Annotated in this window: 73 protein-coding genes (1 of these 73 only partly in view); 53 read left to right on the top strand and 20 right to left on the bottom strand. The window is 58.1% G+C overall.

Going from position 1 to position 52,299, the window contains the following annotated elements:
- Window positions 1-904, top strand: the final stretch of a protein-coding gene (locus ACWKV4_RS17635) for a PAS domain-containing sensor histidine kinase (RefSeq protein ID WP_483833398.1). It extends 1,346 nt beyond the left edge of the window; the window shows 904 of its 2,250 coding nt (coding positions 1,347-2,250); the start codon falls outside the window, past its left edge; the stop codon is at window positions 902-904.
- A gap of 12 nt (window positions 905-916) precedes the next feature.
- On the opposite strand, the gene ACWKV4_RS17630 is transcribed toward ACWKV4_RS17635, so the two are convergent.
- The gene (locus ACWKV4_RS17630) at window positions 917-1,153 is read right to left on the bottom strand and encodes a hypothetical protein (protein WP_483833397.1); all 237 of its coding nucleotides are present in this window, start codon (window positions 1,151-1,153) and stop codon (window positions 917-919) included.
- A gap of 237 nt (window positions 1,154-1,390) precedes the next feature.
- On the opposite strand from ACWKV4_RS17630, the gene ACWKV4_RS17625 reads away from it, so the two are divergent.
- Window positions 1,391-1,783 (top strand): response regulator, encoded by a 393-nt coding sequence (locus ACWKV4_RS17625; RefSeq protein WP_483833396.1) that lies wholly within the window; start codon window positions 1,391-1,393, stop codon window positions 1,781-1,783.
- Between the two features lie 37 nt (window positions 1,784-1,820).
- Here ACWKV4_RS17625 and ACWKV4_RS17620 read toward each other — a convergent pair whose 3' ends face one another.
- Window positions 1,821-2,690: an SDR family oxidoreductase gene (locus ACWKV4_RS17620; RefSeq protein ID WP_483833395.1), complete on the bottom strand. Its 870-nt coding sequence runs from the start codon at window positions 2,688-2,690 to the stop codon at window positions 1,821-1,823.
- Between the two features lie 152 nt (window positions 2,691-2,842).
- Between ACWKV4_RS17620 and ACWKV4_RS17615 the strand changes: the two genes are divergently transcribed.
- On the top strand, window positions 2,843-3,739 hold the full coding sequence (locus ACWKV4_RS17615; RefSeq protein ID WP_483833394.1) for a LysR family transcriptional regulator: 897 nt from the start codon (window positions 2,843-2,845) through the stop codon (window positions 3,737-3,739).
- A gap of 171 nt (window positions 3,740-3,910) precedes the next feature.
- Here ACWKV4_RS17615 and ACWKV4_RS17610 read toward each other — a convergent pair whose 3' ends face one another.
- The 8 genes from ACWKV4_RS17610 to ACWKV4_RS17575 all read right to left on the bottom strand — a co-directional run bounded on the left by ACWKV4_RS17610 (window position 3,911) and on the right by ACWKV4_RS17575 (window position 12,924).
- The gene (locus ACWKV4_RS17610) at window positions 3,911-5,764 is read right to left on the bottom strand and encodes an ABC transporter ATP-binding protein (protein ID WP_483833393.1); all 1,854 of its coding nucleotides are present in this window, start codon (window positions 5,762-5,764) and stop codon (window positions 3,911-3,913) included.
- A 92-nt stretch (window positions 5,765-5,856) separates the two neighbouring features.
- A complete protein-coding gene (locus ACWKV4_RS17605; RefSeq protein WP_483833392.1) occupies window positions 5,857-6,483 on the bottom strand; it encodes a pyridoxamine 5'-phosphate oxidase family protein in 627 nt (208 codons plus the stop codon).
- Between the two features lie 68 nt (window positions 6,484-6,551).
- Window positions 6,552-7,973 (bottom strand): hypothetical protein, encoded by a 1,422-nt coding sequence (locus ACWKV4_RS17600; protein ID WP_483833391.1) that lies wholly within the window; start codon window positions 7,971-7,973, stop codon window positions 6,552-6,554.
- 473 nt (window positions 7,974-8,446) lie between these two features.
- Window positions 8,447-10,663 carry a type III effector HopM1 gene (locus ACWKV4_RS17595; RefSeq protein ID WP_483833390.1) on the bottom strand — a complete coding sequence of 739 codons (2,217 nt, stop codon included), beginning with the start codon at window positions 10,661-10,663 and terminating at the stop codon, window positions 8,447-8,449.
- The gene (locus ACWKV4_RS17590; RefSeq protein ID WP_483833389.1) at window positions 10,660-11,103 is read right to left on the bottom strand and encodes a CesT family type III secretion system chaperone; all 444 of its coding nucleotides are present in this window, start codon (window positions 11,101-11,103) and stop codon (window positions 10,660-10,662) included. The genes ACWKV4_RS17595 and ACWKV4_RS17590 overlap by 4 nt, the downstream gene beginning before the upstream one ends.
- Before the next feature lie 319 nt (window positions 11,104-11,422).
- Window positions 11,423-11,698, bottom strand: coding sequence for a response regulator transcription factor (locus ACWKV4_RS17585; protein WP_483833388.1), 276 nt, complete (start codon window positions 11,696-11,698; stop codon window positions 11,423-11,425).
- Window positions 11,699-11,848: 150 nt separating this feature from the next.
- On the bottom strand, window positions 11,849-12,103 hold the full coding sequence (locus ACWKV4_RS17580) for a DUF1654 domain-containing protein (protein ID WP_483833387.1): 255 nt from the start codon (window positions 12,101-12,103) through the stop codon (window positions 11,849-11,851).
- A gap of 152 nt (window positions 12,104-12,255) precedes the next feature.
- Window positions 12,256-12,924 carry a LexA family protein gene (locus ACWKV4_RS17575; protein ID WP_483833386.1) on the bottom strand — a complete coding sequence of 223 codons (669 nt, stop codon included), beginning with the start codon at window positions 12,922-12,924 and terminating at the stop codon, window positions 12,256-12,258.
- Between the two features lie 294 nt (window positions 12,925-13,218).
- Here ACWKV4_RS17575 and ACWKV4_RS17570 point away from each other — a divergent pair, with 294 nt between their 5' ends.
- From ACWKV4_RS17570 to ACWKV4_RS17520, 11 genes are all read left to right on the top strand, one after another.
- A complete protein-coding gene (locus ACWKV4_RS17570; RefSeq protein ID WP_483833385.1) occupies window positions 13,219-13,602 on the top strand; it encodes an antiterminator Q family protein in 384 nt (127 codons plus the stop codon).
- 239 nt (window positions 13,603-13,841) lie between these two features.
- The gene (locus tag ACWKV4_RS17565; protein ID WP_483833384.1) at window positions 13,842-14,048 is read left to right on the top strand and encodes a Com family DNA-binding transcriptional regulator; all 207 of its coding nucleotides are present in this window, start codon (window positions 13,842-13,844) and stop codon (window positions 14,046-14,048) included.
- The gene (locus tag ACWKV4_RS17560) at window positions 14,038-15,210 is read left to right on the top strand and encodes a cellulase family glycosylhydrolase (RefSeq protein WP_483833383.1); all 1,173 of its coding nucleotides are present in this window, start codon (window positions 14,038-14,040) and stop codon (window positions 15,208-15,210) included. Before ACWKV4_RS17565 ends, ACWKV4_RS17560 begins: the two co-directional genes overlap by 11 nt.
- Window positions 15,211-15,307: 97 nt before the next feature.
- Window positions 15,308-15,679, top strand: coding sequence for a chemotaxis protein (locus ACWKV4_RS17555; protein ID WP_483833382.1), 372 nt, complete (start codon window positions 15,308-15,310; stop codon window positions 15,677-15,679).
- 92 nt (window positions 15,680-15,771) lie between these two features.
- On the top strand, window positions 15,772-15,987 hold the full coding sequence (locus ACWKV4_RS17550; RefSeq protein WP_483833381.1) for a hypothetical protein: 216 nt from the start codon (window positions 15,772-15,774) through the stop codon (window positions 15,985-15,987).
- Window positions 15,984-16,220, top strand: a complete 237-nt coding sequence (locus ACWKV4_RS17545; RefSeq protein ID WP_483833380.1) for a hypothetical protein — start codon at window positions 15,984-15,986, stop codon at window positions 16,218-16,220. The genes ACWKV4_RS17550 and ACWKV4_RS17545 overlap by 4 nt, the downstream gene beginning before the upstream one ends.
- Window positions 16,221-16,379: 159 nt before the next feature.
- Window positions 16,380-16,571 carry a hypothetical protein gene (locus ACWKV4_RS17540; RefSeq protein WP_483833379.1) on the top strand — a complete coding sequence of 64 codons (192 nt, stop codon included), beginning with the start codon at window positions 16,380-16,382 and terminating at the stop codon, window positions 16,569-16,571.
- 143 nt (window positions 16,572-16,714) lie between these two features.
- Complete coding sequence (locus ACWKV4_RS17535; RefSeq protein ID WP_483833378.1) at window positions 16,715-16,867, top strand: hypothetical protein; 153 nt, start codon at window positions 16,715-16,717, stop codon at window positions 16,865-16,867.
- Window positions 16,864-17,271 (top strand): hypothetical protein, encoded by a 408-nt coding sequence (locus ACWKV4_RS17530; RefSeq protein WP_483833377.1) that lies wholly within the window; start codon window positions 16,864-16,866, stop codon window positions 17,269-17,271. Before ACWKV4_RS17535 ends, ACWKV4_RS17530 begins: the two co-directional genes overlap by 4 nt.
- A complete protein-coding gene (locus ACWKV4_RS17525; protein ID WP_483833376.1) occupies window positions 17,264-17,719 on the top strand; it encodes a cellulase family glycosylhydrolase in 456 nt (151 codons plus the stop codon). The genes ACWKV4_RS17530 and ACWKV4_RS17525 overlap by 8 nt, the downstream gene beginning before the upstream one ends.
- Window positions 17,720-17,730: 11 nt before the next feature.
- Window positions 17,731-17,874 carry a hypothetical protein gene (locus tag ACWKV4_RS17520; protein WP_483833375.1) on the top strand — a complete coding sequence of 48 codons (144 nt, stop codon included), beginning with the start codon at window positions 17,731-17,733 and terminating at the stop codon, window positions 17,872-17,874.
- A 595-nt stretch (window positions 17,875-18,469) separates the two neighbouring features.
- Here ACWKV4_RS17520 and ACWKV4_RS17515 read toward each other — a convergent pair.
- From ACWKV4_RS17515 to ACWKV4_RS17485, 7 genes are all read right to left on the bottom strand, one after another.
- Window positions 18,470-19,981 (bottom strand): RNA-binding domain-containing protein, encoded by a 1,512-nt coding sequence (locus ACWKV4_RS17515; RefSeq protein ID WP_483833374.1) that lies wholly within the window; start codon window positions 19,979-19,981, stop codon window positions 18,470-18,472.
- Window positions 19,982-21,078: 1,097 nt separating this feature from the next.
- Window positions 21,079-23,046, bottom strand: a complete 1,968-nt coding sequence (locus ACWKV4_RS17510) for an RNA-binding domain-containing protein (RefSeq protein ID WP_483833373.1) — start codon at window positions 23,044-23,046, stop codon at window positions 21,079-21,081.
- Window positions 23,047-23,145: 99 nt separating this feature from the next.
- Window positions 23,146-24,315, bottom strand: coding sequence for an Arm DNA-binding domain-containing protein (locus ACWKV4_RS17505; protein WP_483833372.1), 1,170 nt, complete (start codon window positions 24,313-24,315; stop codon window positions 23,146-23,148).
- 170 nt (window positions 24,316-24,485) lie between these two features.
- Window positions 24,486-24,656, bottom strand: coding sequence for a hypothetical protein (locus tag ACWKV4_RS17500; RefSeq protein ID WP_483833371.1), 171 nt, complete (start codon window positions 24,654-24,656; stop codon window positions 24,486-24,488).
- Window positions 24,653-25,006, bottom strand: a complete 354-nt coding sequence (locus ACWKV4_RS17495) for a carbon storage regulator (RefSeq protein ID WP_483833370.1) — start codon at window positions 25,004-25,006, stop codon at window positions 24,653-24,655. The genes ACWKV4_RS17500 and ACWKV4_RS17495 overlap by 4 nt, the downstream gene beginning before the upstream one ends.
- A 116-nt stretch (window positions 25,007-25,122) precedes the next feature.
- Window positions 25,123-25,428, bottom strand: coding sequence for a helix-turn-helix transcriptional regulator (locus ACWKV4_RS17490; RefSeq protein ID WP_483833369.1), 306 nt, complete (start codon window positions 25,426-25,428; stop codon window positions 25,123-25,125).
- Window positions 25,429-25,568: 140 nt separating this feature from the next.
- On the bottom strand, window positions 25,569-26,285 hold the full coding sequence (locus ACWKV4_RS17485; protein ID WP_483833368.1) for a LexA family protein: 717 nt from the start codon (window positions 26,283-26,285) through the stop codon (window positions 25,569-25,571).
- Between the two features lie 122 nt (window positions 26,286-26,407).
- Between ACWKV4_RS17485 and ACWKV4_RS17480 the strand changes: the two genes are divergently transcribed.
- The 13 genes from ACWKV4_RS17480 (at window position 26,408) to ACWKV4_RS17420 (ending at window position 33,954) form a co-directional block, all read left to right on the top strand.
- Window positions 26,408-26,686, top strand: coding sequence for a Cro/CI family transcriptional regulator (locus tag ACWKV4_RS17480; protein WP_483833367.1), 279 nt, complete (start codon window positions 26,408-26,410; stop codon window positions 26,684-26,686).
- 128 nt (window positions 26,687-26,814) lie between these two features.
- The gene (locus ACWKV4_RS17475) at window positions 26,815-27,144 is read left to right on the top strand and encodes a hypothetical protein (RefSeq protein ID WP_483833366.1); all 330 of its coding nucleotides are present in this window, start codon (window positions 26,815-26,817) and stop codon (window positions 27,142-27,144) included.
- Window positions 27,144-27,413 (top strand): hypothetical protein, encoded by a 270-nt coding sequence (locus ACWKV4_RS17470; RefSeq protein ID WP_483833365.1) that lies wholly within the window; start codon window positions 27,144-27,146, stop codon window positions 27,411-27,413. The genes ACWKV4_RS17475 and ACWKV4_RS17470 overlap by 1 nt, the downstream gene beginning before the upstream one ends.
- Window positions 27,410-27,913, top strand: coding sequence for a helix-turn-helix domain-containing protein (locus ACWKV4_RS17465; RefSeq protein ID WP_483833364.1), 504 nt, complete (start codon window positions 27,410-27,412; stop codon window positions 27,911-27,913). Before ACWKV4_RS17470 ends, ACWKV4_RS17465 begins: the two co-directional genes overlap by 4 nt.
- Entirely contained in the window at window positions 27,910-28,674 is a 765-nt protein-coding gene (locus ACWKV4_RS17460) for a BRO-N domain-containing protein (protein WP_483833363.1), read from the top strand. Before ACWKV4_RS17465 ends, ACWKV4_RS17460 begins: the two co-directional genes overlap by 4 nt.
- Window positions 28,671-29,240, top strand: coding sequence for a hypothetical protein (locus ACWKV4_RS17455; RefSeq protein WP_483833362.1), 570 nt, complete (start codon window positions 28,671-28,673; stop codon window positions 29,238-29,240). The genes ACWKV4_RS17460 and ACWKV4_RS17455 overlap by 4 nt, the downstream gene beginning before the upstream one ends.
- Window positions 29,237-29,986, top strand: a complete 750-nt coding sequence (locus ACWKV4_RS17450) for a helix-turn-helix domain-containing protein (RefSeq protein WP_483833361.1) — start codon at window positions 29,237-29,239, stop codon at window positions 29,984-29,986. The genes ACWKV4_RS17455 and ACWKV4_RS17450 overlap by 4 nt, the downstream gene beginning before the upstream one ends.
- Window positions 29,983-30,771 carry an ATP-binding protein gene (locus ACWKV4_RS17445; RefSeq protein ID WP_483833360.1) on the top strand — a complete coding sequence of 263 codons (789 nt, stop codon included), beginning with the start codon at window positions 29,983-29,985 and terminating at the stop codon, window positions 30,769-30,771. The genes ACWKV4_RS17450 and ACWKV4_RS17445 overlap by 4 nt, the downstream gene beginning before the upstream one ends.
- Window positions 30,768-32,141, top strand: a complete 1,374-nt coding sequence (locus tag ACWKV4_RS17440) for a replicative DNA helicase (RefSeq protein ID WP_483833359.1) — start codon at window positions 30,768-30,770, stop codon at window positions 32,139-32,141. Before ACWKV4_RS17445 ends, ACWKV4_RS17440 begins: the two co-directional genes overlap by 4 nt.
- Window positions 32,138-32,425: a hypothetical protein gene (locus ACWKV4_RS17435; protein ID WP_483833358.1), complete on the top strand. Its 288-nt coding sequence runs from the start codon at window positions 32,138-32,140 to the stop codon at window positions 32,423-32,425. Before ACWKV4_RS17440 ends, ACWKV4_RS17435 begins: the two co-directional genes overlap by 4 nt.
- The gene (locus tag ACWKV4_RS17430) at window positions 32,422-32,811 is read left to right on the top strand and encodes an antitermination protein Q (protein WP_483833357.1); all 390 of its coding nucleotides are present in this window, start codon (window positions 32,422-32,424) and stop codon (window positions 32,809-32,811) included. Before ACWKV4_RS17435 ends, ACWKV4_RS17430 begins: the two co-directional genes overlap by 4 nt.
- 269 nt (window positions 32,812-33,080) lie before the next feature.
- Window positions 33,081-33,428: a hypothetical protein gene (locus ACWKV4_RS17425; protein ID WP_483833356.1), complete on the top strand. Its 348-nt coding sequence runs from the start codon at window positions 33,081-33,083 to the stop codon at window positions 33,426-33,428.
- Between the two features lie 166 nt (window positions 33,429-33,594).
- Window positions 33,595-33,954: a hypothetical protein gene (locus ACWKV4_RS17420; RefSeq protein ID WP_483833355.1), complete on the top strand. Its 360-nt coding sequence runs from the start codon at window positions 33,595-33,597 to the stop codon at window positions 33,952-33,954.
- 62 nt (window positions 33,955-34,016) lie between these two features.
- Here the strand turns inward: ACWKV4_RS17420 and ACWKV4_RS17415 are convergent, their stop codons facing one another.
- Window positions 34,017-34,283: a hypothetical protein gene (locus ACWKV4_RS17415; protein ID WP_483833354.1), complete on the bottom strand. Its 267-nt coding sequence runs from the start codon at window positions 34,281-34,283 to the stop codon at window positions 34,017-34,019.
- 249 nt (window positions 34,284-34,532) lie between these two features.
- Between ACWKV4_RS17415 and ACWKV4_RS17410 the strand changes: the two genes are divergently transcribed.
- Entirely contained in the window at window positions 34,533-34,715 is a 183-nt protein-coding gene (locus ACWKV4_RS17410; RefSeq protein WP_483833353.1) for a hypothetical protein, read from the top strand.
- 69 nt (window positions 34,716-34,784) lie between these two features.
- On the opposite strand, the gene ACWKV4_RS17405 is transcribed toward ACWKV4_RS17410, so the two are convergent.
- Window positions 34,785-35,210: a type II toxin-antitoxin system HicB family antitoxin gene (locus tag ACWKV4_RS17405; protein ID WP_483833352.1), complete on the bottom strand. Its 426-nt coding sequence runs from the start codon at window positions 35,208-35,210 to the stop codon at window positions 34,785-34,787.
- Between the two features lie 60 nt (window positions 35,211-35,270).
- Window positions 35,271-35,450, bottom strand: a complete 180-nt coding sequence (locus ACWKV4_RS17400; RefSeq protein WP_483833351.1) for a type II toxin-antitoxin system HicA family toxin — start codon at window positions 35,448-35,450, stop codon at window positions 35,271-35,273.
- An 87-nt stretch (window positions 35,451-35,537) separates the two neighbouring features.
- Between ACWKV4_RS17400 and ACWKV4_RS17395 the strand changes: the two genes are divergently transcribed.
- The 25 genes from ACWKV4_RS17395 to ACWKV4_RS17275 all read left to right on the top strand — a co-directional run.
- Window positions 35,538-35,909, top strand: a complete 372-nt coding sequence (locus ACWKV4_RS17395) for a chemotaxis protein (protein WP_483833350.1) — start codon at window positions 35,538-35,540, stop codon at window positions 35,907-35,909.
- Window positions 35,909-36,247: a hypothetical protein gene (locus ACWKV4_RS17390; RefSeq protein ID WP_483833349.1), complete on the top strand. Its 339-nt coding sequence runs from the start codon at window positions 35,909-35,911 to the stop codon at window positions 36,245-36,247. Before ACWKV4_RS17395 ends, ACWKV4_RS17390 begins: the two co-directional genes overlap by 1 nt.
- Before the next feature lie 14 nt (window positions 36,248-36,261).
- The gene (locus tag ACWKV4_RS17385) at window positions 36,262-36,492 is read left to right on the top strand and encodes a hypothetical protein (protein ID WP_483833348.1); all 231 of its coding nucleotides are present in this window, start codon (window positions 36,262-36,264) and stop codon (window positions 36,490-36,492) included.
- 50 nt (window positions 36,493-36,542) lie between these two features.
- A complete protein-coding gene (locus ACWKV4_RS17380) occupies window positions 36,543-36,761 on the top strand; it encodes a hypothetical protein (RefSeq protein WP_483833347.1) in 219 nt (72 codons plus the stop codon).
- 90 nt (window positions 36,762-36,851) lie between these two features.
- The gene (locus ACWKV4_RS17375) at window positions 36,852-37,157 is read left to right on the top strand and encodes an HNH endonuclease (RefSeq protein ID WP_483833346.1); all 306 of its coding nucleotides are present in this window, start codon (window positions 36,852-36,854) and stop codon (window positions 37,155-37,157) included.
- 161 nt (window positions 37,158-37,318) lie between these two features.
- Complete coding sequence (locus ACWKV4_RS17370) at window positions 37,319-37,849, top strand: terminase small subunit (protein WP_483833345.1); 531 nt, start codon at window positions 37,319-37,321, stop codon at window positions 37,847-37,849.
- Complete coding sequence (locus ACWKV4_RS17365; protein WP_483833344.1) at window positions 37,846-39,528, top strand: terminase large subunit; 1,683 nt, start codon at window positions 37,846-37,848, stop codon at window positions 39,526-39,528. Before ACWKV4_RS17370 ends, ACWKV4_RS17365 begins: the two co-directional genes overlap by 4 nt.
- Window positions 39,528-40,814: a phage portal protein gene (locus ACWKV4_RS17360; protein WP_483833417.1), complete on the top strand. Its 1,287-nt coding sequence runs from the start codon at window positions 39,528-39,530 to the stop codon at window positions 40,812-40,814. Before ACWKV4_RS17365 ends, ACWKV4_RS17360 begins: the two co-directional genes overlap by 1 nt.
- Before the next feature lie 3 nt (window positions 40,815-40,817).
- Window positions 40,818-41,690, top strand: coding sequence for a head maturation protease, ClpP-related (locus ACWKV4_RS17355; RefSeq protein ID WP_483833343.1), 873 nt, complete (start codon window positions 40,818-40,820; stop codon window positions 41,688-41,690).
- 13 nt (window positions 41,691-41,703) lie between these two features.
- Window positions 41,704-42,927, top strand: a complete 1,224-nt coding sequence (locus tag ACWKV4_RS17350) for a phage major capsid protein (RefSeq protein ID WP_483833342.1) — start codon at window positions 41,704-41,706, stop codon at window positions 42,925-42,927.
- A gap of 41 nt (window positions 42,928-42,968) precedes the next feature.
- On the top strand, window positions 42,969-43,361 hold the full coding sequence (locus ACWKV4_RS17345) for a hypothetical protein (RefSeq protein ID WP_483833341.1): 393 nt from the start codon (window positions 42,969-42,971) through the stop codon (window positions 43,359-43,361).
- Window positions 43,362-43,364: 3 nt separating this feature from the next.
- Entirely contained in the window at window positions 43,365-43,841 is a 477-nt protein-coding gene (locus ACWKV4_RS17340) for a head-tail connector protein (RefSeq protein ID WP_483833340.1), read from the top strand.
- Window positions 43,841-44,179, top strand: a complete 339-nt coding sequence (locus tag ACWKV4_RS17335) for a phage head closure protein (protein WP_483833339.1) — start codon at window positions 43,841-43,843, stop codon at window positions 44,177-44,179. Before ACWKV4_RS17340 ends, ACWKV4_RS17335 begins: the two co-directional genes overlap by 1 nt.
- Window positions 44,172-44,612, top strand: a complete 441-nt coding sequence (locus tag ACWKV4_RS17330) for an HK97-gp10 family putative phage morphogenesis protein (RefSeq protein ID WP_483833338.1) — start codon at window positions 44,172-44,174, stop codon at window positions 44,610-44,612. The genes ACWKV4_RS17335 and ACWKV4_RS17330 overlap by 8 nt, the downstream gene beginning before the upstream one ends.
- Before the next feature lie 2 nt (window positions 44,613-44,614).
- Window positions 44,615-44,974, top strand: coding sequence for a DUF3168 domain-containing protein (locus tag ACWKV4_RS17325; RefSeq protein ID WP_483833416.1), 360 nt, complete (start codon window positions 44,615-44,617; stop codon window positions 44,972-44,974).
- A 75-nt stretch (window positions 44,975-45,049) separates the two neighbouring features.
- The gene (locus ACWKV4_RS17320) at window positions 45,050-45,553 is read left to right on the top strand and encodes a phage tail tube protein (protein WP_483833337.1); all 504 of its coding nucleotides are present in this window, start codon (window positions 45,050-45,052) and stop codon (window positions 45,551-45,553) included.
- A 9-nt stretch (window positions 45,554-45,562) separates the two neighbouring features.
- Window positions 45,563-45,964, top strand: a complete 402-nt coding sequence (locus ACWKV4_RS17315; RefSeq protein ID WP_483833336.1) for a phage tail assembly chaperone family protein, TAC — start codon at window positions 45,563-45,565, stop codon at window positions 45,962-45,964.
- Window positions 45,965-46,005: 41 nt separating this feature from the next.
- A complete protein-coding gene (locus ACWKV4_RS17310; protein ID WP_483833335.1) occupies window positions 46,006-46,239 on the top strand; it encodes a phage tail assembly protein T in 234 nt (77 codons plus the stop codon).
- Window positions 46,240-46,292: 53 nt separating this feature from the next.
- Window positions 46,293-46,646, top strand: coding sequence for a hypothetical protein (locus tag ACWKV4_RS17305; protein WP_483833334.1), 354 nt, complete (start codon window positions 46,293-46,295; stop codon window positions 46,644-46,646).
- A 51-nt stretch (window positions 46,647-46,697) separates the two neighbouring features.
- Entirely contained in the window at window positions 46,698-49,547 is a 2,850-nt protein-coding gene (locus ACWKV4_RS17300) for a phage tail tape measure protein (RefSeq protein ID WP_483833333.1), read from the top strand.
- 19 nt (window positions 49,548-49,566) lie between these two features.
- Window positions 49,567-49,905, top strand: coding sequence for a phage tail protein (locus tag ACWKV4_RS17295; protein ID WP_483833332.1), 339 nt, complete (start codon window positions 49,567-49,569; stop codon window positions 49,903-49,905).
- Window positions 49,905-50,603 (top strand): phage minor tail protein L, encoded by a 699-nt coding sequence (locus ACWKV4_RS17290; RefSeq protein WP_483833331.1) that lies wholly within the window; start codon window positions 49,905-49,907, stop codon window positions 50,601-50,603. The genes ACWKV4_RS17295 and ACWKV4_RS17290 overlap by 1 nt, the downstream gene beginning before the upstream one ends.
- An 8-nt stretch (window positions 50,604-50,611) precedes the next feature.
- On the top strand, window positions 50,612-51,382 hold the full coding sequence (locus tag ACWKV4_RS17285) for a C40 family peptidase (RefSeq protein ID WP_483833330.1): 771 nt from the start codon (window positions 50,612-50,614) through the stop codon (window positions 51,380-51,382).
- Complete coding sequence (locus ACWKV4_RS17280; RefSeq protein WP_483833329.1) at window positions 51,375-52,007, top strand: tail assembly protein; 633 nt, start codon at window positions 51,375-51,377, stop codon at window positions 52,005-52,007. The genes ACWKV4_RS17285 and ACWKV4_RS17280 overlap by 8 nt, the downstream gene beginning before the upstream one ends.
- An 8-nt stretch (window positions 52,008-52,015) precedes the next feature.
- Window positions 52,016-52,299: hypothetical protein (locus ACWKV4_RS17275; RefSeq protein ID WP_483833328.1), on the top strand; the 284-nt coding region annotated here is incomplete at its 3' end.

The following is a 52,299-nucleotide window of genomic DNA, read 5'->3' as shown; positions in this document are numbered from 1 at the left end:
GGACAGAAATCGGGTAGCCGAAGAGTTGGCCCACTTGGTCGACGGCCAACCCACGGCCCACTTCGAAGTACGGGTACAGGACAAAGCCGGCGGTTATCGGTTGGTCTCCTGGACGGCCGTAGCCTACGAGCAAGAGGTTTACGCCATCGGCCGTGATGTGACCGACCAACGTGAAACCCAAGAGCGCCTACGGCAAACCCAGAAGATGGATGCCATTGGCCAACTGACCGGCGGCATCGCCCATGACTTCAACAATTTGCTCACCGCCATATTGGGGACAATGGAGCTGATGAGGCGGGGCCTGAAAAAAGGCAAGCTGGATAACTTCGAGCAGTACTTGGAGGGTGCCACCAACGCAGGCCAGCGCGCTGCTGCCTTGACCCAACGTTTGCTAGGTTTCGCGCGGCGCCAGCCACTATTGCTCAGGCCCATTGATGTGAATGCGTCGATAGTCTCGCTTGAAGACTTGATCCACCGCACCATCGGCAATGCCTATACCTTCACTACCCGGCTGGCGCCCGACCTACCGCCGATGCTGTGTGACAGCAACCAGCTGGATAACGCAGTGCTTAACCTTGTGATCAACGCACGAGACGCTATGCCCAACGGCGGTAGTATTGAAATTTCCACTGCTCGCTCACAAGGTGCCCAGGGTTACGAGCCAGGTGAATACATTGAAGTTTGTGTAGCGGACACAGGTACAGGGATGCCAGAAGAGGTAAAGGCCCGTGCGTTCGAACCCTTCTTCACCACCAAGCCCGCTGGCAAAGGTACGGGCCTGGGCCTGTCGATGATCTATGGCTACGTAACAGAGGCCAAGGGGCACGTTGCGATCGTTTCCAGCTCCAAGCAGGGCACACGCATTTGCATGTACTTGCCCCAGGCGCAGGCTAAACCGAGCTAGCAGGGGCGGCGCTTAGAGTGCCTGCTTGCGCGCTTCTACCGCGTCGTCAAAAAAAATGTACAGCTTTTCAATCGAGGCCTTGGGCACGCGCTTGTCGCTTTCCAGGCCTTGGACGAACTCAAGCTGGATCTGTGCTTCCTTAGCTATTTCTTCTTCACTGCCTGCATCTTCGAGGGACCTGAGCAATCGCTCGATTGGCGTGCGTAGGTTCTTAGGAATCTTCAAGGCGTCTAAGGTTTCTTCATGCATCGGGTATACCTTTTAAATCCTGAGCACCTCGGCCCGAATGGGAGGCGCGTAGGCCTAGGCTACTACGGATCGGGGCATGCTGTGTTTTAGGTAGCAAATCCGTCAGCGCATGGCGTAAAGCTATACACAGTTTGTATCAATATGCTCGTTGTATCGGGATAAGGACTTAAATCGATACAAAGCAGTTAGTTGGTCGGCGGGGTTAATACCGTTTCGAGCTTTGCGGTCCTATTACCTATGACTACCTATAATTGCCTTTCCAGCAGCAATCGGTCCGTTGTCTTGATTGTCGAAGACGATGAGGTTCTCCGTGACTTGCTGGTAGAGGTGGTCTCAGACACCGGCGTCAGGGTCAAGGCGGTGATGTCCGTCGATGCCGGGCTCAAGGCTTTTCAGGAAAGCAGCGACCTTGCACTGATTCTCACCGATGTGATTACACCCGGTGTACTCAACGGCTGGGACTTGGTCAGTGCCGTGCGCCAGGTAGATGCAGATATTCCCATCATCGTCACCAGCGGCTACTGTCACCACGTATGCCCTGAGCTGCCAAACAATGCTTGTTTCCTGCAAAAGCCTTGGTCGATCGACCAGCTCTGCGCCATGGTCGAAGCGCAGCTGAAGAAGGGCTGAAACCGCGCCCTCGCGCCCGGCCTTGCGGCTGGCTACCTCACGCCAAACCCAGAAGTTGAACGACAGCGTCTTGATAGCAGTGCAACTCCCGGCCTAACAGTGTGCGCAGGCGCTGTACGTCTCCCGCTTCCGGGACCATGCCATCGCTGACGTAGCGCTCGGCCATCAAGCGCATTTCATAAGCCATCCACCGCGGCATGAAAGTCGCCATGGTGTGTTCGAAGCCAGAGGGGTCATCACCGCCGTAAGCCACCGGGCGGCCTAGCAGATTCGACCAGATAGCCGCTACGCTCGAACCTGTAAGGGTGTCGGGCCCGACCAGGTTGATCGTTTCGCTCGCCAAGTCGACGGGCGACTGGCTCCGACGAAGCAGTTCGATGGCGGCAACCTCCGCAATGTCTCGCACATCCACCATGGCGATGCCCTTGCCACCGATGGGCATCGGGTAAATGCCTGTACTCAACACGCCATCCTTGACCATCACTTCATTGTCGATGAAGTAAGAAGGACGAAGGATCGTAGCGCTAAAACCCATGTGCTGAATCATCCGCTCGGCACCCAGTTTTACGGCAAAATGCGGCACATTCACGAAGCGGTCGGCATGCAGCACCGACAAATAAACCACTCGCTTCACGCCTCGTTCTCGGGCAATGTTGAGTGCCAGCAGTGCCTGGGTAAACTCATCTGGCGCTACGGCATTGAGCAGAAAGAACGCAGACACCCCCGCAAACGCTTGGTGCAGCGCGTCGATGTCGAGCAGGTCGCCCTGAACCACTTCAACCTGTGCGGGAAAGCTGGCTTTAGCCGGGTTACGCACTAGTACGCGAACGGCTGCGCCGCGGTTGAGCAATTGTTCAACAACGTGGCTGCCAACCCTGCCAGTAGCGCCGATAACGAGAATGGTCATGTGAGTCTCCAGTGGGTTTAAGTGACAAGCTCACTATCCACCGTTCCGAATTTTGCCGACAGCCCATAAAAATGGACAGTGTGTCTCATCAGTGGAACACTCTAAAGCACTTTTTGTGCTGTAGACATGCTTGACCTTCATAAGGATCTCTAATGGATTTGCTCGCCCTTGAGGACTTCAATCTGGTTGCCAGGCACGGCGGTTTTGGTCGCGCGGCGCGTGCCGCTGACCGGCCAAAGGCAACCCTCTCTCGTCGGGTAGCCGATTTGGAGCGCAGCCTTGGCCTACGGCTGTTCGAACGTGGGGCACGGGTATTGAAGCTGACCGAAGAAGGGCGCGCATTGTTTGAGCGCACCAGGGCGCTGCTGACGGAGTTGGACGAAGCTACCTCTGCCATTGCCTCGGGCGGGGAGCGACCACGCGGTCTACTGCGGGTCAGCGCGCCGCTTTTATTTGCCCAAACGGCCATGGGTAAGCTTGCGGCCGGCTTTGCACTGAAATACCCGGAGGTGCGGCTCGAGGTCACGACAGAAGATCGACCGGTGGATATGGTCGAGGAAGGTTACGACGTGGTGATCCGGGTGAACCCAGACCGTGACGAAAACCTGATGGGGCGGATTATCCTGCGCGACCGGTTAGTGGTGGTGGCTAGCCCAGGCCTGGCGCGGCCGCCGGAGCACTTGGCCGTTCCCGCGGTAGTACGGGGGGCTATGGAGCAAGGCCTTGTTTGGACGCTAAACACGCCCGCCGGTAGATCAGCCATGGCCATAAATCCGGTCCTCAGCCTGGCTTCGCTGACCATGGTACGTGATGCTGTTCGGGCGGGTGTAGGCATTGGTTGCTTGCCTGTGTCATTGGTAGGGCAGGACTTGCAGAGCGAGAAGCTGGCGCATTGGGGGGATGTGGCCGGGCCGGAGATTGCCCTATGGGCGCTTTACCCCTCAAGGCGGCTACTCAGCGCCCGGGTAGCCGCCTTTCTCGATTTTCTGAAAGAAGCCTTTCCCCAAGGCAAGCCGGAAGAACTCACCGCGCTTATCAACCCTGCATAAGCCTTTGCCTGGAGGCGCCGCGCTGTCGCGCAGCAAACTGGGGTGTATGACGCCTGACAGCCACCCTTGCGGTGCAGCCTTCGCGAGCTATCACTCACTCCTACACCCTGAACTGCACACGAAGGTTGGGCAGGCGCGGGGGTTACGCCTCATTCTGGAGCTGCGTGGTGGTTATTCGATACCTTCAACCACGGCGTGGTCCTCGCCCAGGAAGCCGCCACTCTGGTGCTGCCACAGCCGCGCGTAGGTGCCGTTTTTCGCAAGCAATTCAGCGTGGGTGCCTTGCTCAATAATGCGGCCATTATCCATCACGATCAGCCGGTCCATGGCTGCGATGGTCGATAGCCGGTGTGCGATGGCGATCACGGTCTTGCCTTGCATCATTTCATCCAGGCTTTCCTGAATGGCTACTTCTACTTCCGAATCCAGCGCACTGGTGGCTTCGTCCAGCAACAGGATAGGGGCGTTCTTGAGCATTACCCGGGCGATGGCTACACGCTGACGCTGGCCACCGGAGAGCTTGATGCCGCGCTCGCCCACTAAGGTGTCGTAGCCACTATGGCCTTGCTTGTCGCTCAACTGCCTGATGAAACCATCAGCCTGGGCGTTAGCCGCAGCGACGCGGATTTGCTCGTCAGTGGCATCGGGCCGGCCATAGGCAATATTGTCGCGAATGGACCGGTGCAGCAGGGAGGTGTCCTGGGTGACCATGCCGATGGCGCTGCGCAGGCTGTCCTGGGTCACCTGGGCAATGTTCTGGCCGTCGATCAGGATCTTGCCGCTGTCCACGTCGTAGAACCGCAGCAGCAGGTTGATCAACGTGGACTTGCCAGCCCCCGAGCGGCCCACCAGGCCGATTTTTTCCCCTGCGCGAATCTGCAGGTTCAGGCCATCGAGTACCTGGCGTTCGCCATTGTAGTTAAAGCTTACGTTGTCGAAGGTCACCGCGCCGCCGGAGGTGTCCAGCACGCCAGCGTTCGGCGCGTCCTGCACCTTGGGCCCACGGGTCAAGGTGCCCATGCCATCCTGCACCGTGCCGATGTTTTCGAACAGCGACGTCATCTGCCACATGATCCAGTGGGACATGCCATTGATACGCAGGGCCATGGCAGTGATTGCCGCCACCGCGCCCGCGCCCACCTCACCCTGATGCCACAGCCAAAGCGCATAGCCGCCAGCGCCCATGATCAGTGCCACCACCAGGGTTTGGTTGACGATTTCGAACTGGCTGACCAAACGCATCTGGCGAAAGCCGGTGAGTTTGAAGTCTTCCATCGCCGCCCGGGCGAAATGCGCCTCACGCTTGGAGTGGGAGAACAGCTTTACGGTGGTGATGTTGGTGTAGGCGTCCGAAATACGCCCAGTCATTGACGAGCGCGCGTTGGCCTGTTCCTGCCCGACCTTCCCCAAACGAGGTACGAAGTAGGCCATGGCCAGCCCGAACAACACTACCCAGGCAATAAAAGGCAGCATGAGCTTCAAGGCAAATCCGCCCGCCAGGGCGATGATCGCGATGAAATACACCCCGATCCCTGGAGCGATTTCAATCAGGGTAAACAATACCTCGCGCACAGCCAGCGCCGTTTGCATCACCTTGGTGGTAACGCGGCCAGAGAACTCATCGGAGAAGAACGAAAGGCTTTGCCGCAGCATCAGGCGGTGGAAGTCCCAACGCAGCCTTAGCGGCAGATTGATCGCCAGTACCTGGTGCTGGGCCATGGTGCGCATCGCGACCAAGGCGATACTGGTGACCAGCACGATACCGATGCCCCATAGCACACGGCTTTCCTGCCCGTTCACACCGCCGGTGGCCTGCCAGGTGGACAGCAGGTCCACCACTTGCCCCAGGAAGGAAAACAGCCAAGCCTCGTAGATCGATACCCCGGCACTGAGCAGGGCCATGGCCAGTACATAACCACGGGCGCCCCGGGTACAAGCCCACAGAAACCGCATCAGGCCCGCCGGCGGTGGTGGCGCTTCGTCGGGCGGAAAGGGGTCGAGCCAGCGTTCAAGCATGCGAAGCATAGTGTTCTCTTAACGATTCAGTTGGGGGGATTCTGCCATTGAATGCAGCCCTTAAGGGCATTATTGCCCATGCTCAAGCTGTAGCGGCCTGGTCAATACAAGGTATCGGCGATGCGCCCGGGCAAGGCCTTGTCATAGGCCTCGCCGTCGATCTCGGCGTTTGAAAGGGCTTTGAGGATCTGCCCGGCGCTGGGTAGGGCACTGCGGGGCAGGTGTTTGGAAACGTCCCATAACCCAGCCCGGATCACCGCGCGGCTGCATTGGAAGTACAGGCTGCTCACGGTGATACGCAGCACGGACTTAGGCCGTTGGCCATTTACCGCAAAGCGCTCCAGAAGCTGCGGCTCAATGCAGATCTGCGCGGCGCCATTGATACGCAGGGTTTCGCCCACCCCCGGCACCAGAAACAACAGCGCCACGCGCGGGTCTTCCACAATATTGCGCAGCGTGTCGATGCGGTTGTTCCCGCGGCGGTCCGGCAGGTACAGGGTTTTGCTGTCTTCGATATGAACGAAGCCGGCGCCGTCGCCGCGGGGCGACGCATCCAACCCACCTCCGCCAGCAGACGCTAGCACCACAAAGGGCGCTGCCTCTATAAAGGGCCGGTAAACCGGGTGAATGTAGTCGACCTCCTTCACCCGGGACGGCGCTGCCACCGGCCCGTAGAGGGCTTCAAGCCCTTGCACTGTGGTGACATAGGCGTTGTCTTGATGGCTCATCGCGCGCTGCCTTCTAGCGTTCAGAAGCCCCCAGTTTAGGCTATTGGTTAAAGTGGCGGTGGAGGTACCTAGCCTTGCTTGTATAACGCCGAGGGCCTGTTGCTCGCCATTTCAATAGCCGTCGCCAATTGTGCCGCTGGCGCTATTTGGCCTAGCTTTGTGTAGAGGCGGGTACGCTGCTCAGGCGTGAAGAACTGGGCGGAGGCGCTTAGGTGCTCACTAGCAATATGGGCAATATGGTCATCTGATTGCAGGCCCTCTACCGCGTGAACTAACGCCTCCCGTTGGTCCATGCTCAGCCACTGCGCTGCCCTGACCACCCCGCCCAACGCCCGGTACCGGTCATTTGCCCGGCAGTTCAGTGCTTCCTCAAAGACCGTATCGCAGGTATTTACAGCAAGGGCTTCGAACGAATGGCCCAGGCTTTCCAGCAACTGCGCATGACCGATCGGTGCAGGCTGTGTTGGGTCGGTCTGGGCCAGCCTGGTCAAGTCCCCCTGCACTGAAGAAGGTACCTTATCGAACTGTGAGCCCAAGCCACTGATCGCGTGATGGATCTGACCTGGGGGTGTGACGTTTGGATCAGTGATCGCTCGCACCAGCGCGTTACGAGCCCTAGGCTGCAACACATCGTAGTGTCGGCCTAACAGAGCAAGGGCCTCGGCGCGCGGCCCCACTCCAGCGTGCGGCCCGGCTACGGGAAGCGAGAGGGCGTGGTCCAACAACGCCGTTTGCTGACGCTGGGTAAGCAGGCCAGCTTGCTGGACCAAATGGCCAAAAAGCTCCTCTCGACAGGCAGTATCGGTCGCGTTGTTGCCTAGCGCGGCAAACACCTCTGCGGTACGCGTGCTGCCGATGGATGGCAAATGTTTGCTAAGCGCAGCCAATAAAGCGTTGTGCGCGGCCGGTGACTGGGTACGTAAGCGGTCGGCAAGCTCATGTAGCTGAGTTTGGCGCTCGCGCGACAACGCGGGGAAGTGTGAAGCGATGGTTGGGAATATACCGTCCAGTTCGGCTGATTGATGATAACGCTCGGCGCGCGCTAACAGGGCGCCTTGCTGGTCGCCCGAAAGATGCGGGAAGCCTCTGGCCAAACCTTGCATTGCTTTGCGCCCAGATTCGCCACCGAGGGTCATGGCTGCATCGAAGACCCCTTTGCGGTGGTCGACTGAGAGGTGTTTCATGCCTGCGCCCAGTGCCAAAATCGCATCGCTTTGTTTGCGTGGGTCGCGTTGGCCAAGTGCCTCTTGAACCAGGTTTTCACGGGTTTCGGGTTGAAGCAGGCCAATCAACACTTGAAGGTGGCGTGTCGTCAGCGGTGGCAGGTCTGCCGCGCTCGCCGCGTGTTTTTGCACAAGTTGTTCCATGCGTGCCTGGGCTTTTAAGGCCGGCGGGAAGTGAGGGTTAGTGATGCCTTCTTTAAAGGTCGCAGCTCGTAGGGTCTCGTTCGTGCCCATCAACGCTAACACGTTTTGAATTTTAGTCGGCACATCCGGACCTTCCATTACATGACCCGCGACCTGATGGCGCATCTCGGGCGGTAGGTTCGTCAGCCTGTCTTGGTTCTGTTCGCTGGTGCGTTGTGCTGCCGTTGGCAAAGCCTGAATGCCAAAGCGCGACTGCACGCTTAGCCCTGGCCGTGGAGGTGTGCGTGCCCCCGAGGGCAGCGGTTCCTCTCTAGCGGCTGGCAATGCGTGTGAGGCTTGTGCGGCATCAGCCCCAGCCTGGGGTTGAACCTCTGACGGCGCATCTATCGGCATGGGAGAGCGAGGGGGCGTGTTGGAGATATTCATAGGAAAGGCTCTGGCGAAACGTTCAGGGTGCATGCGTAGGCAGCAGGTGCCCACAAGGCGCTGGTCGCACCTTGAGGCCCGCGCTGGGCATGCAGTTATTGAAAAAGCGCCTGTGATGCCAGGCACGGCAGGCGTATGCCGTTAGGGGGGGACGGTCTGCATAAAGGGCATCATTCGCGGCGCCTGCTAGGGCCGGGGGCGTAGCTGGGAGGTACCGGCTGAGGCTCATCCAGCGCTGCCAGGATCGCGTCTATATCCAGCGTGGCGTCATGGTTGCCCAGGCTTAGATAAGGCGGATTGGGCGCTGCTATGGCCACCGGTTGAACGACTGGAAGGGTCGCGGTAGGGCGGTTTTCCGTGGCGCTAAGCGCGTGGCCGAAGCGTACGGTGGTGCCTACCGCTGCCTCGGTCAGCAGGGTGGCCATCTGTGGGCCTAGCTGAGTGGCGCCGCGCACGCGGTTGTAGAGGTTTTCGGCCCCACGCGCCACGGTGCCCGGTTGAGTACCGTGGTCAAGGCTGTCCCGGTCAGGGGTTAGCGCGTTAGCAACGGCGCTGGTCACACGGTTGCCGCCATCAGCCTTGGCTTCGCTGCCGGATTGCTTATTAGCGTAAAACGGCAGTAACAGCGCTATGGCTTGAAGGTTGGCCAACACCACGGAACCAGCAGCGCCCGAGCGGGTAGTGGTATCGAGTGTGCCCATCGCCCGCCCTACGGCGTTGTAGCCAAGCATGCCTTCGGCAGCGCTCCAGATTTTGCTCGCATAGTTTTCCCGAGCCTCGCCTTGTCGAGGGTCGACAGTAGGCGCCGCTTTGCGCCCGGTCTTGATCAGGCGTTGAGCGAGGCTGTCGTCAGGCGTGGCTTTGGGAACGTGGGTGGGAAGGTGCCGCCCGTCATGGTGGTAGGTTTTGTTAAGTTTGCCCAGTGCCTGGCTCGCCGACATACCCACGCCCCCGGCGAACGACGTGACTGCGCGGGCAGGTACGCTTCCGGTGTTAAGGTTCGTAGTGACGCTCAGCAGTTGACGGACCATTTGAGCCATGGGTTGATTGAGGTAGGTCAGCGCGTCGCCCCTCATCGTACCGGTCTTGTAGTCTTTCTGATTGTTGAGAAAGCCTGCGCGAGCTTGCTCTATCAGCGCTTGTTCAGCGGCTAGCTCGTCATCGCTTCGCTCGTGGTAGCGGCCGTTTACAACCGTGGCGCGTGTCGCGTCTAGAATCAGGCTGTCTACCGGTACTTCTTCGGCTTCGCGCATCCCCACACTTGCCAGCACTTCTCGGGTTGCCGGTTTGACGAAGTTGTCCAGGGTTTCGTGCACCGCGCCCATGGCGGCGCCGTTGGCCATGGACTGGCCGATCAGGCTGAATACGGTCAGTCGGGGATCTACATAGGCTCGCGCCAGTAGAAACAGTGCCGAGGACGCCATGCCTTGAGCGATGCCTTCCGCGGAGGCCGTGGTGAGCTGGCTGAACCAACCTTTACGCCTGGCATCCAGCGCGGCGACGTGATTGTCCAGTTGTACCCCCTGCGTGGCTTTATCCACCGGGTTGGGGCTATCCAGGATCTTTGTGAGGTGAGCCTGCAGTGATTGCCACCCCTGCACCTGCTGTTGCGCCCTCAACTCCTCTTGTGCTTCGCCATAATGCTTGGGCGCTTGTGCCTGCAGCGGCTTCAATGCGGCCTGGGCGGTCTTGAGCCGCTCCTCTACAAGGGTAAGCGTGCTTTGAAGCATTAGCGCTACAGTACCCTTCCAGGTGTCGGCCATTTCAGCTAGCGCGCGATGCCCGGCTTTGATCCGTGTGCGCTCGGTGTCGGTCAGTGGACCTTGCAGCGCTTGGTGGTAAAACGCTTCATGCCCTTCCAAATGCTTGGCCATATCAGTAAGGCCTTTATCCAACATGGCGCGCACTGCCTCATGGGTCGGCCTTTCCCCCTCTGGTTGGGTCGCCAATGCTAAGAGCTGGGTACAGAGCTGTGATACATCGGCAACGGGCACCCGAGGTGGGCTGACCTGGGCGTGGCCCATATCAAGCAGCTCCGTGGCCATGGAAAAGTCCAAGTTTGGGTTTGCGTGCAGCAACGCGCCTTCCAACGCCATGCGCTGCTTGGCAACATCCACTGGCGGCAAGTGATGGGCTTGTGCGTCAAGTGCGCGTGCTGCCTGCCTGAGCTCCCGTAGCTCAGGCAGCGCGCGTTCATAATGTTCCACGGCCGATAAACGCTGGGCCAATTGCTGTGTTTGCTGCGGATTCAAGGGTGGGTTGGCGCTATGGCTAACCTGGTGTGTGCCTACAGGCGGTAGCTCTGTGGGCTGAGCGCGCTCGACGTCAGGCAAAGGGCCGTTGCGATAAAACGCGGTACGTATGGCATTGAGGGGCGAAAAATTCATCGCGCGCGCCCTCGGTTAACCCCTGCGCGCGCTGGCGCGGCATCGAGAAAATACCCTTCGCGCCACACCTTGGCCATGTCCGCCAATTGGCCTAGCAACTCCAGTAATCCTAGGGAGCTCAGCCCTTGCAACGGCGCCACCGCCGCCAAGGTGGCCCGGCCCGTCTGCTGATTAACGGTGCAACTAGGGCTTGCCGACCCTACGAACAGGTTGAAGTTGATTTCCAGCAGCCGTAGCAGCACTTCATCGCGCCGGCGGCCAGGCAAGGCACCAAAGTCACAATGAATAATGACCTCACCCACTGGCCCCTCGCGCTCCACCAGGCTGATATCGACCCCATCGATATTCAACGCTGTGCGCTCATACAACGCCTGGGGATCCGGCAGCTTGCTCAGGTGACACAGTTCGTCGATCAGCCTGCGGAACGTAGCAGAGGGCATTTTTCAAATTCCAGGTTAAACACATCAGGTGCGACGTATGTGGCCTGACCCCGTTTAGCGTTCCCCTGCAGACAGCAATGTTCACGAAAACTTAACATAAGGGTTCGTGGGGGAAGGGCGTCTGGGATGGGGGTTTTGGAGGGGGAAAGATGAGGGTTGGAGGCAGGTCTACCTCGCAGGCTCTGTCAAATGAAGCCCTACATTTACCGCACAAGCGGGATCGTTGTAGGAGCCAGTAAAGTTGGCGAACGGCACGTCATTGGTTGCCTGTATCGTATCTTCGCGAGCTTTCGCTCGCTCTCATCAAAGGAGGCTCTGACTAAGTTTGGCGTGGGGCATCGTTAGCCTGTGCGCCACAGGTAAAGCCAATAAGCCCCTGCCGAAAGGCCTCTACCACCAACGCCGCGCGGCGGGTCACGCCAAGTTTGGTAGTGGCTGCGAGCAGGCGTTTTTCCACCGTGCCTGGTGCAATGCCCAACTCCCGGGCTGCCTGCTTTGTAGTAAGGCCAGCGGCAACTGCTAGCAGGCATTCGATCTCCCGCATTGACAGGGTGTGGTTCAGTTTGGCCGTTAGACCATAAGCGGTAATGTTCATGTCGAGGGCTCAAGCGTGAGACTGGATGCAAGAACCTACAATTTAAGCGGCATAATTACAACAATAAATTGTAATTCGGCTTGCTCTGCTACTGCTTCGGCTGCCCAGGGGTAGGTGACCCACCTATACGAGCAGAAAGGTAGCAGTGCTTCAATCCTGGGCGGGCAGGGACCAATACACGTGCGCGAACCCATTGTCGCGGTGCGCAATCGTCACGTTATCGTTCTCGGAGATCTCGCCCAGGATACGCTCCCAATCGGCCAAGTTATCAGTCGGGTGCCGTTCGAGGATTGCCGACCTGGAGAGCTGCGCGGTTGGCGCATTGATCGCCTTCTGCAGGCGCCCGCCGAGTTGATCATACGAGGTAGGGGGTACGGTTTGAGCGGCTTTGCGTGCCTTGGTCATGATAGATCCTCCGTAATACACAACTGGTTGCATATACAGTATTTCAGGAGGGCCCGTTTAGCAAGCGAAGCCGTAGTGCGATACGGGGCAGCTGCCCATCTGCAGCCGGTGAAAAGCGCGGTCAGGAGTACGCCTAAACGCTATGAGCCCACTTAAAGCCCGGTGACTTTTATATCGATCACCCGCCCAATCACGTCCCAGTCGTCGTCCATCTTAATGGTCTCGAACGCCGAGTTCAGCGGCACCAGGTACTCCCGCCCTGCGTCGTAGACGTACTGTTTGAAGGTCGTCTCGCCGTCCCGATGCTGGGCGATATAGTACTTCCCGCTTACCAAATCGAAGCCCTCGGGCTGTACCAGCACGTAGGTGCCTGGCAGGAATGAAGGGCTGGTGGCGGATGTCATCGAGCCGCCCTTGACCTCCAGCCAATACCCGTACTCGCCCGCATTCTGGTCAGATTCAAACGAAAGCCCAGGGCCTGGAACGTACTGCTCTGGCGATTGGGACCGCTCCCCAGCGGCGATCCAACTGAGCACAGGGTAAGTAGAAGCCTTTTTGGACGGGCGGAAAGCAGGCTCGACGTTTGACTCAAAGGAGGCAGGGCCTACGGGTTCGCCTGCCTCAGCCATAAGCCATGAGGCCGATACCCCGAGCTGATCGCCGATCTCCCTCAAGCGCTTATACCTGGGGGTGTTCTTATCGCTTTCCCACGCCTGCACGGACTGGGGCGTTACCCCCAGCCTGCGTGCGAGCTCGGACTGGCTGATGCCTATTTGTTCGCGTGCCAGCGCAATCAGCTGGCCTGTGGTTGGTTTTTTCATGGGCTAAAAATACAACTTTGTATTGTAGATAGCATTGAAATTGTAAATTTCATGACGTAGGCTGACATGCAACCAGAAATTGTAATCGGTGCACGGCTGGCCTTGAGCATCACAGTACGCCCGCCAAACCGCTTCTGGACAGTCCAATGATCATGCTGGCAATTTATCCAGTACCGCAGGCCTGTCGCTTATACGAAGGCTGCCTTAAGGCTGAATTGTCAGCGAGCGTCAAGCCTGCCGACCGCCCTTCATGAGCTGTTCGGCCTAAGTCCTACCTATGCCCCGGAGGGCCCTATGAACATAAGAAAACCTGCCCGCATGCCGTTGGGCGATACCGAATATATGTTGGAGCAATGGGGCTGGTGGCGGATAGATGGAGTGGGAATTCCGAAATATGTATCCGCCACCTGGGCACTTATGCGAGACGTGACACCCTCTGCCGCCAAATCCTATGCGATCACCGATGAGTTGGCCTGCCTGGTGGATGGGGCCGTTGCCCGGCTGTGCCGCCGCGATGAACAGATGGGCGAGTTCGTTTGGCTGTACTACGGCGCCAAGTGGCCCGCCAAGCGAATCGGCACCAAGTACCGTATGAGCGAGGCAAGCACCAGGCAGTTGATCAAGACAGGTGTGGGCTGGATCGACTGCGCGCTGGAACAAATTAGGAAGGCTGCGTAAAAAAAGAGTTGCGCGCGCGGAATAGCCTTGTTTTTATAGCAACGTGTCCAGTGCAACACACCGCGACACCCCAAGAACCCCGACCTAAACAGTCGGGGTTTTTGCGTTTTTGCCTAATGAAAAAGAAGGCGGCTTCTACCTCTGCTAGAAGCCGCTATTTCACAGAATCAGGCTCAAGCCAACCATGGCCTTTGCTTATGCGAGAGGCCTGGGGCTTTGCATCTAAAAGGCCCTGCACAATGTTGAAAGACTGCCGTTGCGGTAAGTGCAACCGACTGCTTGCCCGAGTGGGCGAGTTCACAGAACTCCAGATCAAATGTTCCCGCTGTGGAGCGTTGAATCATGTGAAGGCCACGAGCCTCGAGCCATCGCCTTTGAGCGACAGCGGTACCGCGTCCGTTACGCGGTTATCTCAATTGACTCAAGGTAATCAAAATGTCCAATAGCAGCTCTGCAATTGCCCAACTCAAAAATATCCCCCTAGTAGGGATCAACCTGGGTTCCGTCGCTAACGCCGGTCAGATTCTTCCCGGTGAAGCCGGTACCCATTACCAATGGCCAACCCGTGACACCATCACCTATTGGGTGAAAAACCTCGGCGTGCGGTTGATCCGTTTCCCCTTCGAACTGCAGCGGGCTATCAACCTGTCGACGATCGACGGCCTTCCAGGCCAGGGTGCGAACCTTAACGAGGAGTTCGTCCGTCGCTGGAAGGAAATGCTTGAATGGATTTCCGCGGACTCCAACGGTGAAGCCAAGATCATTCCTGATCCGCATCACTATATGCGCCTGCATCGCTATGAAACGGATGCAAACGGCAAATTGACCGGGCGAATCCTTCCGGCCAACGAAGCCGGCAACCAGGATGGCTGGAAAGCCACTGAGCAGGTGTTGATCAAAGACGGCAATAGTGCGGCTGGCGGCTCTTGGAGCGCGGTTCACCTCGCCAACTTTCACCAGAAATTGGTGACTGGGTGCGACGACCCTATGGTCCTTGGCTGGGGCTTGGGTAACGAGCCGTATTCCAATACCACAGTGGGTGCAAAGGATTACATCACTCTGCCGAACCTGGAAACGCTGTACATCAACACGATAAACACGGTGCTCCAAGCGCTGCGTAATAGCTCGAAGAAGCCCGTATTTATCTGCGGCCTTGAGTTTGCCAGTGCCCGAAACTGGGCAACCGTGTCGGCAAACCTTCAGGCGAAGATTGTCGACCCGGCTAATGCGATCGTTTGGGAAGCCCATGGCTACGGTGACGTGGATAAGAGCTCCAGTGGTGCCTATAACGGGGACAACAATCTTATTTCGCCGACTGTACTGCGTGATGAGATCGTGGGCCCGTTCCTGACCTATGCCAAGACCAACAAGATGGCGGCCTACATTGGTGAAACCGGCATTCCACCGACCGCTGCGGGCCGCACCGCGCTAAAGAATCTGCTGGATAAAGCGAAGGCCGAAAAAGTACCTGTCACGCTCTGGGTTACTGGCCCTGGGACCGACGGGGAAAAAATGAGCCTTGAGGCGAGTAACCATGCACAAACGGTAGCGCTATTGACGCCGTACTTCGCTGAGCGGATCGGCAACTGGAACTACGCCGCGTTGTAAGTAATACGCCGGGGTAGGGTTCGCCTTACCTCGGCAACTTGGTTGTTTTCAGATTCCTTTTAGCATTCCCCCCAATTCCTTTCTGCAGGAGGCCATCATGGACCCAACTGACCTTGGCCCAGGCACCGCCACCTGGGCAACAGGGACGGTGAGCATCATCCTTGGCGGCTTCCTGTGGCTGCGGCGCTTGCTCTCAAAAGACGCCGCGGACCGAGCCATGGACAATGCCAGCATTGGCACCATCCGGCGTTTGAACGAACTGCTTGACTCCGAGCACGCTGCCCGCGCGGCCGCCGAGGCCCGGGCCGATCAGTTTGCGAAAGAACGAAACGAACTGGCCGCGGTAGTAGGCCGGATGGAGGGCAAGATTGAAGTGCTGACCGGCCAAGTGACCCAACTTACGGAAAAGGTGAGCACTCAAAGCACCAGGATTTCCCGGCTGCGTTCGCAGCTTAGGGGTGCTGCCTGATGCGGCGAGCATGGCTGTAAGAATGTTTTCAAACTTGCCTATAGGTCACTAGAGCCCGCGTTAAGCGGGCTTTTTTATGGATGGAGAAGCAGATGAGTGGGTTCGATCTCGCATTTGAAAGGGTAGTCGCCCATGAGGGCCTGTTTACCCTCTCAGCCGTGAAAGCCATGGGTGCCACCGATGCAATCATGCGCTTGAATGCCGAGCGGCTGCTGTTTATCACCACGTTGCCGACCTGGCCACTCTACGGCCGTGGCTGGGCCAATCGGGTAGCTGAGAACCTTCAATACGGGGCGGCGGACCCATGAACTGGGCAGACGTAGGCCGACTCATCGGCGCCGCAGCGCCCATCTTAAGCACATTGCTCGGCGGGCCCGCGGGCGCCGCCTTTGGTGCGCTTGTGTCCACCGTACTCAACACCCCCAACGACCCCGAGGCTGTTAGCACAACCCTGGCCACCCACCCTGAGGCCATGGTTAAGGTTCAGGAGTTGCAAACGAACGCCAAGGTCCAACTGCAACAACTGGCCGTCACGGCCTAGAACAACCGCCTCCAGGCCGAGGCCGCGCAATACGCCGCCGAAGCCGCCGACCGCGACAGCGCACGCAAGCTGGCGGCCGCACAACCTCGTGATTTTATTCGGCCTGCGGTTACCGCACTGATCCTGTTCGGCACGCTGCTGATCATTACTGCAGTGTTTATGGGCTGGAACACAGAGATCCTCACCGACCCCACGGCAAGCCTGACGGTGGGCACGGTGATTGGGTTGTGGTTCGGCGAGCTGAAGCAGGTGATGGGGTTTTGGTTTGGGATGACCAAGGAAGGGCAGAAGCAAAACGCGGCCATTACCGAATTTGCGGTGGCGCCGGGGACGGTGATTCGGGAGGGGTGATCGCCCCGCCAGGGATAACGATTCAATGCCTTCGTTGCAGAACGTTGACTCAGGTAAGGGCCAAGCGCCCCAAGCCAGCGCCGCCGAGCGTTGTCTAGAGCAGCGAGACTGCCTTCATCCAATCTACGTTGAGGCACTTGCACATGGCTAACTCCAGCACCGGTATCAATTCGCTGACCAACATTCCCCTCCTGGGCATCAATCTGGGTTCTCAGGCGAACGCCCGGCAGATCGCCCCTGGCGAGGCGGGTACCCATTACTTTTGGCCTACCCGCGCAACGGTCACCTGTGGGTGAAGCAACGCGGCGTTCGCCTGATCCGCTTCCCCTTTGAAGTGCAGCGCGCCATTGGCCTGACCAACGAAGGCTTGCCAGGGCAGGGTGCCAGCCTGGACGCCACCTTTGTCGCCAAGTGGAAGGAGCTGCTTGGCTGGATACGCGAAGACTCCAACGGCGAAGCCAAGATCATTCCCGACCCACACCATTACATGTGCTTGATGCGCTATGAAACCGCAAACGGCAAGCTGACCGGCCGCCTGCTGCCTACTAACCAGGTGGGCAACCAAGGCAACCGCTGGAAGGCTACAGAGCCTGTGCTGATCAACGATCGCAACAGCATCAGCGGTGCCGCCTGGCCAACTTCCACCAGAAGCTCGTTCAGCCCTGCGATGCCCCAATGGTCCTTGGCTGGGTTTGGGTAACGAGCCGTATTACCAGACCAACGCCGGTGCCACTGACTACATCACCAAGGACGGCATGAAAACCCTGTACATCAACACCATGAACACGGTGCTGAAGTACGTGCGCAACAGCTCGAAAAAGCCCGCGTTCATCTGCGGTTTGCAATATGCCAGTGCCCGCAACTGGGAGTTGAACTCGGGTGATTTGCAGGCTCAGATCATTGACCCTGCAAATGCAATCATCGGGGAAGTGCACGGCTACGGCGACGTCAATGGCAGCTCCAGCGGAGTGTATGAGGGCGATAACACCCAGATAAAGCCTGACGTGTTCACCCGCGAAAAAGACGGCATCTTTATGCCAATGTTCGAGTACGCCCAAAAACACAACATGGCGATGTATATCGGTGAGGTAGGCATCCCCAGTACCGATGCGGGCCGTACTGCGCTGAAAACCTGCTGGAGAAAATGAAGGAACAAAAGGTGCCCGCTACGCTCTGGATCACCGGTCCAGGGTCCGACACCGAGAAGATGAGCCTGGAACGCGCCGACCATGCAGCCACGGTTGCGCTGGTCACGCCGTACTTCGCCCAGCGCCTCAGCCACTGGAGCTATTCAGCTTTGTAAGGAAAGTGCGCGGCGGTGGTTGGTTTGCCGCCGCGTAGTGCTGCGACGTTATCCAGTTCGTGGTTGGCACAGGCGCGCTTAGTTTCGATCCTAGGTCTATTACCTGAAGAGTTAAGCCCTCGAAGTGCTGCCAATACAACAGTGCGGGCAGACTATGCAATACACCAGCGCTGTCTTCCGCTTCACGCCCTTGGCGTGCTCAGCCAAATGCCAGCCCTGTTCTGGGCTCAGGGCAGCTAGGTTAGCTTGAGCGAAAGTGCGGCCGTTGTCTGTCAGTTGCCGGTAGCCACGCTTGGCGCTATGGGGTAGCTGGTGCGCTTCAACCAATCATATGTTCAGCCTGAACGGTCTTATAGTTGGCCTGAGCAATGGCGGCGCTCTCCTGTTGATGCGCCTCGTTCAGGCCCAATGCCTATGCAGCTGCGTCCTGGCCTTATTTGCCGTTGCGCCATCCCGGTAAGCGGCGAGAAACCCAGGATGAGGTCGATGAACTGGCCATAGGTCAGAACGAGTATGGTTCGTTCTATTCCTGATCATATGTACCGGTGGCGAAAATGTGCGAAGCGCTGGATTGCGCCAGCCCATCGGTGTGGGGTCAGTCGCCCGTAGGGTCTTGTTCAGCCTTTAGCGCTTGGCCGGCTGCGGTCAGGCGATAGCGCTGCTTGCTGCTGTTGGGCTTGTCCGGAGTGGTCATCTCTACCAGGCCAAGCGCCAGCAGCGGGGCCAAGACTTGCTCGCGGAACTTGGTACGGTTGCTGCGCCCTACGAAGGTCATCAGCTCCGGCGCGGCGTGGTCGCCTGTCATCCTGTACAGCAGTTTGACCTGCTCCTGCTGCAAGGAGGGACGACTCTCCGCTTCTTTTTCATCAATTGCCGACTGCGCCCCAACTTGGCCCCGACTTGGTCCCGACTTAGTCCCAGCTTGGTCCCTACTTAGGCCCGAAAGAGGCCCGCTTTCCAAGGGCCGCTGAATCACTACCCTAAACTGGTTGCCCCGACGGTCGTCGTCCAGCGTGATCATCGGCCAGGCATCAATCGCACGCGGGATGCCCGTGCCCAAACCGCGATAGGGCAAGATATGCACAGCGTGGGAGGTGAGCGTCGGGTTACGACGGTTGGACAGGCCAAATCGAATTTTTTCCGTATCAAGCACATCTGGCAGATGCCCTGGACTGAGCAGTTCGATACGGTCAGTGAAGATCATGATCCGGATAGAAGCGCTGACAAAGTAGTCACGGTGGATCAGAGCATTGACCAGCAATTCCTCGAACACTTCCTCCGGCACCTCTAATTGCCCAAGGGTATTAAAACCCTGCTGGCGCTGCACATGGCGCAGATTACGCTTGATGAAGGCTAAGCTACGTCGGTACTGCTCCAGCAGATTGCCGTCAATGTCTTCACTGTCGAGGTAGTGGTGGTCATGCAGGACAGTGCCAGGAAACGCCACGGCTTTGATGTCGAACGCCGGGCACAGGCGCTGCGGCGTCTGACCAAAGAGTAGTAAGCCAGCCAAATTAGGCGTGCTGCCACTGGCGAGACCAAGGTTTTCCATAATGCGAATAGTGTCAAAGCCTGTCTGCTCAGGGCTGTGCCGAAAGCGCCGTTGGAAGTACTCGCCAAGAGCCTTGGTGTCGATATCCGCCGTGCTGCTGCCTGTTACTGGTACCGCATCAGCGCACACTAGCCCGGCCTGCTGGAACAGCCGCTGAAGTTCCTCACGGGCCGTGACGTGACGCTTGTCGGCACCGCTCTTCACCCAGATCCGGCCTAGATTGTCGACATAGGGTCTGTTCAGCCCCTTTTCGACTTCCACCACCATAACCAGTCCGTGCATGGTCTGGAGGTTGCTAGATAAAGGATTGATTGCCGGCCTAACGTTCTGCGAGGCGGCGTTGGAGAGCAGCTGGTTAAGCCGCGCAACATCGGCGCTGCTTAAACCGCTAACGGCGCCGGAGTCGTCTACGCCAATTAATAGATAGCCACCGGCGGTATTGGCGAGCGCTGCCAACTCGGCGGCCAGGGCATCGATATTATTGAAGTCGCGCTTGAACTGGTGGCGGCTGTCCTCGCCACAGGCCAGGATCTGATGAAGCTCGGCAAGGGTCATAAAGCGTCTCTAGGTATTACGGCCGCTGAGTCGTATAGCAGGATAGGCATTGTCCCTGATGGATGCCCACGATGGCCAATATTCCGTTCCAAGTTAGCCTCATCACGTTTCCAAAAGTTGTCGTTCAGGGCTGTTTAGTTTGGTAGCCCGTGAGCCCTTTCATTTTGTGACCGGGAATCAACCATTCGGCAGCATCCAGATTAACCTTCAACCATTCCATGTAACGAGGGCCTTCAGGTTCAAAACAGGCGCATAGACACCCGATCTAACTCTTGGGGCTGCACGCCCCTCCTGCATCCGCAACGCAACCTCCAGCTTCCCGCGCGCCATCTCAATCAAATGCACTGCGGCAAACGCATGGTCCTGCAGATTCCCTTTCTGGTTATTAGCGCTCTCATACGCAGTAGCCCTTGCACAACGCAGCAGCGCGTCAGCCTAGCAAAGCAGCTGCTCGAGGCTCACATTTGGAGTGTGATGATTCATGGTCTTGCTCCCAGAGTTATGGAGCTGCCACAGGCCTTCCTACGGGCTTTGGGTGGCAGCTATACGCGGGGTAGGAATACCGGAACTCTAGGCAACCGGCCACGCGTGAGCGTGCCCGCGCACAGCTGCCATAACGTTTTGCAAAGCGGGTGAGCGCTTGCAGTCGAAACGGTTGGCACGTGCGCGCCTAGTTTTGTTCCGGGTTCCTACGCCCAGGTCGTTGATTTGGCAACGACGGGTGCAAGGTTAACGGGGTGCAAAGGCGGGAGCGGGGTATGGCTTGCGGTATGAGCTGGGTGCGGTCGCGGGTAGGCCCGGCTGCGGGATCCGTGTAGCAGCCTGGCTTGCCAGCGACTAGGTGCACCACGGTATTGAACCCGGTCGCGGCCAAGGCCTGCTGCTACGAGATGTATGGCTCCACTTACGAGGTGAGAGCCAGGACGGTATCTACGGGTTGGACATGACCAGCCAGGGGAAGCCTTGCACAAAACGCAGCCACAAAAAAAGACGCCCTAAGGCGCCTTCTTTCTGGATTTGGTGGAGCCGGGGGGATTTGAACCCCCGTCAAAGGCCTGAACGATGCGGCTTTCAGCCTTTAGGCTGGCATAAGGGTGTCATTGTTCGTCAACTCCGCTGGAGATCGCCCGATATGCTTGTTTCTCATGCGTCGGCTTGGTCGGGAAGGCAAGGCGGACCTGTCGGTTTTTCACCATAGATGTGAGGTATTGCTGCCGGAGGCCGTTGGGATGCCTGTCTATCAATTTTGCGAGGGCTGTGAGTGTCACAAACTGGTCTCTGCAAATCGCCGAGATCACGTTGGTCATGGTTTCCTTCGGGAGCTTCTTCTTAGCTCTGGGCTCGGTTGCAATAGCTTCTAGTGAAGCAAGGAAGTCGGTTGTGAGCTTTTCAAGCGCGTCGACAAGCGGTGCGTCTAAATGGGCGCTTAGGAGGCAACCGTTGCCATCTCGCTCAGCGTCTGAGTGTTCGGAGCTGACCTCCGAATATTCGGAGCTAACCTCCGAATGTTCAGAAGCCAAACCCTGGTTCCAAGGCAGGTCTGCGGCATCAGGTAGAAGCACAGAGGGCTCTGCAAAAACCTGCTCAGGAGTGGGGAGAGGCTCACCAGGGAGATGGTAGACCATGCCTCGAGATCGACCTCCTGAGACCAGCATATCTCCTTTGACAAGTCGTCCTAACGCCATCGTAAGGTCGTGAGGATGGACACCGCAAATGTCTACTAGCCTGGTGTGGGTAACCACCCTCTCTATAGCGGCAGTCGCTAAAATCATTCGCTCGAGAGATCCAAGAGCAGTAAACGCTGCTCCGAATGCAGCTTGTAGTTTCGCTACCACCTCCTTGGGGAGGAGATCGACCATCCGTAGCTCTAGCAACGTCTGATCGGGCTGAACCTTCTCATAGAGAGCAGGCGGGCGCCAATGCAGGCTTTTCCAACCGGAGTAAATTTTTGGAATACCAGATCCCGCACGCTCACCAAGTCCGATGAGTAGGAAAAGCTGATGCAAGATTCGATTTCTGCAGTCGCTTTCTCCCCCTCGAAGTACCTGGTCAAGGGGCAAGCGACTGTTACCCGGGTTTCTAAATCCAAACATGTCAGGTCTTTTCACGACAAGAATCGAAACTCTGCCGGTATAGTCGGCATGGACAAGCGTGTTTACCAAAGCCTCACGTAGCGCTACATGGATTGGAGTGTCTTCCTGTCGTTGACCATCGACAACATTAAATGGCACCTTTAAGTCTGTTACGAGCTTTCGATAAACCCTTCTGTAAAAATCAAAAATATTACCTGTCCACGTTCCGTCAGGGACGATTCTATCGACCCAGCGAAGCTCTGTCTTGGCTTCAGGGCGCTCTTGATAATCAATGAAATAATTGGGCATCACATCTAAAATCGCGTTCCACCGTCCAAACATAAGAAGTCCAGCGATTGTGAGTCCAGACTCCCCCGACTGACGATCCTCGCGAAATGCTCGTAAGCAGCGTAGAAGTTCGAGGTCATTTTCTTCAAGATATGGATGGCCTGGCTTTTCATCTTTAAGCATCTGACGATATATACGCAGACTATCTGGGTCTACATCATTTAACCCGAATCCGCCTAAGATCTTGCTATCGCGCTCATCTTCGATTTGTTCAGCAAGCATACGGCGGACTGACTCATCATCAAGTCGAACGTCACCTTCGTTTAGTCTTCGATAGGTGTTATTGAATGGATTGCCGTTTATGTAAATCGGCTTTTGTTTTCGAGACGCCGCAGGGACTGTAATCTTTATTACGGCTTTCCCATCAAAAAGTATCTTATCTACGTGGCTGTCGTCCAGTAAATTGACGTTGACTTTTCCACGGTCATTTAAAGTGCTGAATAAATCTTTTCTTACCTTTTCAATATCTTTTATGCCTTCAACCTGGAAGCTGCCATTTTTCTCACTGACTCCAAGGAGAACTGTGCCGCCACGCGTATTTGCGAATGCCGAGTATGTCGGCCAGAAATCTTTTGGGAGTTCACCTTTACCATCTTTGCCTTGAGCTAGCTTACACTCAAGTATAAGGCTCTCTGTCAGCTCCATAAGGTCTTCGTGGGCAGCAACCGTAGCCATATGACGTGTCTCAAGCAGTGTCGATTTCTGAGCATATCAAATGGCTGATGTACTTGGGACTTCAACGAGTCATCTGTTTTCAAACGCTTGTGGTAGAGGAGCCCACGCTTCCTCTGCCTTTGTACCTGCAATTGAGTCCGCACTCGGCATCCAGCGACCGTACACTCTCGCAATCATCGTCCAATCACTGTGTCCGAGCTGCTGAGCTACCCACATCGGATGTTCTCCCGCTGAGAGCATCATTGAGGCGTAGGTATGCCTTGTCTGATACGGCCGCCGATACCGCACGCCACCTTTTTTCACGGCGTGTGCCCACATCGTCTTTCTAATCGGCTGATCTCCAGTCCAGCGCTCAAGCGTGCGTGGATTCTGGAATACTTCAACTCCCGCCAAGAATGTGTATTCTTTCTGCGCCTTGAGCGCTTCCAGCGCCGGCCTCAATAATTTAACCGAACGCTTGCCCGAGGTCGTTTTAGTCACCTCAGCCTGGCGCTTGGCGGCCTGGGTCATCGCTCGAGTTACCCGTACTTCTCCGCGTAGCCAGTCCACGTCACCCCAGTCCAGGGCTACCAGTTCACTGGTCCGCATGCCTGTCCATAGCGCGAACTGGATGAAATTGCGGGCCTGGCCAGCTGCTGCAGCGAGGATCGCCCTCTGCTCTTCCGGAGTAAAAGGGTCTACATCATCCTCCTTTGCCGGCGCCTCTTTCCGGGAGTAGGTCCAGCCCGCCAGCGGGTTCGTCTCGATCAGCTCTTCGTCAACTGCATCGCTCAGTGCCGAACGTAGGCAGCTCTGGACGTTGCTCAGGGTCTTGTTGCTCACCTGCAGCGTGTCCAGCCAGTCTCTAATTGTTTTGCGCTTGAGGTCCACAGTCATGTGATCGCCCAGGGCGGGGATCAGGCGCTGCTGCACTACCTTGCGGTATCCTTCGAACGTGCTGCTGGCGACGTGCTTCTGCTTCCCTTCAAGCCACCTGGTGAGAAACCCGTTCACCGTCTCTCGCGAGGCCTCTGGCGCAAACTTCGCCGCCCGGGCCGACCGTGGAAAGGTCACCGCATAATCGAAGGCGCCAATTGATATGGCGTGCTCGATCGCCGCCTTGTGCTGCTCGGCCTTCTTCAGATTAGTGGCGGTGGGCTTGAGCGCGATACGCTCCCGGCACCGGACGCCCCGATACATGAACGTGATTTCGATACTCGTATCGGAGACAGCCCGAACTCCCCGCCCATCTCTACCCATCTCTCATACCCTTCTACGTCGATTAGGGTCCGGCCATCCGGCGCCCTGTTCCATATCTCACCGAGCCGCCAGATGCCATCACGGATCTTCGAGCGGATCGCGTCCTCTGTGTAGCCAGACTCCGTGGCGAATTTCCTGACAGTCATGTAGCGCATCGATACCACTCCTGCCTACGCTTCCAACGAAACCAATTCCAGAGCGCGCTGGCACTGAAAGTGGTCGGCCAGTACGCGCCGACCATCAATGCCACAGGCAGCGGACAGATCCAGCACCTGGGCAAAGGTGGTCTCCCGGTGCTGTAACGCTTCCCACAGCGTGAGAAGGCGTTGGGTCAGGGTCATGCTGCACCGCCCTGGGCGGCACGGTAGCCTGCCAGGAAGATCAGATAATCCGCGTGGGTGCGATCATCGACGAAGCCGGTACGGTCCTTCTTGAGCTCTTCTGGGCTGCAACCGCAGGGGTTAATCCCTGCGTAGATGTCACGCGGATCTGTTTCGACTGCGGGCACGTTCGCACGATTGGCACCGGGATCAGAAACCCGTCGCTGGTGGATTTCCTCACGATCAACCACCACGCCTTGGGGCGCATCCACGCCCAGGCGGACCTGCTTGCCGCTGGTCCCAATGATGGTCACGCGGATGCGGCCATCGATGACGATGGTTTCCTGTATGTTGCGGCTGAGTATGAGCATGGCTTTCTCCAGGCAAGCCGAGGGCCTGCCGCGATTCATGGCTTTCGCAAAAATCCAGATAGGGGTCACGACGCTGGGCACCGAGCGATGCCCACCGCACTGACACCTTTGACGCGTCAGGCGATGAAGATGCCTTGCTTGATACCCGTTTTGTCTTGAGGTTCAGGGGTAGGGTGGGGGCTGAATGCGGAACTGATTATCCCGAGGCGCAAAGATTCGAGAACCAAAGCCCGTATGCTGCCAGCGCCCAGCTTGAAGCGCGCATTCTCCAGTCTCTTCTTTAGCGTGTCAGGGCTGAGCTGCATCTTCTTCGCTGCCTCTTTTATTGTTAAGTCGTTGGCGCAATGAAGTACCCCTTCCAGTTCACGCGGCGCGAGAACTGAGCCTGAAACGCCTTTCCATGAGCCAATCACCATTTCCATTTCTATCTCCAAAGCAATATCTAGGTATGACATAAAATTAGCTGCGGTTATAATTTTAGTCAAGTACCGCAAGTGATATTATTTTCTGAGGGCACAAAAAACCCGCAGCTAAGCGGGTCTAGGGGCAAAGCTCAGAGCCTTCAGAGGCGAACCATCGCCCGCACCACCACGCCCACGATACGGCAATTTCCGTTAATCGGAATCATGGGATACGCGGGGTTCAAGGGTTTCAAGAATTTTTGTCCTGAATCCTCAATCAGTTTTTTGAACGTCGCCTCGTTGCTTTCAGTGAGCTTGGCTACAACAAGCTTGCCAGAATGAGCGTCAGCTTCAGTGTCCACCAGAATCAGCATGCCTTCGGGAATGCTGAGCCCGGTGGAGGAAGTCATCGAGTCCCCTTTCACCTCAAGCCAAAAGGCCGGGCCATGAGCGCGGTAGTCAGATATCTCGTAACGATCCCCATAACCAGGGGGAAACGGTTCAACGGCTTCTGCCCAGCTACCGGCGGCTACCCAGCTAATGACCGGGTACCGAAACGAAGGTGACGGCTGAGCGGAAAAGCTGACGTTAGAAAACTCATTACCTTCAGCTCCCAAGGCGTCAGCAGCTTTGATGGTTTCATGCATCTGCTGCGCCAGGCGTGGGCTGAAGTCTTTGACAGGAACCTTAAGAGCCTGGGCGAAGCGCAACGCTATAGCCAGGTTCAGGGCGTTCACGCCATTTAGGTACATCGATACTGCCGATTGAGAGACGCCCAATAGGTCAGCCAGGCCTTGCTGACTCAGCCCATGCGTATTTTTGCTGGATAGGTAGACGACCTTCAGAGCTCTGCACTCTTCCAGTTCTTCATCGGTCAAGGGGCGTTTTTTCATGGTTTAGATATTATGACCGGAAATTATATTTTGCAAAAACCGCAAGTGTTTACAATTCAAGCACCGCAGGTTATGTTTTATGGCATAAGCCATTATCAGGTGAGCACATGACCCCCGTTCCTCTTTCTGATTTTGTTCGAGCTCAGGGCCAAGAACCAGTCGCGAAGCTATTCGGAATCAGCCAGGCCGCTATCAGTAAGGCCATCAATTCCGGGCGAATCATCTTTGTCGTTTCTGATTCGGGCAGCTTTGCTGCCCTTGAGATGAAGGCATTTCCTACGCCCGCTGGGAGGGTCAACCGTAAAGAGATCATGGCCAAAATGATGGCTATCGGACAGTACCTCAATGGGGCTGTTCAGCCATCCAGTACTACTGAAGCCGTGTAATGCAGTGGCTTTTTTCGATTTTGCGACCTGGCTGACCACCAGAAAGCAAAAACCCGGCTTGCAGGCCGGGCTTCTAGTCGCCTCTAGCAGGAGGCATTTTTGAATCTTCGTCTGTGGAGGACGATTTCATGCACCCGAAAAATAGCACCACCCCAGGTGTAACGCAACACCGCCTTACCGCGGAAGCCGGGTTTTACGATACGCCTATTGATAACCGAGGCGGCTCAGTCTTTCACGTTGCTGGCGGCACGAATGTCGAGGATGCGCTGGAAACGGCAAAGGTCCTGTCCTCTGGCCTGGGGCAGATCTGCAATCACCTCTGTGACAGCTTGAATACTGGCGAGATGACCTATTGCGATGGCGCAAGGACGCTGGCGTTCATCGCTGAAGCAGTCAGCGCTCTCGTTTCGAGTGTCCAGCGCAGTACTGCAGCCCAAGTGAATGGGGAGAAGCCATAGTGAACGGCAAAGTTCTCACCTTAGAGCACGAATTCTGCGTCAGCGGAACTTGCGCAGTGCTCGCCGCCGCGGGTCGCGTGCCGGTGGTCGATGCCCTTGATACGGCCACCGATCAACTTGAGGCAGTGGTCGCTGGCTTACGCGACTTGATGAACACGCCAGGCTGCTCCAACCAGGCAACGCTCATCTTCTTCGCTGCGCAAAGCGCGTTGGCGCTTGTCTACGGCGCCCACGCTGGAATTGATGCGGTCGGCGGAGGTGCAGCATGAGCGAGCAGCGACGCATCGTGGATGACGCTATCTTCCAAATCGCCTGCGCTATGGAGTACATCGCTTGGTTACGCTCTGTTCTGTGCGTCCTGCGTGACCGGCTAGATGAACAGCAGGCCAATAAGCACTATGGCCTTGTCGCAGATCTAGCGATCACCAATGCGGACGACTGGCACAACCAGCTCGATGTAGAGCGGGAGTCACTGGGAAACCTCGCAGACGAGGCCTTCCGCCAGAACCCGGTGGCGCCACAAAGCGTTGACCTTCCAAATTGTGGCGCGAATGGACCGGGCCGAACTCTTGCGGAGCGCATTGCCTGGGCTCGGGATCGCGCCTCGCTGAGCCAATTCGAGCTTGCTCAAGCGGTGGGCGTGAAACAGGCCACTATCAGTCATCTCGAAGCTGCTAAGACACACCGGACAGCTTATCTGCCTGAGATCGCGCGCGCATGCGGGGTCAATATCGGCTGGCTAGCTTTCGGGACGGAGGGCGCGCAATGAATCTAATTCCCTTCAGCTTCAACGGCGTAGAGATCCGCGTCATTACCGATGACCTGGGCGAGCCCTGGTTCATCGCAAAGGATGTTGCCGAGCTCTTGGACTACGCGGACACCGATAAGGCGATCCGCACGCATTGCAAAGCTTCGCAGACCTACCCCGCCGAACTGGCGGGTCAGGTACGGCATGTGAAGGTGATCCCTGAGCGAGATCTGTATCGGCTTGTAATGCGATCTGCGATGCCAGCAGCAGAGGCCTTTGAGGAGTGGGTTGTCGGCGAGGTGCTCCCATCTATTCGAAAGACTGGTGGCTACCAGCGCCCGCTTACACCAGCAGAACAAGCCCTTGCTCAAGCTCAGTTGATGGTGAACATAGAGCGTCGTCAACAGGCCAGCGAACAGGCCCTAGCCTGCGTAGAGACCCGGGTGGCCCAAGTTGAGCACACACGCTACTTCGAAAGCACACCTGCTGGCTTTGAACCCATCACGGGTATCCGGTCACGAATCGGCCTGCGCCACGGCATACCACCCTGGGTCATCAATGAGGTGATGCGCGAATTACCGTATTGCCCGCGGCCCTATGGTTTTGTGAAGAACAAGCACGCCGATGAAGGTGGAAAACCTTACCCGGTCTACGCAATCGCTGACGTGACGCGCCTTTTTGACCGTTTCGTAGCCGAGTGCACCCACGAAACCGAGCAGTTCGCTACCCATCCCGACATCCAGCAAGGCCGGTTCAAGCTGTGCCGGAGGAAAACCCTGTGAGCAAAGTCATCGATTTCCCTATGAAGCCAGTCATCGAAACCATCGACGAGGCTTATTTCGAGGGCTTCCCAGATGCGGCCTTACTACTGCACTGCTTCGAGTCAGTCAGCAACGCCGCTAACTTCATCGAAGAAGGCGGCAAGATCGAATTCAAGGATGACACCTATCTGGAATTGATTGAGGCGTTTTGGGCTCTTCAGGTGCTGTTCCGGCGCAAGACGGGCGGCTCCGCTGCTGAGGCGTCGGCACAACACTGGCAACTCATGCGAAAGCATCTCCTTGAAGGGGGGGCGCCGCCCGCCCTGCAAATTCCTGTGGCCATCGTTCCCTATTCACCGCAGCCACCAGAGGCGTTCGAGGGGCTCACGCCGCTTGAGCTCGCCAGCGCAGCTTTCAACTACGCGGACAGGGTGAGAGCGGGGATCATGAGTCATTCCCCGCACGCCCTGCAGATGAGCGAAGCGCGCGTTGCCGCAATAGATGCGACCACTGTGCTCAAGAAGCTTGTGTTGAGTATGGGCCTGGTCGCACACGTCCAGCGTCAGCCTGGGGAGACGCTGCAATGAGTATGGAGTTGATGGTCAAGGCCATGAAAACCAAAGTTGGCAATCCCCTTCGTAAGCTGGTTTTGATCAAGCTGGCTGACAATGCAAGCGATCAGGGCGAATGTTGGCCGTCGTATCAGCATATCGCTGACCAGTGCGAGATCAGTCGTTCGACGGTAAAAGCCCATGTTCGGGAGCTCGAAAAGGCTGGTTTTCTCCGCCGTGAATTCCGTCGCAAAGGCGAGCTAAACCAGTCGAACGTTTTCCACCTATCGCTGGAGAGTGGGGCGGGAGATGCCCCAGGGGGTGGGGCGTTAGAAAACCCACCTGGGGCGGCAGAAAACCCAGGGGGTGGGGCGGCAGCTGCCCCCAGAACCAGTCACTCTTCTGAACCAGTCAATGAACCTAAACCTATGTCTGCAATGGAAGCAGATACAGGCTTCGCCACCTTCTGGAAGCTCTATCCACGTAAGGAGAACAAGGCCAAGGCACTAGCAGCCTGGAATAAGCTAAGCGTTACACCTGAGTTGCTGGAAGTCATCGTCAAGGCCCTCGTCAGGCAATGCCGAAGCGTCAACTGGCTGAAGAGCAATGGTCAGTTCGTACCGCTTCCGACCACCTGGCTGAACGGCAAGCGCTGGGAGGATGAACCACCTGACCTGCTGGCGCCGGCTTCACGCCACACGAACTTGGACCGGATCGACCACGAAGCCGGCCTTGAGCTCGACGCCAATGGTAACTACCGGATTGCGGGGACTATCCAATGACTATTCGACCACGCTACACAATCGAAGCCCGGGCGGGTGATTGCAGTCAGCACGGCCAGTACGGTGACGCCCTGGTAGAGCAATTCGGTGGACAGCCAGCATGGTACGGCTGCCCGCGGTGCCACTTCGACCGCCGGCACTCTGCCGACATCTCGATCCGTGCCGGCGGCGCCTTGGATCACGGCCAGCGCCTGCTGAACGAGCGCTTGCTCGACTCCAAGATCCCGCTGCGTTTCCAGACTTCCACTTTGGAGAACTGGCGTGCGGGCGATGATCAGGCTAACGCCAAGGTATGGAGCCTCGCCACAGGCTACGCGCAAGCATTTGCCGAGAACTTTGAGGTAGGCCGTGCGGTAATGCTTCTAGGGCAGGTCGGCACCGGCAAAACTCACCTGGCCTGCGGAATCCTTCAAGACGTGATTCGCAACTTCGGGGCCCAGGGGTTGGCTGGCCTCTACGCAACGGCTGGCGGGATTATCCGCAGTGTGAAAGAGACATTCGGCGGCCACGGCAAGACAGAATCCCAGGTGTATGCCGACCTGATGAAACCGCATCTACTGATAATCGATGAAGTAGGGGTCCAGCACGGGACGGACTTCGAGCGGCAGGTACTGTTCGAGGTGATCAATGGCCGGTATGAGCGCGTACTGCCTACCATCATCGTGAGCAACCTTGGTGTGGCCGACCTTCGCCAGTGCATGGGTGATCGGGCCGTCGATCGCCTGCGCGAGCGTGGGGGCCTGGTGGCGCTGTTCCGGGGCGATTCCCAGCGAGGTGCTGTATGAGCCGTGAGCTGTACAGCTTGGAGGCTGAATACGCGGTGCTGGGCATTGTCATGCAGTTCCCCGACCTGGTGGACCAGGTGCTGGCCAAGGTGCAGACCCGGGACTTCCATGACTTGGGCAACGCAGCGCTGTACGAAGCCATCAGGACCACGCACGCCGCCGGTATGCCCGTCGATGTCGTTACCGTGGGTATCGAGCATCCGCAACTACCGAATGGGGATAGCCTGCTGGCCTACGCCGGCGAAATCGCTAAGAACACCCCCAGCGCGGCCAATATCAACGGCTTCGTGCGGGTGCTGCTGGAGCGCTCGGCGCTACGCAAAGTGGTTGAGGTAGCGGAGATCATTCGCGATAGCGCAAGCGAAGACCGGCCGGTGGCAGAGATCATCGCCTTGGCCCAGCAGGCTACGGCCGACCTGCGCAACCTGGAAGGCGACACCCCGGATTACGAGCCGCTGAGCCACTACGTGCTGGCTGCCGTGAACACCATCGACGACAAGCGCGCCGGCCGGGCGCCGACTTGGCAGACCACGGGTCTGGAGCATTTAGACCAACTGATGCGGGGTCTGCGCCCGAAGAAGGTCACGGTCATCGCCGGCCTGCCCGGTAGCGGGAAAACGACGCTGGGCCTGCAGATTGCGCAGCACAACGCTGTTCAAGCGCGCAAACCATGGTTGGTGTTCAGCCTGGAGATGCCTGGCGAGGAACTCGGCGTGCGGACCATCGCATCACTGGGCGGTGTGCATCTGCGCCGATTAGACGAGCCCAGCAAGCTTAGCGAAGACGATTGGGCGCGGATGTCCGGCGTGGCTGCCAGGGTAAGTGACGCGCCGATGTTCATCAGCGAAGACCCAGGGCTCACCCCCTCGCGCATTCGGTCCATCGCCCGCAAGTGTCAGCGCGAGCATGGCCTGGCTGGGGTGATGGTGGATTACCTCGGGTTGATCAAAGCCGACTCGCGCGGGCGGAGCCGTTCCGAAGAGGTTGGCCAGATCAGTAAGGCCCTGCTCAGGCTGGCCAAGGAGCTGGACATTCCAGTGATCGAACTGGCGCAGCTCAACCGCGACTCGACAAAGCGGGTAGGCAAAAAGCCTCAGTCCAGCGATCTACGCGACTCGGGCGAGATCGAGGCCGACGCCAGCTGCATTTTGATGGTTCACCGCGACCTCGACACTGAAGAAGGGCAAAACGGCGTGACCCAGATCCTGATGACCAAATGTCGCCACGCCAAGGTCGGCGACTGCCTGCTCCAGCAGGAGGGGCAGTACGGCCGGTTTGTGGACTTTAAGGGGGCTATACCCAGCCACGAAGAGGTGGAGATGGGCCGCGGGCAGTTTTCAAATAGGTATTCGGGGAGGAGCAGGGTATGAGCAACGTCAGTGCGGCACTGCCGCGAAAAAGCTTGACCACGGTAGAGCGAAAATTCCTAAAAGTCGGCAACCGGATGTTGCTCGAAGAGACAAACGGCCGGATCGCCTCAGCCGCCCTGATGGACATTGTGGCCGACTGGCACGGCACACCTGGCTCGGTCGGTTTCGAGGCCTATGCCAAGGGCTGGATTGCCGATGGCAACGCCAAGAACAAACACGCCGACAGGTTACTGCGCGAGTTATTTGGATTGACTCCCGCTCCCACGCCTCGGAGGGCTGCATGAAGAAACGAACCTACCTTGGTAAACCCCTGGGCGATACCGAATACCTGCTCGAGCAGTGGGGCTGGTGGCGGATGGACGGGATGGGGGTCCCGCAATGTGTGTCGCCGCTGTATGCCCTCATCCGAGATAACACGCCAAGTATCGGTGGAATCAAGTCATACGTGATCCTAGATGACGTGGCTTTGGCCATCGACCGTGCTGTGGCTAGGCTAACGGCTAGGGATGGCCAAATGGGGCTTTTCATCTGGCTTTACTTTGGCGCGAAGTGGCCAGCGAACCGTATTTCCCGGGAAGCTGAGATGTCCGAGCGCAAGGCTTGGGAGCTGATCAAGGCTGGAGTAGCCTGGATCGACTCAGCCATTGAGAGCTTCAGAGAGGCGGCGTGAAAAAAGTCTTTCCGTACAGATAAAGACCTGTTTTCATAGCAGTGTGTCCAGTAAGCAAACGCATCGCGGCACCAAAATACCCTGGCCGACACGCCGGGGTTTTTTATGTCTAAAGTTTTCTTTTTGCCTGGCGATAACGATGGCAAGTCTCTGAATTTGCAGAATGTTTGGTGAGGATTTTTTGAATTGCAACCTGCCTCCATTCACCATCTGGAAATTTATAATCTGAGAAAAACATCCGCTTTATCTCGTTCGCCATGGAGTGCGACATGAAAGAAGTAACAACAGCTGCGACGCAAAAGCGGCGAGTGGGTTTGGTGCTCGGCCTGGGAATCTTCTTTTTCCCCGTTGTGTTTGGATGGTTCGTGTTTAGGAAAGGGCATTCCACCTTATCGCGAATAGTCGTCCTCCCGTGGCTGCTTTTTGGCGTACTAATTTTCTTCACCATGGGTACTGCCATTAAAATGGCTTTGGACAGCACCAACGCTTCCAAGGCGAGCACTGCCCAGTCTAGTGCCGTTCAAGTACCGGCTGACTCGCCGAAAGCCTATACGTCATCTCAAGCCTCTCATGACTATGAAGCGAATCAGCGAATCAGCGAAGCCGCTAGACAGTGACCGGGTGACCGCGTTAATTTTCAGCCTGCGGTTAGGTGCGTGAGAAGGTAGTCGCTCTGAACATAAAAACCCCGGCATTGAGTCGGGGTTTTGCTTTTTATGGATTCTGGATCCATCCTGCGCTACCCTTCAGCGGCTTTGTATTCAGCGAGCTAAAGGACTACGCATGCACAGTTTTCTCAGCAAAACTTTTGGCGGGCTCTCGCGAGCCTACTACCTCCGACAGCTGTTTTTTGGGAGCTTGATTCTGGCGCTATTCGTCTCGATCGCCTTGAAGTCTCAAAATACCCAATATGGCATGATCGCAGTGGCAGTTGGCCTAACCCTTCTGTACCCATATTCACGGTTCGTGTACGAGCGGGTTATTGGATTCGTGGTAGGTGAGAACGTATTTTTTGGCAATGCCTTGTTCATGTTGACGGTAAAGGTCTTCACCATGATGCTTTGTTGGGGCTTTGCATACGTGATTGCCCCCGTCGGGCTTATTTACCTGTACGTCTATCATTCTCGGCAGGTTGCCAGATGATTAAGCCCCGGCCTTTGAGCCGGGGTTTTTCGTAATGGGGGCAGGTACCTAACGTTTGCCTATCAAGGGCATGACTGAACTTCACCAGCTCCGTTGAAGTAGCAATACTTTCCTCGTTCACCGCTGTATCGGTAAGTCGGTTCGCCCGATTGTTTTTTGTCGTCTTCAATTTTCTGCTTTAGCCGATCACAAGACGGCGTGCCGTTATTCGCGCGAAAAAGCGAGGTTTGCTCCTTCGCGCATTTCTTCTGCAGCTCGTCGACCTGACGTTGGTCTGCTAGTGCGAACATTGGAATCACGAGCGCCACAGCTACCGCGAAATTCCTCATCGATATCACTCCTATGGTTACCGCATACCGACCTCGGTGTCCTGAATTCTAGTCCGCCTACTGTAAAGTGAAGGCGACTAGCCACAATGTTTGGCAAGTTGGAGCGACCTACGCGATCTCTTCATGGGCTCATTATCAGGCGGTCCGCATGGCCCGCTACCCAGCAAAGAGTTGAGTCGGTTATCCATCCTGCAAACACAATCCGGGGCAATTTCGCGCCCGGGCATCAATACCGTTAAGGAAAAGAAAATGGCTGATAAATTTATCCAAGTCACCGCAAGCAATGGTCAGACTGCTTTGGTCAACGCAGGGAGCATTACCAAGGTCATTGACCAGGGTTCCTACCGTGCAATCTACCAAGGTTCAGACACCAATAATTACCAAGTGACCACCACCTTGGCAGCGCTCAAAACCGTGCTGAACGCTAGCTAAAGCTCAACCAGCTCTTCAAAGTTGGTATTAGCGGGTCTAGTGTGTCTTCGTCCCGCCCATGCGCTGGGTTCATGCCACTTCGGCGTGAATGACCAAGCGTTTGCCGAGCGCCCCGAGCGCCCTTTCCAATGCATCCATCTTGGTTGGATGTAGGAAGTCGACCAACCGGTCGCTGGTGTTTTGAGCAACGCCCAGCAATCGGCGTAGGTCGGCTTTGCGCATACCTTTTTCGACCATAGCGTTCCACAGCTCGATCTTGGCCACCGTAGCTACTGGCAGGTGCACAACGTGCTCGCCTGGCTCCGGTGGCGTCGCGTGTGGGATTGCTCGACGCTGATCAACGTAGATCGACAGAGTGGTCTCGATGGCGTCTACAGCTTCTTGAAGCGCATGCGCCTCGTCGTCGCCATAGCTGTTGAATTCGGGCAGGTCGCGGCAGAACACCGCAAGGCCTGGTGAGTCGTCGGTTTCGAACCGAATTGCAAAGCTGTACATGGATAAACCCCTACGTGCAGAAGGTGAGGGTGAAGCGCGATTCAAGCGGTGAAGGGGCTTTCAGAGCCCCAGTTGTTTAATGATCGCCTTGCGGGTTCCTTCTGGCATTTCCTTACTGCCGTGATCCGCGAAGGTTGTCCTGTTGCCGTTTGGGGCGGTGACTTTGAAGTGGCTTCCTTTGCCTACTTCGAAGGTCACCCCTTGGGCCTTCAACCACCGTCTGAATTCGCTGAACTTCATCACCTCGCCTCGTTGTTTGGATGAGGCAATTATACTACTAAAATGTGGTATGAACAACTAAAAAGTAGTATTTATCTGGAGCAAGCGATGGACCCAACCGACCTCGGCGCAGGCACTGCTACCTGGCTGGGCGGCACAGGGACCATATTGCTTGGCGGCTTCCTATGGCTACGGCGCTTCCTGTCCAAGGACGCAACCGAGCGCGCCATGGACAATGCCGACATTGGCACTGTCCGCCGCCTGAATGAACTGCTCGACTCAGAGCGCACTGCTCGTTTGGCATCCGATGCCCGAGCTGACCAGTTTGCAAGAGAACGAAACGAACTCGCCGCCGCAGTTGGCCGGATGGAAGGCAAGATTGAGTCCCTCTCCAGCCAGGTAGCCCAACTTACTGAACAGGTGACCACTCAAAGCGCCGAGATTTCTCGGTTGCGGTCGCAACTTGGGGGTGCCGCCTGATGCATAGAGTCGCAATGGAATTTATCGCTCGCCTATGGTGGCGGCGCGCAGAGGTGTGGCTGATCGCTGCACTGCTGGTAGGCGGCGGGGGAATCTTCGGTTTCCAGGCTGCCCAGTGGTCGCTGGCCAGCGCCTACGTCAAGTCGGTAGATTCGGTACGCTCTGCCTACGACGAAGCGCTAAAGCAACGTGACCTGCGCCTAAGCAGCCTGGCGGACAAAACAACCAAGGCCGCCGAGAAGGTCGAGGCCGCGGCTAACAGCGCTAACAAGGCAGCGGACACTGCGAACAAGGCAGCCGACAAAGCCGTTGAGGCGGTGGACCGGGTTAGTCAGTAGCCCAGGGGTGACGCATGAACAAGAAGCAAATCGCCATGGCCACGCAGCTATTCCATGAGCGTGATCGTATTCAGTCCTTGATTGATATTATCGCGTCTGGAAAGGGCATTGGGGTCACCATCACCTCTACCTATCAACCGGACGAGGTTGTACAGGTTGTGCTTCCGGCCTTGCGTACGCACTTCCAGTCGCAGCTCAATCGCATCAATGCCGACCTGAAGCAACTGGGCTGGTCAGGCGCTTAACCGCGCCACAAAACGAGATAAGCCCATTTCGTGGCGCGCACGGAGACAGCATGAAACGCAGCGACCATTCAAACCTTCAGCATCTACTCAGCTCGCGGCCTCTGCTGATCAAGCGCCATGGCATGCACATTTGTCTTCACGATGCGTTCAGTGGAGAGGTACTGGCAGGCCAGTCGCGTGTAGAGCTAATCCAAGAGCCTGGGCAATTGCCCCGCATACATGTGGAGTTCACCTGCGACGGCAAGCACGTCCGGCTGGCAGGCGAGTAATGGGCTGCCTCGGATGTGCAGCTCGCCGAGCGCGAATGCTCAAGTGGGCCAAGGTAGCAGCAGAGCGATTACAGACAATGGTGAGGCGCAATGGCCAAGCTCAAGATGCTCAAACCCAGGATAAAGGTGCTCGATCCGTGCACGGTCAAGAAGACCAAGGCAGCTGAGTGGGGATCTGGTCGTGGCGGGCGTCCATGGCGGCGTATCCGTGACCGTATCCTGCTGCGTGACCAGTACACCTGCCAGGTCTGCCGCCGTGTAACGCATGAGCTTGAGGTGGATCACGTTATCAACGTGGCCCAAGGCGGTTCGGATGATGATGCAAACCTACAGAGCCTGTGTGTGCCTTGCCACAAGGCGAAGACCGCGCAGGAGTCGCTAGCCGGGCGATCCTAAGCCGCGCCTCCCATGGGCCTTCTGAGGCTCCTAGAGGGGCACCAAAACGCACCAAAAAGGTACGAAAAGGGGGTAGGTGGGTCAAAAGCTCGGGGGGCCGCCCCCTCGGACACCGCACCGACCGCACGCGCAGATTTTTTTCCTTTCACAGGTTTTTGTTAATGGCTTTAACACCCAAAAAACGCGCTTTCGTAAAGGCGGTGAGGGAAGGTGCGTCCAATAAAGACGCGGCCATTGCCGCCGGATGCCCCGAAAAGACTGCCTCTGCGGCCGGTTCACGGCTTGCCAAGGACAAGGATGTGATCGCCGAGCTTCACAAATTGAACGCCCTGCATCCTGTTAAAACTGATGTTAAAACTGTTAAAGGCGTTAAAGCTTCCAAGGCCGAGGCGGCACCTGAGCAAGCGGAACCTGAACCGGAAACGGAGGGCGACGCTGAGCTATTCGACTTGCACCTGGCGCTTTCCCACCGCGACCCTAAAGACTTCCTCTTGGCCGTCATGAATGATTTCGGACAGGAAGCGAAACTGCGGGTCGATGCGGCGAAGGCGCTAATGCCGTTTGTTCATCAGCGCAAAGGCGAGGGCGGAAAGAAGGAGCAAGCCAAGGAGAAGGCGGCACAGGCCGGGCAAGGCAAGTTCGGTCCGCGCCAGCCACCCAGCTTGAAGGCCGTGCCAGGCGGTAAGCCTTGAAATGGACAACGGCTTGTCCCGACTGGGAGGAGCGAATTGTCGCCCGTGAGAGCCTGATTCCGTTCGAGCCCTTGTTTCCTGATCAGGCCGCCGAAGCGCTGGAAGTGTTCGGTGCGCTTCGCATGATGGACGCCACCGGTAGCCCGCTGATGAGTGAAACGGTGCGGGCCTGGGTAAATGAATTCGTGGCCGCCATTTTCGGTGCCTACGATCCTGAAACTGGGCGCCGCATGATCAGCGAATTCATGCTGCTGATCAGCAAGAAGAACGGCAAGTCGACAATCGCTGCGGGGATCATGCTCACAGCGCTGATCTTGAACTGGCGAACCTCGGGCGAATTCATCATCTTGGCGCCGACCAAGGAGATCGCTGACAACTCCTACATCCCGATCCGGGACATGGTAAGGGCAGACGACGAGCTCTCGACGCTGCTCAAGGTCCAAGACCACCTGCGTACTGTTACCCACCACAACACCGGGGCAACCCTGAAGGTAGTCGCAGCTGATAGCGAAACCGTTTCAGGCAAGAAGGCCATCGGGGTGTTTATCGATGAGCTCTGGGTGTTCGGCAAGCGTGCCAACGCCGAAGCGATGCTGCGTGAGGCCACTGGCGGCCTGGCATCCCGGCCTGAAGGCTTCATTATCTGGGCAACTACTCAGTCGGATGCGCCGCCAGCTGGTGTGTTCCGGCAGAAGCTGCTGTACGCCCGTCAGGTACGTGACGGCACAATTGTTGACCCGTCGTTCCTTCCGGTGCTGTACGAGTTCCCTAAGCACATGCTGGACGCTGGAGCGCATCGTGAGGCTTCGAACGCCTACGTCACCAACCCGAACCTGGGCTTGTCGGTCGATGAGGCATTCATCGAACGGGGTTACGCCCAGGCGCAACTCGACGGCGAAGAGTCATTCCGTGGCTTCCTGGCCAAGCACCTTAACGTAGAGATCGGCCTAGCGCTGATGTCCGATCGCTGGGCTGGGGCCGAGTTCTGGGAGCGGCAAGGCGTGGGCTACTGCACGGCGCTGGATGACCTGCTCGACCGCAGCGAAGTGATCGATCTGGGCATAGATGGGGGCGGCCTGGATGACCTGCTAGGCCTGGCTGCGGTTGGCCGGGAAACCGGTACAAGACGCTGGCTGGTTTGGACCCACGCCTGGGCTCACCCCTCAGTCCTCGAGCGTCGTAAGGCTGAAGCACCGCGCTTTCGCGATTTTGCAAAGGATGGACACTTGACCTTGGTCGAGCGCATCGGCCAGGACATCGAGGATGTTGCTCGGCTGGCATCTCTGGTTGAAGAACAGGGTTTGCTCGACCAGATCGGCGTGGACCCGGCCGGTATAGGCGCTATTCGGGATGCGCTGGAAGAAGCCGGCATACCCGAGGAAAAAATCGTGGGTATCTCCCAAGGCTGGAGGCTGGGGGGAGCTATCAAAACCGCCGAACGCCGGCTGGCCGAAGGCGAAATGGTGCATGGTGGCCAACCAATGATGGCCTGGTGCTGTGGTAACGCTCGCGTCGAGCCCCGGGCAAATTCGATCCTGATCACTAAGCAGGCCAGCGGCTCGGCCAAGATTGACCCGCTGATGGCCCTGTTCAACGCGGTATCCCTGATTTCACTCAACCCCGAAGCGCTGGGCGGTAGTTCTGGCTTTTACGACAACCCGATCATGGTGGGCATTTGATGGCGCGCGACACGAAACCCGGCCGCATCAAGAGCGCGCTGCTCGATTGGCTGGGCGTGCCTATCACCATGCGCGACCAGGCATTCTGGAAGGAATGGAACGGCACTTCGACCAGCGGCAAAAACGTCACGGTTAATAAGGCGCTGCAGCTGTCGGCCGTGTGGGCCTGCGTACGGCTGGTATCGGAAACGATTTCCACGCTGCCGCTGAAGCTGTACGAACGCAAGGAAGATGGCTCCCGTGCCCCGGCTACGAGTCACCCGCTTTACCAGGTATTGAGCGTCAGTCCCAACGCGGAAATGACTCCAGCGCGTTTTATGCTGCTGGTGGTGGCCAGCCTGGTACTGCGTGGTAACGCCTTCGTAGAAAAGCGGCGAGTCGGAACGCGCATTGTTGCGCTGTTACCTCTGCTGCCGCAGTGCATGGTGGTCAAGCGTCTGGACAGTGGGCGCCTCGAGTACGCCTATAGCGAGAACGGCAAACCACGCATCATTGCCGAGAAAGATCTGATGCACATCCGCGGTTTCGGCCTGGATGGTGTTTGCGGCCTCCAGCCCGTTCAAGTTGGACGCGAGATCCTTGGCGCGGCCATGTCGGCCGATGAAGCGGCAGCCAAGGTATTTGCCCAGGGCATGCAGGCGGCCGGCATTCTGAGCAGTGACAAGAAGCTCACGGACGTGCAGCGCGAGAAGCTGCGCAAGAGCCTCACCGCGTTCATGGGGTCATCGAACTCCGGCAAGGTGATGGTGGCCGAGGACGGGTTCAAGTACCAAGGCATCACCATGAACCCCGAAGCCGCCCAGATGCTGGAAACCCGCAACTTCGAGATCGAAGAAATTTGCCGGTGGTTCCGCGTGCCGCCCTTCATGGTCGGCCACATGGACAAGCAAAGCAGCTGGGCGTCTAGCGTCGAGGGCATGAACCTGCAATGGCTCACCAACGGCCTTCGCCCGATGCTGGAGAACATTGAGCAGGAAATCAGTCGGTGCCTGCTTAACAACGACCCACGCTACTTCGCCGAGTTTTCGGTAGAAGGCTTGCTGCGTGCCGACAGTGCCGGCCGGGCGCAGTGGTACTCCACTGCGCTGCAAAACGGCTGGATGTGTCGCAACGAGGTCCGGCGCCTGGAGAACGAGACGCCTATCCCAGGCGGCGAGGTCTACACCGTGCAGTCCAACCTCCTGCCCATTGACCAGCTTGGCAAGGCACAGGATGGCGAACAGGCTCGCTCTGCGCTGGCCACCTGGCTGTTCCCCAACGCCCCGAAAGACCCGAAACCGGAGTAACCCATGACCCTGAAGACCATTCCGGCGGCGCCGGAGGCCCGGCCGCGCGCGCAAATCCAGTGCGACCTGATGCCCATGGCCCTGGAACGCTGGAATCCGGCGATCAAGGCGGCCGCGACTGACGACACTACCATCACCATGTATGACCCGATCGGGTTCGATTGGTGGACGGGGGAGGGCGTAACTGCCAAGCGCATTAGTGCTGCGCTGCGCAGCATGGGCGACAAAGACGTGACGGTGAAAATTAACAGTCCTGGCGGCGATGTTTTCGAAGGCCTGGCTATCTACAACCTGCTGCGCGAGCACAAAGGCAAGGTGACAGTGCAGGTGCTGGGCCTGGCCGCATCGGCGGCGTCGTTTATCGCCATGGCCGCCGATGAAGTGCAGATCGCGCGGGCTGGTTTTTTGATGATCCACAACGCGTGGACCATTGGTGCTGGCGATCGCAACGAGCTACGCGAGGTCGCGGATTTCCTCCAGCAGATCGACGGCACCTTGGCTGACATCTATTCGGCCAAGACCGGTGAGCCGACCGAGGCCATGAGCAAGCTAATGGACGCTGAAACCTGGATGGGCGGCAGCGCCGCCGTGGATGCCGGTTTCGCCGACAGCCTGCTGGATTCCGACGCGACCCAAGAAGACACGAAGGCCGCAAGTCCGTACCAGGTGGCGGCCCGCCGGCTTGACACCATCCTGGCCAAGCAGGGCATGCCGCGCAGTGAGCGCCGCGCTCTGATTCAAGAACTCAAGGGGGGTATGCCTGGCGCTGCCTCCTCCGGTACGCGCAGCGCTGCCGACACCCAGGCCGATTTGGCCGAACCCATCGCCGATCTACAGGCCGCTCTGGCCCGCTTTACGGCAGCCGCGAACCGATAAACAAGGAACTACCATGGCAGACACCACCGCCGACCTGCTCAAGCAGGTTTCCGCCGAACTGGAAAAGGCATCCAGCGACTTCAGCAAGAAGGCTGAAAGCGCACTCAACGAGGCCAAAAAGGCCGGCAGCTTGTCCGAAGATACCAAAGCTGCAGTCGACGAACTTGCAACGAAGTTCAACAGCCTGACCGAGGCGGAGAAGCAGCTCAAAGCTCAATTGGGCGAGTTGGAACAGGAATTTGCCCGCATCCCTGCGCAAACCCAGGCTGGCCAGCGCGACACCGTCGGCACCACGGTGATCAAGAGCGAGGCGTTGAAGAGCTTTGCCGCCAGCGTTGAGGGCGGAAAGCGCGTCAGCGTTCCTGTGCAGGCCGCGCTAATCAGCTCGGGTGTTGCTCCTGGCGTCGTTGAACCACAGCGTCTGCCTGGCATTGATGTGATGCCAAAACAGCGACTGTTCATCCGGGACTTGATCGCCCCGGGTCGCACTACTTCTCCGGCGATCTTCTGGGTTCAGCAGACCGGCTTCACCAACGCGGCCAAGGTCGTGCCGGAGAACACCGCGAAGCCTTACAGCGACATCCAGTTCGGTACCAAGATCACCCCGGTGACCACCATCGCCCACATGTTCAAGGCGTCGAAGCAGATCCTAGACGATTTCGCCCAGCTTCAGTCCACCATCGACACCGAGATGCGCTACGGCCTGAAGTACGTGGAAGAGCAGGAAATTCTCTTCGGCGATGGTACCGGCGCCCACTTGGCGGGTATCGTGCCGCAGGCATCGGCCTACAGCGCTGCGTTCCAGGTAGAGCAGCAGAACGGCATCGACGATCTGCGCCTGGCCATGCTGCAAGCGCAACTGGCCCGCCTGCCGGCCTCCGGCCACGTCCTGCACTTCATCGATTGGGCGAAGATCGAGCTAACCAAGGACACGCTGGGGCGCTACATCCTCGCCAACCCGCTTGGCCTGGCCGGCCCGCTGCTGTGGGGCTTGCCGGTGGTTGCTACCGAAATCGCCGCATTCCAAGGCAGGTTCCTGACGGGCGCTTTCGCCACTGGGGCGCAGATCTTCGATCGCGAGGATGCGAACGTGGTGATCTCCACCGAGAACGCCGACGACTTCGAGCGGAACATGATCTCGATTCGTTGTGAAGAGCGTCTGGCGTTGGCCGTAAAACGTCCCGAGGCCTTTATTTACGGCAAGTTCACTGCCCCGAACACCGGCGCCGGCGCTTAAGGCCCCCAACTGGGCCGCCCCAGCGGCCCACGGAGAAAACCATGAAAATGATCAGCCATAAGCCCCTTTATCTAGGGGGCAAAACCCTGACCGAAGGTTCGGTTTTCATTACTGATGAGCAGCATGGCCGCGAACTGATCATTCGCGGCTTCGCCCAGTTGCACGATGGCACAGGTGAGCCAGCGGTTGATCTGACCGTTCCGCAAACTGTGGTAGAACCCCTAACCTCCGGTGGCGTGAAGAGCGTTATTCCGGCATTCAAGGCAGTGCACAAGGGTGCCGGTAAGTGGGTGGTCGTAGACGCTACCAACGAGGCGGTCGGTGATTTCAGCGGTAACCGCGAAGAAGCCACAGCCGAGGTGGAACGCCTGGCAGGCGGCGGCGAACCGTTGAATATCGAAAGCGATGACAACCCACCACCGCCTACGGAGTGATCTATGTCTGTGATCAGCATAGAAACCGCGATGCAGCACTTGCGCGCCGAGCCAGAAGATAAGCCGTTCGTGCAGGGCCTTTTGGAAGCGGCGGAGGAATCAGCCAGCCAGTTCATGCAACGCAGATTCTATGCTGATCCGGCCGCGCGCTCTGCCGCGCTACTAGCAGTACCAGCGGCCCGAAACGATGCGCGTATGCTGTTCGATGTGGCTCAGACGACTGCTGCCGGGCTGGTGCGCGCTGACGATCGAGCTTCCGCCTTGGCTGAGGCCCAGGACATATTCGACGAAGCGTTGCGCGACTGCGCTATGCATGCCCGCGGCATCCTGATCAACAACGCGATACAGGCGGCTTGCCTTCTGATCCTGGGCCACCTGTTTGCCAATCGTGAAGATGTGGTAGCTGGCGTGACGGTTGCCGAACTGCCAATGGGCTCCCAGCACCTGCTGTGGCCCTACCGCATCGGGCTGGGTGTGTGATGCGCGCCGGGTTATTGCGGCACCGCATCGACATCCAGCGGCTGGAACAAAGCCAGGACCCCGAGAGCGGAGAGGCTATAAATGCTTGGGTAACCGCCTGGGCCGGGTGCCCAGCCTCAGTTGAGCCGATGTCTACCCGCGACCTACTGGCGGCCCAGGCGCAGGAGAGCGCGGCAAACCATCGGATCGTGATCCGATACAGGCCTGGCGTTAGCGCCCGGATGCGCATTGTGCATCGTGGCCAGGTGCATGAAATTCTGGGAGAGCCGCTGCCGGATAAAGTGTCAGGGCTCGACTACCTAACGATCATGACCGCAACAGGGCTTTCCGATGGCTGACTTCGTTTCGTACAAACTCACTGGCGCGGAAGAACTGTCTGCCAAGTTTCGGCAGATGAGTGAGAAGCTGCGCGAGCAGGTTGTCCGGCCAGCGGCCCGGGATGCCATGCAGATAGTCTTGAATGACGCCAAGGACCGCGCTACGCGGGTGGACGATCCGGAGACGTCCAACTTCATCCCGAAAAACATCGCCATGGTTGAGCGCAAGAAGGAAGGCCAGGCCCGAGGCGCTGTGATCATGTCCGTAGGTGTTCGGAAAACGGTTAAAGGGCAGCGGGGTGGCAACACCTTCTACTGGTGGTGGGTGGAGCTTGGTACTGAGAACGCGCGAGCCCAGCCGTACATGAGACCTGCCCTGGCCAACAATCGGGAAGCGGTATTCAAGGAATTTCTCGGATCGGCAAAGTTTCAACTGCTCAAGCTAGGGGTTTAATGATGGTGGCGCCTATTTTTCGGGTGTGTGCAGCGTCGCCGGCCGTGACTGCGCTGCTGGGTGAGTCTCCTACCAGGCTCTACCCGTACGGCGAGGCGCCGATGAACACGGCAAAGCCCTATGCCGTGTGGCAGGTTGTAAGCGGGTCTCCGCTCAACTTTATCAGCGGCCTGCCAGCCACTGACCGCTACGGACTCCAGGTCGATATCTATGGGGATACGGGGGCCTCAGTAGAGGCAGTGGCAACAGCCTTGCGGCAGGCTATCGGCAAGCAAGCCTACGTCACCGGTTTCAATGTAGAAGGCAGGAACCCAGAAACCCACAGCTACCGGAAAAGCTTCGATGTTGGATGGCTGGTATAGAGCTAGCGCTTCCCTGTTAAAACCTGATGCCCGCCGCGCGCGGGCTTTTTTATGCCCCGCGCTCCAGGAGACGCAATGAAAACCCAAGGTACTGACCTTTACGCAATCGACCCTGCCGATCACAAGTTGATCGAAGTAGGGTGCTTTACCTCCCTGGACGGCATCGATACTTCGATCGACCAGATCGAGACTACCTGCCTAAACTCCCGAGCTCGGACCTACGAGGCGGGCCTTGCCACTCCAGGTACCGCCTCGTTCGGCATTAACCTGGAGACGGCCAACCCTGCGCACATCCGCCTACACCAGCTCAAGAGGGCTGGCACCACACTTCAATGGGCGGTTGGCCTGTCCGACGGTCCGCTAGATGCCGACGGCAACGGCCTTCCACCTACAGTAGAGGCAACTGCTGGCGCAGATGGCACCTTCGACTTCGTGCTACCTGAAACACGCAGCTGGATCACCTTCGAAGGGTTCATGAACAGCTTCCCGTTCACGTTCGGTTTGAACGACGTGGTGAAGTCCACGATCGGCATTCAAGTTTCTGGCGAGCCGGTTCTCATTCCTAAATCCGCGACCTAAGGCTGACCCATGGAACTGAGCATTGAAAACCTGAAGGCCTCGGGCGGCTTCGTTGCTGCTCCGGTGAAGAAAGACATCACCTGGCACGTCGACGGGGCGCCTAAAACGGCCACTGTCTACATCCGGCTGGACTCATTCCAGACGATTACATCGCGGTGGGAGGGGCAGGAACAGGGCGCCGATGCAACCGCGCTGCGCATAGCCTCCAGCACCTTCAACAAGGCTGGGCAGCCCATCTTCACTGTCGCTGACATCCTTGGAGACCCTGCTACCGGGCACGGCCCTTTGACCGCCGAATTGACTATCGCACTGCTGGCGGCCATTCATGAGGCTAACGGCCAGGTCCCCGCGGAGGGGGACAAGCCAAAAAAATCGAGCCGTCGGAAGAGTTCTGGCACGACCTCGTCCTGAACGGCATCGGTGGCCAAACGGTTGCGCAAGCCAAGTGCAGCATGACTCTGGCTGAGGCCCAGAACTGGATGGCCTACATCCGGCAGAACGGCCCGCTGAACATTGGCTTGCGCCTAGAGCTGGGTATCGCGCAGCTTCGCGCGACTGCCCACAACCTGTTTGGCTCGAACTTGACGGCTAAGGATTTCCTGCCGAACCGCGAGCCCGAACCAGAGGCGCCGCCGGCGTCGGCCAACGACATCATGCGTATTCTGCAAGCTGTCCAGACGCGATAGGAAGGAGGATTGGTCATGTAGAATATGCCGTCGATTTCAGGAGATGATCCCGGATGCAAGATCTACATGCTGGTATAGCAATAACAGTGCTTTGCTTGGCGGCGGCGGTAGTCGCTGTAAAACGGGGTAATAGTGGGGTTTTGCACTTCATAGCCGCTGCTGGCCTGAGCTTTCTTTTCCTCTATGCGTTTGTATTTTTTGATGAGGGAATGCATTACGACTACATATGGCCAGCGGGTATAGTTGGCGCCGTGGTCGGTTTAGCCTTTGCAGCACTGCGTCAAAGTGATGCACAGCAGGCAGCAAAAAAAGGCTATTCGAAGCATTTTAAGAAGTGCCCGGAGTGTGCAGAAGTTGTGAAGCGAGAGGCTTCAAGATGCAAACATTGCGGTGCATCATTTAGTTAGTTACACCGAACAAGACCGCCTCCGGGCGGTTTTTTTTGCCTGGAGAAAAACATGTCTACGGATTCCCTTGGCGAGCTAACTGTCGACCTGATCGCCAACACGGGCGGTTTCGAAAAGGGTATGGACCGGGCTCAGCGTTCGCTAAAGGCCGCGACCAAGGAAGCGGCCTACCAGGCGAACCAGCTGGACAAGCTCGTCGGGCAGATCGATCCAGCGATTGCAGCCTATGGACGCCTGGACAAGATGGAGGAGCAGCTGCGCAAGCACCGCGCGGCAGGCCGGCTAGATGAGGTCGATTTCAAGGACTACATCAGCAAGCTCAACGACCAGCGCGCCGCAGTGCAGAAGTCTAACGATGTGATGGCCACTGGCGCGATGTCCAGCAAGGCCTATGCGGCGGCGCTCCGGACTGTGCCAATGCAATTCACGGACATCATCACCAGCCTGCAGGGTGGGCAGGCCCCTCTCACTGTTCTCCTTCAGCAAGGCGGACAGTTGAAAGATGTTTTTGGCGGGGTAGGTCCGGCCGCCCGCGCGCTCGGCGGCTACGTCGCTGGCCTGGTGACCCCGGCAACTGCGGCTGCCGCGGCGCTTGCTGCGGTAGGCTATGCAAGCTACGACGCCTTCAAGACCCAATCCGAGTTCAACCAGGCATTATTCGTTGGCAAGGGCAACCTGGGCCTTACCGCCGACGGAATGCTCACGCTGGCAAAGCAGGCCGGCACCGCCGCCGGCAGCATCGGTGACGCAGAGTCGGCCTTCAAGGTCCTGGCGGCGACTGGCAAAGTCAGCACTGCCCAGTTGGCCAACCTGGGCGAGGCGGCAGTCGCTGTCTCCCAGTACACCGGGCAAGGCGCCGATGACATCGCCAAGTCGTTCGCTTCACTGGGCGATAACGCCACGGAGGCCGCGCAAAAGGCGAGTCAGCAGTACGGGCTAGTGACGGCGGCGCAGTACGATGTCATCAAGGCACTGGATGATCAGGGAGATCATCAGAAGGCCCTCGACCAGCTCTCCGCGGATCTAAACACCAACGCTTTGGCAAGGCTGGACCAATATCGTAAGTCGCTGTCTGAGATCGAGCGTGACTGGTTGGATATCAAGTCGGCGATAAGCCAGGCGTATTCGGGTTTCAAAAGCGAGCTGAACCCGGGTATCGACGATCAGATCGCCAATGTCGAAAAGCTACTCAACGATCGGAAGACGGGCATTCTTGCCAAGCTGCTTCCTAACGATATTGGTCCAGACAGCGTTTCTACCAAGTTTCTCGAAGAGAAGAGAGACGCGCTCATTAAGACCCGGGATGCGAGCATTGCCAATGCTCAAGCTGAGGCGGAGCGAAACAAGGCTGAGCAGGAATACAGCCGCACCAGCGCTGAGGTAAGTAAGCGGCTGGCGGACACCTCGCCCGAGGCCCGGAAAAAACAGGCAATCAAGGACCTGAACGATGAGTACTTCAGGCTTATGGCCGCCTCGGCGCGGGCGGGCAAGCAGAGCCCACTGCTGAATGGCGTCGACTACGACGGCAAGGGTTTCTCGGGCGGCAGCTACGACGACGCATTGGGCAAGATCAACGACGACTATGCCAAGTCGACCAAAAAGCCAGCCGCTAAGGCGTACCAGGAGGACGCGGGGACCAAGCTGCTGGATAACCTCAGACAGCAGAGTTCAGAGCTGAAGGCCCAGGGGGCCCTAGTCGATAGCCAAGTGGGCAGGAACGCTGCACTGGGAGAGAAGGCCCAGGCCCTTATTCGCTGGGAGCAGCAGCTTGCCGATATCAAATCCAAAAAGACGCTGACCGCTGACCAGAAGTCGCTGCTTGCGAGTGCCGACCAGTTGACGAACCAGTACCAGGCCAACGCTGCGCTCGAAAAAGAGATTGAGCTGAAAAAGCGCTCCAACGACGAGACGGCCAAGCTACTCGCGTTCCAAGAAAACCTGAAAAGCCAGCTCTCTTCGGCGCAGGAGGGCCTGGATGCGAGTACGGCCGGGCTCGGTATGGGCGCCGTGCAGCAGCAGCGCATCCAGGAGCAGATGCGTATCCAGCAGTCATACCAGAGCCAACTGGATCGCCTTGAGGCTCAGCACAACAAGAACCAGATCAGTGACTCGCTGTATTCCGAGCAGTCGGTCGCATTGCGACAGGCCTTGTCAGACCGCCTGAAGATGCAGCAGGACTATTACGTTCAGGTCGATGCCGCCCAAGCTAATTGGCAGCTCGGAGCAAGTTCGGCCTATCAGGACTACCTGCAAAGCGCTGCGGATGTCGCCGGGCAGACTAAGACGTTGTTCTCCGGCGCGTTCAGCGGTATGGAGGACTCCGTTGTTCAGTTCGCGAAGACGGGCAAGTTCAGCTTTTCCAACTTCGCAGAGTCGGTGATCGAGGACATGGCCCGTATGGCCGCGCGCCAGGCCACCGTTGGACTACTGAACCTGGGGGTTTCAGCACTTAGCGGCTACCTATCCGGGGGCACCTCGTCGGCTCTTGGCGCCTCCCAGGCCGGGTACAGCTCGCAGTATTTTCCGCAGACGACCGGGGCTCGTGCGGTAGGAGGGTTGGTTTCGCCCAACTCCCTCTACCAGGTGAACGAACGCGGACCGGAGCTCTATAACCAGGATGGCAAAAGTTACCTCATGACAGGATCAGGTGGGGGTAGCGTGGTGCCGCTTGGTAATTCCGCCTCAAGTGGAGGACAGGGCGGCGGCGGTCAAATCTTGATCCAGCAGAACATCAACGTGCCCGCAGTTGAGGGCAATGGAGGCTCTTCTAATGGCGCCGATGCAAACGCTTTGGCCAGCGCTTACGCCAAGGCAGCGCGGGAGGGCGCGCAGCAGGAAATCGCTAAGCAAACTCAGCACGGCGGCATGATCTGGCGGGCTATAAATCGCCCCCCTCGTTGATACAACAAAGGAGCAGCCGATGGCTGACGTATTCGCTTGGTGCCCGTTCATTGAGCCAACCGGTACCGGCACTTTCCGCGTCCGGACCGCCCAGTTCGGGGGCGGCTATAAGCAGGTAGCTGGGGACGGTATCAATAACGAGTCCCAGAGCTGGCCTCTCACTTTTCGGGGTGATGAGACCCATGTGAAGCAGATCCTTGGCTTTCTCCGGGCAAGAGCAGGGCATATCCCATTCCGCTGGACTCCACCGCTAGGCAATGAATCGCTTTTCACTTGTGCAACCTACGGCGTTACGCCGTTGGGCGGAGGGGCCTACACCCTTACTGCGACCTTTGAGCAATATTTCGGAGTGTCCTGATGGCCGAAAGCATTTATGAGGACATCCAGCGCCTGGAGGTAGGCCAGTACGTTGAGCTGTTCGAGCTAGACCTATCTGGCCTGGGTGGCGATGTGTACCGCTTCCACGGCTACACCCAGGTCGGCCCGATCTACTGGCAAGGCCTGGAGTACTCGCCCTGGCCAATCAAGATCGAAGGCATGGGCATGACAGGGGAAGGGCAGCAGAGCAACCCCATGCTCACCGTGGCGAACGTCACAGGGTTCATCACAGCGCTCTGCGCAACTTACCAGGATCTGGTGGACGGGAAGGTTGTTCGCCACCGCACCCTGGGTCGCTATCTGGACGCCGCGAACTTCCCTGGCGGCAATCCGGAGGCCGACCCGGCCGAGCACTTCGCGGATGACCTCTACACCATCGACCAGAAGCAGGCGGCCGATGACCTGACGGTGAGCTTCGTGCTCAAGTCCCCATTGATCGCGACCGACCGCAAGCTACCTGGGCGCCAGATCGTCGCCAACTGCTGCCAATGGCTGACCATCGGCGGTTACCGCGGCCCGTACTGCGCCTACACCGGGAGCGTGTACGCCACCGACGACGATGTACTCACCGATGACCCGGCCAAGGATATGTGCTCGGGCACGCTCACCGGCTGCAAGCTGCGGTTCGGTGCCAACAACCCGCTGCGCTATGGCTCATACCCCAGCGCCGGCTACTGAGGTGCTGCATGCGACTGTCCAAGGACACTATCCAGGCGATCTATGACGACGCTCGGGCTCGGCTGCCCCATGAGGCCTGCGGCTTCATCGTTCGGGAGGGGCGGGCCAATCGCTATGTGCCAGCGGCCAACACTGCGGCGCACCCTGGCGAGGACTTCCGGATCAGCGCTGAGGCCTGGGCCGAGGCCGAAGACGCCGGCAAGGTCGTGGCCATCGTGCACAGCCATCCCGGCCAGTCCGCCCGCTTGAGCCATGCCGACCGGGTATCAATGGAGTCCACGGGCTTGCCCTGGTTAGTCGTAGAGGTCCGCGAAGGCGAGCCCACTGGCCACCTGATCCACGAACCCAGCGGCTACCAGGCGCCGCTGGTGGGGCGGCCGTTTCAGCACGGCGTGCTCGACTGCTACACCCTCGTGCGCGATTACTACAGGCGCGAACTGGAAATCGATCTGCCCGACTTTGATCGTGAGGACGGCTGGTGGGACAAGGGCCAGGATCTCTACGCCGACAACTTCAAGGCCGCCGGCTTCGAACCGGTGAGCGGAGACGACCTGCGCCAGGGTGACCTGATCGTGATGCAGGTTCGGTCTCCAGTGGCCAACCACGCGGGGGTATACCTGGCCAACGGCATCTTGAAGACCGAGCCCGGCCTCCACCCGGTACCTGGCTGCATCCTGCATCACCTCTACGGCCGCGATTCGAAGCGGGACCCCTTCGGCGGGTTCTGGCGAGAGGCGGCGCGCTTCTTCATGCGACACAAGGACTCCCCCTATGGCTGAGCGCATTCGCACCATCCGCCTCTACGGCAAACTGGGGGCCCGGTTCGGCCGGGTGCATTACCTGGCGGTCAATTCGGCGGCAGAGGCCGTCCGTGCTCTGGGCGTGCTGCATAAGGGGTTCGAGCAGTTCCTCATCGAGTCCAAGGATATGGGCCTGGCCTTCGCTGTGCTCTATGGCAAGCGCAGCCTGAGCGAGGACCAGCTACGCGAGCCACCCAGCCATAACGACATACGCATCGCGCCGGTGGTCCAGGGCAGCAAGAGCGGTGGCGGGCTCCAGGTGGTGCTGGGTCTGGCGCTGATTGCGGCCGCCGTGGTCGCGGGCCCGGCTGGCTGGGCTGGCCTGGGTTCTATGTCGGCCTGGGGCGCTGCCATCGGTGGCACCGGCTGGGGTATCGCCGGCACGATCGGTCTGTCACTCGCCCTTGGCGGCGTGGCCCAAATGATCACTGGTACCCAAGCCAAGATCGATAGCGCAGAGAGCGCCGACAACACGCCCAGCTACAACTTCTCGGGCATCAAGAACACCACCACCCAGGGCAACCCGGTCCCGCTGTGCTACGGCGAGATGACCGTGGGTTCGGCCTGCATTTCACTGGGCATCGTCGCCGAAGACGAGCAATAGGGGCACGCATGAACATTATGGCCGTACAGGGCGCCAAAGGCGGCTCTAAACCACACACGCCTGTAGAAAGCCCTGACAGCCTCGTCAACACCAGCTACGCCAATATCCTGGACGCCATCAGCGAAGGCCCTATCGTTGGCTTGGTGGATGGCGCAAGGTCGATCTACTTCGACGAAACCCCGCTGGCGAGCAGCGACGGCACGCTGAACTTCACCGGCGTGACCTGGGAACAGCGTACCGGCGAGGCGGACCAGGACTACATTACCGGCTTCCCCGCGGTTGAAACTGAGCA

This window comes from Pseudomonas artemisiae, assembly GCF_057128685.1.
This window is presented reverse-complemented; position numbering and strand designations above follow the sequence as displayed.

Coding starts and splice junctions, on each gene's coding strand:
- ACWKV4_RS17630 (WP_483833397.1), bottom strand. CDS start 1,153: ATGCATGAAGAAACCTTAGACGCCTTGAAGATTCCTAAGAACCTACGC.
- ACWKV4_RS17625 (WP_483833396.1), top strand. CDS start 1,391: ATGACTACCTATAATTGCCTTTCCAGCAGCAATCGGTCCGTTGTCTTG.
- ACWKV4_RS17620 (WP_483833395.1), bottom strand. CDS start 2,690: ATGACCATTCTCGTTATCGGCGCTACTGGCAGGGTTGGCAGCCACGTT.
- ACWKV4_RS17615 (WP_483833394.1), top strand. CDS start 2,843: ATGGATTTGCTCGCCCTTGAGGACTTCAATCTGGTTGCCAGGCACGGC.
- ACWKV4_RS17610 (WP_483833393.1), bottom strand. CDS start 5,764: ATGCTTCGCATGCTTGAACGCTGGCTCGACCCCTTTCCGCCCGACGAA.
- ACWKV4_RS17605 (WP_483833392.1), bottom strand. CDS start 6,483: ATGAGCCATCAAGACAACGCCTATGTCACCACAGTGCAAGGGCTTGAA.
- ACWKV4_RS17595 (WP_483833390.1), bottom strand. CDS start 10,663: ATGAATTTTTCGCCCCTCAATGCCATACGTACCGCGTTTTATCGCAAC.
- ACWKV4_RS17590 (WP_483833389.1), bottom strand. CDS start 11,103: ATGCCCTCTGCTACGTTCCGCAGGCTGATCGACGAACTGTGTCACCTG.
- ACWKV4_RS17585 (WP_483833388.1), bottom strand. CDS start 11,698: ATGAACATTACCGCTTATGGTCTAACGGCCAAACTGAACCACACCCTG.
- ACWKV4_RS17580 (WP_483833387.1), bottom strand. CDS start 12,103: ATGACCAAGGCACGCAAAGCCGCTCAAACCGTACCCCCTACCTCGTAT.
- ACWKV4_RS17575 (WP_483833386.1), bottom strand. CDS start 12,924: ATGAAAAAACCAACCACAGGCCAGCTGATTGCGCTGGCACGCGAACAA.
- ACWKV4_RS17570 (WP_483833385.1), top strand. CDS start 13,219: ATGAACATAAGAAAACCTGCCCGCATGCCGTTGGGCGATACCGAATAT.
- ACWKV4_RS17565 (WP_483833384.1), top strand. CDS start 13,842: ATGTTGAAAGACTGCCGTTGCGGTAAGTGCAACCGACTGCTTGCCCGA.
- ACWKV4_RS17560 (WP_483833383.1), top strand. CDS start 14,038: ATGTCCAATAGCAGCTCTGCAATTGCCCAACTCAAAAATATCCCCCTA.
- ACWKV4_RS17555 (WP_483833382.1), top strand. CDS start 15,308: ATGGACCCAACTGACCTTGGCCCAGGCACCGCCACCTGGGCAACAGGG.
- ACWKV4_RS17550 (WP_483833381.1), top strand. CDS start 15,772: ATGAGTGGGTTCGATCTCGCATTTGAAAGGGTAGTCGCCCATGAGGGC.
- ACWKV4_RS17545 (WP_483833380.1), top strand. CDS start 15,984: ATGAACTGGGCAGACGTAGGCCGACTCATCGGCGCCGCAGCGCCCATC.
- ACWKV4_RS17540 (WP_483833379.1), top strand. CDS start 16,380: ATGGGCTGGAACACAGAGATCCTCACCGACCCCACGGCAAGCCTGACG.
- ACWKV4_RS17535 (WP_483833378.1), top strand. CDS start 16,715: ATGGCTAACTCCAGCACCGGTATCAATTCGCTGACCAACATTCCCCTC.
- ACWKV4_RS17515 (WP_483833374.1), bottom strand. CDS start 19,981: ATGACCCTTGCCGAGCTTCATCAGATCCTGGCCTGTGGCGAGGACAGC.
- ACWKV4_RS17510 (WP_483833373.1), bottom strand. CDS start 23,046: ATGGAGCTGACAGAGAGCCTTATACTTGAGTGTAAGCTAGCTCAAGGC.
- ACWKV4_RS17505 (WP_483833372.1), bottom strand. CDS start 24,315: ATGGGTAGAGATGGGCGGGGAGTTCGGGCTGTCTCCGATACGAGTATC.
- ACWKV4_RS17500 (WP_483833371.1), bottom strand. CDS start 24,656: ATGACCCTGACCCAACGCCTTCTCACGCTGTGGGAAGCGTTACAGCAC.
- ACWKV4_RS17495 (WP_483833370.1), bottom strand. CDS start 25,006: ATGCTCATACTCAGCCGCAACATACAGGAAACCATCGTCATCGATGGC.
- ACWKV4_RS17490 (WP_483833369.1), bottom strand. CDS start 25,428: ATGGAAATGGTGATTGGCTCATGGAAAGGCGTTTCAGGCTCAGTTCTC.
- ACWKV4_RS17480 (WP_483833367.1), top strand. CDS start 26,408: ATGACCCCCGTTCCTCTTTCTGATTTTGTTCGAGCTCAGGGCCAAGAA.
- ACWKV4_RS17475 (WP_483833366.1), top strand. CDS start 26,815: ATGCACCCGAAAAATAGCACCACCCCAGGTGTAACGCAACACCGCCTT.
- ACWKV4_RS17465 (WP_483833364.1), top strand. CDS start 27,410: ATGAGCGAGCAGCGACGCATCGTGGATGACGCTATCTTCCAAATCGCC.
- ACWKV4_RS17460 (WP_483833363.1), top strand. CDS start 27,910: ATGAATCTAATTCCCTTCAGCTTCAACGGCGTAGAGATCCGCGTCATT.
- ACWKV4_RS17450 (WP_483833361.1), top strand. CDS start 29,237: ATGAGTATGGAGTTGATGGTCAAGGCCATGAAAACCAAAGTTGGCAAT.
- ACWKV4_RS17445 (WP_483833360.1), top strand. CDS start 29,983: ATGACTATTCGACCACGCTACACAATCGAAGCCCGGGCGGGTGATTGC.
- ACWKV4_RS17440 (WP_483833359.1), top strand. CDS start 30,768: ATGAGCCGTGAGCTGTACAGCTTGGAGGCTGAATACGCGGTGCTGGGC.
- ACWKV4_RS17435 (WP_483833358.1), top strand. CDS start 32,138: ATGAGCAACGTCAGTGCGGCACTGCCGCGAAAAAGCTTGACCACGGTA.
- ACWKV4_RS17430 (WP_483833357.1), top strand. CDS start 32,422: ATGAAGAAACGAACCTACCTTGGTAAACCCCTGGGCGATACCGAATAC.
- ACWKV4_RS17425 (WP_483833356.1), top strand. CDS start 33,081: ATGAAAGAAGTAACAACAGCTGCGACGCAAAAGCGGCGAGTGGGTTTG.
- ACWKV4_RS17420 (WP_483833355.1), top strand. CDS start 33,595: ATGCACAGTTTTCTCAGCAAAACTTTTGGCGGGCTCTCGCGAGCCTAC.
- ACWKV4_RS17415 (WP_483833354.1), bottom strand. CDS start 34,283: ATGAGGAATTTCGCGGTAGCTGTGGCGCTCGTGATTCCAATGTTCGCA.
- ACWKV4_RS17410 (WP_483833353.1), top strand. CDS start 34,533: ATGGCTGATAAATTTATCCAAGTCACCGCAAGCAATGGTCAGACTGCT.
- ACWKV4_RS17405 (WP_483833352.1), bottom strand. CDS start 35,210: ATGTACAGCTTTGCAATTCGGTTCGAAACCGACGACTCACCAGGCCTT.
- ACWKV4_RS17400 (WP_483833351.1), bottom strand. CDS start 35,450: ATGAAGTTCAGCGAATTCAGACGGTGGTTGAAGGCCCAAGGGGTGACC.
- ACWKV4_RS17395 (WP_483833350.1), top strand. CDS start 35,538: ATGGACCCAACCGACCTCGGCGCAGGCACTGCTACCTGGCTGGGCGGC.
- ACWKV4_RS17390 (WP_483833349.1), top strand. CDS start 35,909: ATGCATAGAGTCGCAATGGAATTTATCGCTCGCCTATGGTGGCGGCGC.
- ACWKV4_RS17385 (WP_483833348.1), top strand. CDS start 36,262: ATGAACAAGAAGCAAATCGCCATGGCCACGCAGCTATTCCATGAGCGT.
- ACWKV4_RS17380 (WP_483833347.1), top strand. CDS start 36,543: ATGAAACGCAGCGACCATTCAAACCTTCAGCATCTACTCAGCTCGCGG.
- ACWKV4_RS17375 (WP_483833346.1), top strand. CDS start 36,852: ATGGCCAAGCTCAAGATGCTCAAACCCAGGATAAAGGTGCTCGATCCG.
- ACWKV4_RS17370 (WP_483833345.1), top strand. CDS start 37,319: ATGGCTTTAACACCCAAAAAACGCGCTTTCGTAAAGGCGGTGAGGGAA.
- ACWKV4_RS17360 (WP_483833417.1), top strand. CDS start 39,528: ATGGCGCGCGACACGAAACCCGGCCGCATCAAGAGCGCGCTGCTCGAT.
- ACWKV4_RS17355 (WP_483833343.1), top strand. CDS start 40,818: ATGACCCTGAAGACCATTCCGGCGGCGCCGGAGGCCCGGCCGCGCGCG.
- ACWKV4_RS17350 (WP_483833342.1), top strand. CDS start 41,704: ATGGCAGACACCACCGCCGACCTGCTCAAGCAGGTTTCCGCCGAACTG.
- ACWKV4_RS17345 (WP_483833341.1), top strand. CDS start 42,969: ATGAAAATGATCAGCCATAAGCCCCTTTATCTAGGGGGCAAAACCCTG.
- ACWKV4_RS17340 (WP_483833340.1), top strand. CDS start 43,365: ATGTCTGTGATCAGCATAGAAACCGCGATGCAGCACTTGCGCGCCGAG.
- ACWKV4_RS17335 (WP_483833339.1), top strand. CDS start 43,841: ATGCGCGCCGGGTTATTGCGGCACCGCATCGACATCCAGCGGCTGGAA.
- ACWKV4_RS17330 (WP_483833338.1), top strand. CDS start 44,172: ATGGCTGACTTCGTTTCGTACAAACTCACTGGCGCGGAAGAACTGTCT.
- ACWKV4_RS17325 (WP_483833416.1), top strand. CDS start 44,615: ATGGTGGCGCCTATTTTTCGGGTGTGTGCAGCGTCGCCGGCCGTGACT.
- ACWKV4_RS17320 (WP_483833337.1), top strand. CDS start 45,050: ATGAAAACCCAAGGTACTGACCTTTACGCAATCGACCCTGCCGATCAC.
- ACWKV4_RS17315 (WP_483833336.1), top strand. CDS start 45,563: ATGGAACTGAGCATTGAAAACCTGAAGGCCTCGGGCGGCTTCGTTGCT.
- ACWKV4_RS17310 (WP_483833335.1), top strand. CDS start 46,006: ATGACTCTGGCTGAGGCCCAGAACTGGATGGCCTACATCCGGCAGAAC.
- ACWKV4_RS17305 (WP_483833334.1), top strand. CDS start 46,293: ATGCAAGATCTACATGCTGGTATAGCAATAACAGTGCTTTGCTTGGCG.
- ACWKV4_RS17300 (WP_483833333.1), top strand. CDS start 46,698: ATGTCTACGGATTCCCTTGGCGAGCTAACTGTCGACCTGATCGCCAAC.
- ACWKV4_RS17295 (WP_483833332.1), top strand. CDS start 49,567: ATGGCTGACGTATTCGCTTGGTGCCCGTTCATTGAGCCAACCGGTACC.
- ACWKV4_RS17290 (WP_483833331.1), top strand. CDS start 49,905: ATGGCCGAAAGCATTTATGAGGACATCCAGCGCCTGGAGGTAGGCCAG.
- ACWKV4_RS17285 (WP_483833330.1), top strand. CDS start 50,612: ATGCGACTGTCCAAGGACACTATCCAGGCGATCTATGACGACGCTCGG.
- ACWKV4_RS17280 (WP_483833329.1), top strand. CDS start 51,375: ATGGCTGAGCGCATTCGCACCATCCGCCTCTACGGCAAACTGGGGGCC.